General features: G+C 62.6%; 56 protein-coding genes, 2 pseudogenes and 2 riboswitches (1 of these 60 cut by a window edge). Of the genes and pseudogenes, 24 read left to right on the forward strand and 34 right to left on the reverse strand.

Translation table 11 applies throughout. From position 1 onward, the window contains the following. Nucleotides 1-71 precede the first annotated feature (71 nt). Together CP49_RS01630 and CP49_RS01635 are read right to left on the reverse strand one after the other, a co-directional pair. Nucleotides 72-1,250, reverse strand: a complete 1,179-nt coding sequence (locus CP49_RS01630) for a low temperature requirement protein A (RefSeq protein WP_057848554.1) — start codon at nt 1,248-1,250, stop codon at nt 72-74. 27 nt (nt 1,251-1,277) lie between these two features. Beyond that, entirely contained in the window at nt 1,278-1,514 is a 237-nt protein-coding gene (locus CP49_RS01635) for a BolA family protein (RefSeq protein ID WP_057848608.1), read from the reverse strand. A 186-nt stretch (nt 1,515-1,700) separates the two neighbouring features. Here CP49_RS01635 and CP49_RS01640 point away from each other — a divergent pair, with 186 nt between their 5' ends. Next, nucleotides 1,701-2,060, forward strand: coding sequence for a DUF427 domain-containing protein (locus CP49_RS01640; protein ID WP_057848555.1), 360 nt, complete (start codon nt 1,701-1,703; stop codon nt 2,058-2,060). Between the two features lie 140 nt (nt 2,061-2,200). On the opposite strand, the gene CP49_RS01645 is transcribed toward CP49_RS01640, so the two are convergent. After that, the gene (locus tag CP49_RS01645; RefSeq protein ID WP_028349982.1) at nt 2,201-2,374 is read right to left on the reverse strand and encodes a DUF1328 domain-containing protein; all 174 of its coding nucleotides are present in this window, start codon (nt 2,372-2,374) and stop codon (nt 2,201-2,203) included. A 186-nt stretch (nt 2,375-2,560) separates the two neighbouring features. Here CP49_RS01645 and CP49_RS01650 point away from each other — a divergent pair, with 186 nt between their 5' ends. Beyond that, on the forward strand, nt 2,561-3,745 hold the full coding sequence (locus CP49_RS01650) for an acyltransferase family protein (protein WP_057848557.1): 1,185 nt from the start codon (nt 2,561-2,563) through the stop codon (nt 3,743-3,745). Between the two features lie 141 nt (nt 3,746-3,886). Here CP49_RS01650 and purL read toward each other — a convergent pair whose 3' ends face one another. Beyond that, nucleotides 3,887-6,094, reverse strand: a complete 2,208-nt coding sequence (gene purL, locus CP49_RS01655; protein ID WP_057848558.1) for a phosphoribosylformylglycinamidine synthase subunit PurL — start codon at nt 6,092-6,094, stop codon at nt 3,887-3,889. Between the two features lie 162 nt (nt 6,095-6,256). Here purL and CP49_RS01660 point away from each other — a divergent pair, with 162 nt between their 5' ends. Then, nucleotides 6,257-6,745 (forward strand): PaaI family thioesterase, encoded by a 489-nt coding sequence (locus CP49_RS01660; RefSeq protein WP_057848559.1) that lies wholly within the window; start codon nt 6,257-6,259, stop codon nt 6,743-6,745. 37 nt (nt 6,746-6,782) lie between these two features. After that, the gene (locus CP49_RS48540) at nt 6,783-7,061 is read left to right on the forward strand and encodes a hypothetical protein (protein ID WP_276326828.1); all 279 of its coding nucleotides are present in this window, start codon (nt 6,783-6,785) and stop codon (nt 7,059-7,061) included. Between the two features lie 41 nt (nt 7,062-7,102). Here the strand turns inward: CP49_RS48540 and CP49_RS01670 are convergent, their stop codons facing one another. The 3 genes from CP49_RS01670 to purQ form a co-directional block, all read right to left on the reverse strand. Next, the gene (locus tag CP49_RS01670; protein WP_156437952.1) at nt 7,103-7,459 is read right to left on the reverse strand and encodes a hypothetical protein; all 357 of its coding nucleotides are present in this window, start codon (nt 7,457-7,459) and stop codon (nt 7,103-7,105) included. Between the two features lie 77 nt (nt 7,460-7,536). Then, nucleotides 7,537-8,487, reverse strand: a complete 951-nt coding sequence (locus CP49_RS01675; RefSeq protein ID WP_057848562.1) for a tripartite tricarboxylate transporter substrate-binding protein — start codon at nt 8,485-8,487, stop codon at nt 7,537-7,539. An 11-nt stretch (nt 8,488-8,498) separates the two neighbouring features. After that, entirely contained in the window at nt 8,499-9,200 is a 702-nt protein-coding gene (purQ, locus tag CP49_RS01680) for a phosphoribosylformylglycinamidine synthase subunit PurQ (protein ID WP_057848563.1), read from the reverse strand. A gap of 149 nt (nt 9,201-9,349) precedes the next feature. Here purQ and CP49_RS01685 point away from each other — a divergent pair, with 149 nt between their 5' ends. Then, entirely contained in the window at nt 9,350-10,366 is a 1,017-nt protein-coding gene (locus CP49_RS01685) for a magnesium and cobalt transport protein CorA (RefSeq protein ID WP_082645828.1), read from the forward strand. Between the two features lie 25 nt (nt 10,367-10,391). On the opposite strand, the gene purS is transcribed toward CP49_RS01685, so the two are convergent. Further along, nucleotides 10,392-10,634: a phosphoribosylformylglycinamidine synthase subunit PurS gene (gene purS, locus CP49_RS01690; RefSeq protein WP_057848565.1), complete on the reverse strand. Its 243-nt coding sequence runs from the start codon at nt 10,632-10,634 to the stop codon at nt 10,392-10,394. 31 nt (nt 10,635-10,665) lie between these two features. After that, a complete protein-coding gene (purC, locus tag CP49_RS01695) occupies nt 10,666-11,433 on the reverse strand; it encodes a phosphoribosylaminoimidazolesuccinocarboxamide synthase (protein WP_171708996.1) in 768 nt (255 codons plus the stop codon). Nucleotides 11,434-11,749: 316 nt separating this feature from the next. Here purC and CP49_RS01700 point away from each other — a divergent pair, with 316 nt between their 5' ends. Then, the gene (locus CP49_RS01700; RefSeq protein WP_057848567.1) at nt 11,750-12,073 is read left to right on the forward strand and encodes a DUF1476 domain-containing protein; all 324 of its coding nucleotides are present in this window, start codon (nt 11,750-11,752) and stop codon (nt 12,071-12,073) included. A 99-nt stretch (nt 12,074-12,172) separates the two neighbouring features. Here CP49_RS01700 and CP49_RS01705 read toward each other — a convergent pair whose 3' ends face one another. Beyond that, entirely contained in the window at nt 12,173-13,090 is a 918-nt protein-coding gene (locus CP49_RS01705; RefSeq protein ID WP_057848568.1) for a LysR family transcriptional regulator, read from the reverse strand. A 116-nt stretch (nt 13,091-13,206) separates the two neighbouring features. Here CP49_RS01705 and CP49_RS01710 point away from each other — a divergent pair, with 116 nt between their 5' ends. Then, nucleotides 13,207-14,019, forward strand: coding sequence for an isocitrate lyase/PEP mutase family protein (locus CP49_RS01710; RefSeq protein WP_057848569.1), 813 nt, complete (start codon nt 13,207-13,209; stop codon nt 14,017-14,019). Nucleotides 14,020-14,108: 89 nt separating this feature from the next. Here the strand turns inward: CP49_RS01710 and cynS are convergent, their stop codons facing one another. The 4 genes from cynS to CP49_RS01730 form a co-directional block, all read right to left on the reverse strand. Then, a complete protein-coding gene (gene cynS, locus CP49_RS01715) occupies nt 14,109-14,597 on the reverse strand; it encodes a cyanase (RefSeq protein ID WP_057848570.1) in 489 nt (162 codons plus the stop codon). Nucleotides 14,598-14,664: 67 nt separating this feature from the next. Beyond that, entirely contained in the window at nt 14,665-15,591 is a 927-nt protein-coding gene (locus CP49_RS01720) for an ABC transporter ATP-binding protein (protein WP_057848571.1), read from the reverse strand. A 4-nt stretch (nt 15,592-15,595) separates the two neighbouring features. Beyond that, complete coding sequence (ntrB, locus tag CP49_RS01725; RefSeq protein ID WP_057848572.1) at nt 15,596-16,435, reverse strand: nitrate ABC transporter permease; 840 nt, start codon at nt 16,433-16,435, stop codon at nt 15,596-15,598. A 166-nt stretch (nt 16,436-16,601) separates the two neighbouring features. Continuing rightward, nucleotides 16,602-17,987, reverse strand: a complete 1,386-nt coding sequence (locus CP49_RS01730) for a CmpA/NrtA family ABC transporter substrate-binding protein (protein WP_057848573.1) — start codon at nt 17,985-17,987, stop codon at nt 16,602-16,604. 167 nt (nt 17,988-18,154) lie between these two features. On the opposite strand from CP49_RS01730, the gene CP49_RS01735 reads away from it, so the two are divergent. The 4 genes and pseudogenes from CP49_RS01735 to CP49_RS01745 all read left to right on the forward strand — a co-directional run bounded on the left by CP49_RS01735 (nt 18,155) and on the right by CP49_RS01745 (nt 21,716). Continuing rightward, nucleotides 18,155-20,089: a sigma 54-interacting transcriptional regulator gene (locus CP49_RS01735; protein WP_057848574.1), complete on the forward strand. Its 1,935-nt coding sequence runs from the start codon at nt 18,155-18,157 to the stop codon at nt 20,087-20,089. Then, nucleotides 20,073-20,339 (forward strand): annotated as a pseudogene (locus tag CP49_RS42190) (helix-turn-helix domain-containing protein); the annotation flags it as partial. The gene CP49_RS01735 and the pseudogene CP49_RS42190, both read left to right, overlap by 17 nt. Beyond that, nucleotides 20,260-20,611: pseudogene (locus CP49_RS01740) on the forward strand (hypothetical protein); the annotation flags it as partial. The pseudogenes CP49_RS42190 and CP49_RS01740, both read left to right, overlap by 80 nt. 199 nt (nt 20,612-20,810) lie before the next feature. Next, nucleotides 20,811-21,716 carry an EamA family transporter gene (locus CP49_RS01745; protein ID WP_057848576.1) on the forward strand — a complete coding sequence of 302 codons (906 nt, stop codon included), beginning with the start codon at nt 20,811-20,813 and terminating at the stop codon, nt 21,714-21,716. A 144-nt stretch (nt 21,717-21,860) separates the two neighbouring features. Here CP49_RS01745 and CP49_RS01750 read toward each other — a convergent pair whose 3' ends face one another. From CP49_RS01750 to CP49_RS01765, 4 genes are all read right to left on the reverse strand, one after another. Further along, on the reverse strand, nt 21,861-22,406 hold the full coding sequence (locus CP49_RS01750) for a hypothetical protein (protein ID WP_338060320.1): 546 nt from the start codon (nt 22,404-22,406) through the stop codon (nt 21,861-21,863). Between the two features lie 229 nt (nt 22,407-22,635). Next, nucleotides 22,636-23,514: a sulfurtransferase gene (locus CP49_RS01755; protein WP_057848578.1), complete on the reverse strand. Its 879-nt coding sequence runs from the start codon at nt 23,512-23,514 to the stop codon at nt 22,636-22,638. A 52-nt stretch (nt 23,515-23,566) separates the two neighbouring features. Further along, nucleotides 23,567-24,688, reverse strand: a complete 1,122-nt coding sequence (locus CP49_RS01760) for an acyl-CoA dehydrogenase family protein (protein ID WP_057848579.1) — start codon at nt 24,686-24,688, stop codon at nt 23,567-23,569. A gap of 33 nt (nt 24,689-24,721) precedes the next feature. Continuing rightward, a complete protein-coding gene (locus tag CP49_RS01765; RefSeq protein ID WP_057848609.1) occupies nt 24,722-25,264 on the reverse strand; it encodes an OsmC family protein in 543 nt (180 codons plus the stop codon). Nucleotides 25,265-25,493: 229 nt separating this feature from the next. Here CP49_RS01765 and CP49_RS01770 point away from each other — a divergent pair, with 229 nt between their 5' ends. After that, nucleotides 25,494-26,138 carry a TetR/AcrR family transcriptional regulator gene (locus CP49_RS01770; protein WP_057848580.1) on the forward strand — a complete coding sequence of 215 codons (645 nt, stop codon included), beginning with the start codon at nt 25,494-25,496 and terminating at the stop codon, nt 26,136-26,138. A gap of 18 nt (nt 26,139-26,156) precedes the next feature. Here the strand turns inward: CP49_RS01770 and CP49_RS01775 are convergent, their stop codons facing one another. The 3 genes from CP49_RS01775 to CP49_RS01785 all read right to left on the reverse strand — a co-directional run bounded on the left by CP49_RS01775 (nt 26,157) and on the right by CP49_RS01785 (nt 28,948). After that, nucleotides 26,157-26,954 carry a DUF2182 domain-containing protein gene (locus CP49_RS01775; protein WP_057848581.1) on the reverse strand — a complete coding sequence of 266 codons (798 nt, stop codon included), beginning with the start codon at nt 26,952-26,954 and terminating at the stop codon, nt 26,157-26,159. A gap of 51 nt (nt 26,955-27,005) precedes the next feature. After that, nucleotides 27,006-27,638, reverse strand: coding sequence for a DUF1326 domain-containing protein (locus CP49_RS01780; protein WP_057848582.1), 633 nt, complete (start codon nt 27,636-27,638; stop codon nt 27,006-27,008). Nucleotides 27,639-27,742: 104 nt separating this feature from the next. Further along, nucleotides 27,743-28,948 carry a TrmJ/YjtD family RNA methyltransferase gene (locus tag CP49_RS01785; protein ID WP_057848583.1) on the reverse strand — a complete coding sequence of 402 codons (1,206 nt, stop codon included), beginning with the start codon at nt 28,946-28,948 and terminating at the stop codon, nt 27,743-27,745. A gap of 393 nt (nt 28,949-29,341) precedes the next feature. Here CP49_RS01785 and CP49_RS01790 point away from each other — a divergent pair, with 393 nt between their 5' ends. Together CP49_RS01790 and CP49_RS01795 are read left to right on the forward strand one after the other, a co-directional pair. Then, complete coding sequence (locus CP49_RS01790) at nt 29,342-30,556, forward strand: NADP-dependent isocitrate dehydrogenase (protein ID WP_057848584.1); 1,215 nt, start codon at nt 29,342-29,344, stop codon at nt 30,554-30,556. Nucleotides 30,557-30,716: 160 nt separating this feature from the next. Beyond that, entirely contained in the window at nt 30,717-31,220 is a 504-nt protein-coding gene (locus CP49_RS01795) for a DUF3455 domain-containing protein (RefSeq protein WP_420807584.1), read from the forward strand. Between the two features lie 604 nt (nt 31,221-31,824). On the opposite strand, the gene CP49_RS01800 is transcribed toward CP49_RS01795, so the two are convergent. The 5 genes from CP49_RS01800 to alaS form a co-directional block, all read right to left on the reverse strand. Continuing rightward, nucleotides 31,825-32,049, reverse strand: coding sequence for a hypothetical protein (locus CP49_RS01800; RefSeq protein WP_057848586.1), 225 nt, complete (start codon nt 32,047-32,049; stop codon nt 31,825-31,827). Between the two features lie 364 nt (nt 32,050-32,413). Continuing rightward, nucleotides 32,414-33,088 (reverse strand): DUF2270 domain-containing protein, encoded by a 675-nt coding sequence (locus CP49_RS01805; RefSeq protein WP_057848587.1) that lies wholly within the window; start codon nt 33,086-33,088, stop codon nt 32,414-32,416. 300 nt (nt 33,089-33,388) lie between these two features. Continuing rightward, nucleotides 33,389-34,201, reverse strand: coding sequence for a hypothetical protein (locus CP49_RS01810; protein WP_057848588.1), 813 nt, complete (start codon nt 34,199-34,201; stop codon nt 33,389-33,391). A gap of 183 nt (nt 34,202-34,384) precedes the next feature. Continuing rightward, the gene (locus CP49_RS42200; protein WP_082645825.1) at nt 34,385-34,738 is read right to left on the reverse strand and encodes a septal ring lytic transglycosylase RlpA family protein; all 354 of its coding nucleotides are present in this window, start codon (nt 34,736-34,738) and stop codon (nt 34,385-34,387) included. A gap of 890 nt (nt 34,739-35,628) precedes the next feature. Next, nucleotides 35,629-38,304 (reverse strand): alanine--tRNA ligase, encoded by a 2,676-nt coding sequence (gene alaS / locus CP49_RS01815; protein ID WP_057848610.1) that lies wholly within the window; start codon nt 38,302-38,304, stop codon nt 35,629-35,631. A gap of 215 nt (nt 38,305-38,519) precedes the next feature. Next, nucleotides 38,520-38,610, forward strand: a riboswitch (glycine riboswitch). Between the two features lie 3 nt (nt 38,611-38,613). Then, nucleotides 38,614-38,692, forward strand: a riboswitch (glycine riboswitch). 55 nt (nt 38,693-38,747) lie between these two features. Between alaS and gcvT the strand changes: the two genes are divergently transcribed. The 3 genes from gcvT (at nt 38,748) to gcvP (ending at nt 43,331) form a co-directional block, all read left to right on the forward strand. Further along, complete coding sequence (gene gcvT, locus CP49_RS01820; RefSeq protein WP_057848589.1) at nt 38,748-39,893, forward strand: glycine cleavage system aminomethyltransferase GcvT; 1,146 nt, start codon at nt 38,748-38,750, stop codon at nt 39,891-39,893. An 18-nt stretch (nt 39,894-39,911) separates the two neighbouring features. Then, nucleotides 39,912-40,277 carry a glycine cleavage system protein GcvH gene (gene gcvH, locus CP49_RS01825; RefSeq protein ID WP_057848590.1) on the forward strand — a complete coding sequence of 122 codons (366 nt, stop codon included), beginning with the start codon at nt 39,912-39,914 and terminating at the stop codon, nt 40,275-40,277. A 150-nt stretch (nt 40,278-40,427) separates the two neighbouring features. Further along, on the forward strand, nt 40,428-43,331 hold the full coding sequence (gene gcvP / locus CP49_RS01830; RefSeq protein ID WP_057848591.1) for an aminomethyl-transferring glycine dehydrogenase: 2,904 nt from the start codon (nt 40,428-40,430) through the stop codon (nt 43,329-43,331). A gap of 106 nt (nt 43,332-43,437) precedes the next feature. On the opposite strand, the gene CP49_RS01835 is transcribed toward gcvP, so the two are convergent. Next, nucleotides 43,438-44,430 (reverse strand): hypothetical protein, encoded by a 993-nt coding sequence (locus tag CP49_RS01835; RefSeq protein WP_338060321.1) that lies wholly within the window; start codon nt 44,428-44,430, stop codon nt 43,438-43,440. 162 nt (nt 44,431-44,592) lie between these two features. Continuing rightward, on the reverse strand, nt 44,593-45,684 hold the full coding sequence (gene recA, locus CP49_RS01840) for a recombinase RecA (protein ID WP_057848592.1): 1,092 nt from the start codon (nt 45,682-45,684) through the stop codon (nt 44,593-44,595). A 725-nt stretch (nt 45,685-46,409) separates the two neighbouring features. Here recA and CP49_RS01845 point away from each other — a divergent pair. The 5 genes from CP49_RS01845 to CP49_RS01865 all read left to right on the forward strand — a co-directional run bounded on the left by CP49_RS01845 (nt 46,410) and on the right by CP49_RS01865 (nt 49,417). Further along, nucleotides 46,410-46,649, forward strand: a complete 240-nt coding sequence (locus tag CP49_RS01845) for a hypothetical protein (protein ID WP_057848593.1) — start codon at nt 46,410-46,412, stop codon at nt 46,647-46,649. Between the two features lie 277 nt (nt 46,650-46,926). Beyond that, a complete protein-coding gene (locus tag CP49_RS01850) occupies nt 46,927-47,124 on the forward strand; it encodes a hypothetical protein (RefSeq protein WP_057848594.1) in 198 nt (65 codons plus the stop codon). A gap of 317 nt (nt 47,125-47,441) precedes the next feature. Beyond that, complete coding sequence (locus tag CP49_RS01855) at nt 47,442-47,621, forward strand: hypothetical protein (RefSeq protein WP_063791610.1); 180 nt, start codon at nt 47,442-47,444, stop codon at nt 47,619-47,621. Nucleotides 47,622-48,779: 1,158 nt separating this feature from the next. Beyond that, entirely contained in the window at nt 48,780-48,959 is a 180-nt protein-coding gene (locus CP49_RS01860; RefSeq protein ID WP_057848596.1) for a hypothetical protein, read from the forward strand. Nucleotides 48,960-49,174: 215 nt separating this feature from the next. Then, the gene (locus CP49_RS01865; protein ID WP_057848597.1) at nt 49,175-49,417 is read left to right on the forward strand and encodes a DUF6894 family protein; all 243 of its coding nucleotides are present in this window, start codon (nt 49,175-49,177) and stop codon (nt 49,415-49,417) included. Nucleotides 49,418-49,420: 3 nt separating this feature from the next. On the opposite strand, the gene CP49_RS01870 is transcribed toward CP49_RS01865, so the two are convergent. The 3 genes from CP49_RS01870 to CP49_RS01880 form a co-directional block, all read right to left on the reverse strand. Beyond that, nucleotides 49,421-49,756 (reverse strand): PilZ domain-containing protein, encoded by a 336-nt coding sequence (locus CP49_RS01870; RefSeq protein ID WP_057848598.1) that lies wholly within the window; start codon nt 49,754-49,756, stop codon nt 49,421-49,423. A 100-nt stretch (nt 49,757-49,856) separates the two neighbouring features. Then, nucleotides 49,857-50,087, reverse strand: coding sequence for a hypothetical protein (locus CP49_RS01875; protein WP_156437954.1), 231 nt, complete (start codon nt 50,085-50,087; stop codon nt 49,857-49,859). Nucleotides 50,088-50,165: 78 nt separating this feature from the next. Next, complete coding sequence (locus tag CP49_RS01880; RefSeq protein ID WP_057848599.1) at nt 50,166-50,450, reverse strand: hypothetical protein; 285 nt, start codon at nt 50,448-50,450, stop codon at nt 50,166-50,168. A 239-nt stretch (nt 50,451-50,689) separates the two neighbouring features. On the opposite strand from CP49_RS01880, the gene CP49_RS01885 reads away from it, so the two are divergent. Continuing rightward, nucleotides 50,690-51,151: a PaaI family thioesterase gene (locus tag CP49_RS01885; protein WP_057848600.1), complete on the forward strand. Its 462-nt coding sequence runs from the start codon at nt 50,690-50,692 to the stop codon at nt 51,149-51,151. 552 nt (nt 51,152-51,703) lie between these two features. On the opposite strand, the gene CP49_RS01890 is transcribed toward CP49_RS01885, so the two are convergent. Together CP49_RS01890 and CP49_RS01895 are read right to left on the reverse strand one after the other, a co-directional pair. Continuing rightward, on the reverse strand, nt 51,704-53,740 hold the full coding sequence (locus CP49_RS01890) for a pyrroloquinoline quinone-dependent dehydrogenase (protein ID WP_057848601.1): 2,037 nt from the start codon (nt 53,738-53,740) through the stop codon (nt 51,704-51,706). A 55-nt stretch (nt 53,741-53,795) separates the two neighbouring features. Beyond that, on the reverse strand, nt 53,796-55,241 hold the full coding sequence (locus tag CP49_RS01895; protein ID WP_057848602.1) for a caspase family protein: 1,446 nt from the start codon (nt 55,239-55,241) through the stop codon (nt 53,796-53,798). A 237-nt stretch (nt 55,242-55,478) separates the two neighbouring features. On the opposite strand from CP49_RS01895, the gene CP49_RS01900 reads away from it, so the two are divergent. After that, entirely contained in the window at nt 55,479-55,874 is a 396-nt protein-coding gene (locus CP49_RS01900; RefSeq protein ID WP_245310443.1) for a hypothetical protein, read from the forward strand. Between the two features lie 2 nt (nt 55,875-55,876). Here CP49_RS01900 and CP49_RS01905 read toward each other — a convergent pair whose 3' ends face one another. Further along, on the reverse strand, nt 55,877-55,900 hold the final stretch of the coding sequence (locus CP49_RS01905; RefSeq protein WP_156437956.1) for a ShlB/FhaC/HecB family hemolysin secretion/activation protein. Its footprint extends 1,677 nt past the window's final position; the window shows 24 of its 1,701 coding nt (coding positions 1,678-1,701); its start codon lies off the right edge, out of view; its stop codon occupies nt 55,877-55,879.

Below are 55,900 nucleotides of genomic sequence, written 5' to 3' on the forward strand. Positions count from 1 at the left end.
CGTTCACCGAGACAAAAAAGACTCAAATCCTTGGGTTTTTCAGCAAACTGCTAGAGCCTTTTCTGGCGGTACTATTCTGCCGGGCCCGATCGCAGCGAGATCGATTCCCATACCGCGACCACGATCATGATCGCGGTGGTCAGGATCGACAGCACCAGCGGCGACAGCTCGCTTGCGAACCAGGCGAGCACGCAGAGCGCGATGATACCGCCCCCGTGCGAGAGTTGTAGGAAGCGGCGAAAGCTGTACTTGAACAGGATGGTCCCGAACAGAAACAGCAAGGGACCTCCGATCGCGCTCAGTACCGTCTTGAGATCGGAATGACCGCCCGGGTGCTTCAGCACCAGTTCGTCCGCCACCGCCGTGACGATGATGCCGGCCACAATCGGCATATGCAGATAGGTGTAGGCAAGCCGCGCCAACCTGCCCGGCTCGCTCGATTTTGAAAGCTGTTCGGAGCCCGCCTCGGCGCCGATGTGGAAATAGATCCACCACATCGCGAGGCTGCCGCCGAAGGCCGAGACGAATGCCAGAACGTTTTCGGTCGTCCACGTCAGTTCGGCAAAGGTCGCGCCGATGACGACGATGGACTCGCCGAGCGCGATGATGATGAACAGCGCGCAGCGCTCGGCCATGTGGCCGCCCTCGATCATCCAGTCCGCGACGGAGGATGCGCCATATCGGGGAATCCAGAACCGCACCGCCGGCGAAATATATTCGATGACGAGCGCAATGGCCCACAGCGTCAAGCGCGACTGACCTTCCATCACCCCGCCGGCGATCCAGAAGATGGCCGACGTCGAAAGCCAGGCTGCGATCCGGATGGCATTCATGCGCGCCCGCGGGCGCGACGGCGGCGTGGACAACCACAGAAATATCGTCTTGCCAACCTGCATCGCCGCATAGGCGATGGCGAACCACAATCCCCGCGCTTCAAACGCAGCCGGAATCGAGGTCGACAACACCAGCCCGCCCAGCATCATCGCAAACAGCAGGAGCCGGACCGGCGTCTTTTCGGGATTGAGCCAGTTGGTGACCCAGGAGGTGAAGACCCACACCCACCACACCGCGAGAAACAGCACCGTGACCTGCAGCGCACCCAGCAGCGTAAAATGGGCGAGCAGCGTGTGCGAGATCTGGGTAACCGCAAAGACGAAGACGAGGTCGAAGAACAGCTCGACATAGGTGACGCGGCTGTGCTGGTGCGGCACGATCGCGCGAAACATCGCGCCGTGCGGATTGTCCGTCATCGGTGCCCCCGCGTGGTTGGTCGGGGCCTAGCCTTCCGGCACTCCGGTCTGCAGCGCCAGCGCATGCAGCAAGCCGCCCATCTGCCCCTTGAGCGACTGGTAGACGATCTGGTGCTGCTGCACGCGCGACTTGCCACGGAAGGATTCCGAGATCACGGTCGCGGCGTAGTGGTCGCCGTCACCTGCGAGATCGCGGATCGTCACCTCGGCATCGGGGATAGCTGCCTTGATCATCGATTCGATATCATGGGCGTCCATCGGCATTTCCAGCATGTCTCCGTCAGGTGTTTCGAATCACGGCCGGCTCGCGCGACCGTGAAAGCCGAACCTAGCGCGTACGCTCTTCTAGGTCACGCCTGGCGGCACTATATTCCCGGCCGAACCGTTTGACACCGTGAGATCCGGTCGCGCCCGATCACGCCGGGCTGACCGAAAAAGAGGCTCAAAACCATGAAATTGCCCGGTCCCGACCATCCGATCACGATTACGGCAAACCCCAAACGTATCAGGGTCTCGGTGGGCGGCGTGGTCATCGCCGACACCACCCACGCGCTGACCCTCAAGGAAGCCAACTATCCGGCGGTGCAATATGTGCCGCGCGAAGATGCCAATATGGCGCTCTTGGCCCGCACCGAGCGGACCACGCACTGCCCCTACAAGGGGGATGCGAACTACTTCAGCATCAATGCCAACGGCAAGAGCATCGAAAATTCGATCTGGACCTATGAGACGCCCTTCCCGGCCATGGCCGAGATCGCGGGCCGTCTGGCGTTCTATCCAGACAAGGTGACGATCGAGGAAGTGGCTTAGTACGAGGCGACGTCATTCCGGGGCGATGCGAAAAGCATCGAACTATGGGGCGCTCTTGCGCCCCTGAGAATCTCGAGATTCCGGGTCTGGTCCTTCGGACCATCCCGGAATGACCGTGGAGAGCTGCACGCTGAATAGAGCTACACCCTGAATATCGTGAGCCCGAGGATCAGGAGCACCAGGAAGATCACGACGAAGACATAGAACAGGAAGCGGGCGATGTCGGCGGAGGCCTCCGAAATGCCGGTGAAGCCGAGGATGCCGGCAACGATCGACACCAGAAAGAAGATCAGCGCCCATTTGAGAATTGTCATCGCTTGCTCCGGGACTTCCAGGGCCACGCCAGTGGTGGCCCATCAAATTCACTCGACCTAACGGCCGGTTGCACCGCCGGTTCCGATCAGCCCGGAGATGCGGGTCCGCCAGCGCCCCTATTTGGGCCTTGCTGAATCAGGTTCCGGGCGGCAACATTGACCACATAGCCTGGCCGGGAGGCCCGCATGACATCGATTTCCACCGTGGGGCATGCCGACGTCAGCGCAGTGCCCAAAGCCAAATCGCGAAACCTTTCGCTCGACCGCGCCCGCACCTTCCTGACGCTGGTGGTGCTGCTCCACCACGCCGTCATCCCCTATACCTATTTCGGTCACACCGATCCGAAGTACTTCTTCGGCTTCGACATGATCGTGCTCGCCACTGACAGTTTCTTCATGGCGATGTTCTTTTTCCTGTCGGGACTGTTCGCCTGGTCCGGCATCGCCCGGAAGGGACTGCTGAGCTATTTGGCAGATCGCCTGCTTCGGCTCGGCCTGCCCTTCGTGATCTGTGCGTTCACGGTCATTCCGCTCGCCTACTATGCCATCTCCCTGCGGCACCATCCCGAGATCGGTTTTTCGGAATACTGGTGGAATATGATCACGAAGGGCCCATGGCCGAGCGGGCCGATCTGGTTCCTTTGGGTCCTGCTCGGTTTCGACGTGGTGGCCTGCATCCTGTATCGGCTGTCACCCAACCTGCTCGATCCGATCAACCGCCTCTCGCTGCATGGCCGTCGCCGGCCCGCAGTGTTCTTCGCGGTCATGCTTGCCGTCACCGCTGCGTTCTACATTCCCGGGCTGGTTCACTACGGGCATAGCAGTTGGTTTGAGTTCGGGCCGTTCTCGGTCCAGCACGGGCGCGTGATGCTCTATGCGAGCTACTTCTTTTTCGGTGCCGGCATCGGCGTTGCGCAAATGGATCGCGGGCTGCTCGCGGCAGACGGCCGGATGGCGAAGGTTAGCTGGGACTGGATGGTGCTGGCGATCGTTCCGTATTGCCTCTTGTGGGTGCTGATCTTCATCAAGCGCGAAATACTGGGCAACCCGTCGCCGTTGCCGGACTGGTATGAAGTGCTCTACGCCATCTGCTTCACGATCTTCAGCGTGGCCATCATGTTTCTGATCCTGGCCTTTTACCAGAGGTTCAGGCAATCAGGCTCAGCCAAACTACTCGATCCGATGCAGGCCGACGCCTACGGCATGTTCCTGGTGCACTACCCGATCGCGCTTTGGCTGCAATACTGGCTGTTCGATTATGACCTGCCGGCGATCGTCAAGGTCGGGATCGGGTTCGTACTGACAGTCGCGTTCAGTTGGGCTTTGACGCGGGCGTTGCGGCAGATTCCAGGTGCGACGAAGGTGCTTTGATCTCCACGGCGGTCATTCCGGGGCGATGCGAAGCATCGAACTATGGGACGCCCTTGCGCCCCTGAGAATCTCGAGATTCCCCGGTGTGCAAGTGCACACCTGAGGTCTGGTCCTTCGGACCATCCCGGAATGACGACAAGCCTAAGACGCCTTGCCGCTCATATAGGCCGGCAGCCAGTGCTCGAACGCCGTCTTGAGCGCGCTCACCGCTACCTGCGTCTCGCCCGCAACCGCAAGCGCATCGCCGCCCGTGGTGCCGATCCGCGCACACGGCACGCCCGCCCCCTTCATCTTGGCCAGCACCAGACCGACATCCGCCGCCGGCACCGTCACGATGTAGCGCGCCTGATCCTCGCCGAACCAGTAGGCGTGCGGCACGATCGAGCTCGGCGCTGCGAGTAGCTGCGCGCCGATCCCGCCGGCAATGGCCATCTCGGCCAGCGCGATCAACAAGCCGCCGTCGGAGACGTCATGCACCGCGGTCGCGGTACCGGCGTGGATCATGCCGCGCACCACATCGCCGTTGCGCTTTTCGGCGGCCAGATCGACCGGCGGCGGCGCGCCCTCTTCGCGGCCGCAGACATCGCGCAGGTACACCGACTGTCCGAGCCAACCTTGGGTGTCGCCAATCAGCAGGATGGCTTCGCCTTCCGCCTTGAACGCCAGCGTGGCGGATTTGGTGAAATCGTCGAGCAGGCCGACGCCGCCGATCGAGGGCGTCGGCAGGATGCCGCGACCATTGGTTTCGTTATAGAGCGAGACGTTGCCGGAGACGACCGGGAAATCGAGCACACTGCAGGCTTCGGAAATACCCTTCAGACAGCCGACGAACTGGCCCATGATCTCGGGCCGCTCGGGATTGCCAAAATTCAGATTGTCGGTGATCGCGAGCGGACGGCCGCCGACCGCGGTGATGTTGCGCCAGGCTTCCGCCACCGCCTGCTTGCCGCCTTCGAACGGATCGGCCTCGCAATAGCGCGGCGTCACGTCGACGGTGAGCGCGAGCCCCTTAGGCCCGTCCTCGACGCGTACGACCGCGGCGTCGCCGCCCGGACGCTGCACGGTATTGCCGAGAATGACGTGGTCGTATTGCTCCCACACCCAGCGCTTCGAACACAGCTCGGGCGTCGCAATCAGCTTTTCCAGCGCCGGCATGATCCCGATCGGCGGCGTCACCTCGCGCGCCTGCACCACCGGCAAGGCTGCCGACGGCACATGCGGCCGGTCATACACCGGCGCCTCGTCACCCAATTCCTTGATCGGCAGATCGGCCATGACGTCGCCGCCATGCTTGACCACGAAGCGCTTGCTCGGCGTGGTGTAGCCGACGACGGCGAAGTCCAGGCCCCATTTCTTGAAGATCGCCTCGGCCTCTTGCTCCTTCTCGGGCTTGAGCACCATGAGCATGCGCTCCTGGCTTTCCGAGAGCATCATCTCATAGGCGCTCATGCCGGTTTCGCGCGTCGGCACCGCATCGAGATTAAGATCGACACCGAGATCGCCCTTGGCGCCCATCTCGACCGCCGAGCAGGTTAGCCCGGCCGCGCCCATGTCCTGGATCGCGATGACGCAGCCTTTTTCCATGATCTCGAGGCAGGCTTCCAGCAGCAGCTTTTCAGCGAAGGGATCGCCGACCTGCACCGTCGGGCGCTTCTCCTCGGAATTGTCGTCGAATTCGGCTGACGCCATCGAGGCGCCGTGAATGCCGTCGCGGCCGGTCTTGGACCCGAGATAGACGATCGGCATGTTCACGCCTGATGCCGCCGCATAGAAAATCTTGTCGGTTTCGGCGAGGCCGACCGCCATCGCGTTGACCAGGATGTTGCCGTCATAGCGGGTGTGGAAACGCACCTGCCCGCCGACCGTCGGCACGCCGAAGGAATTGCCGTAACCGCCGACGCCGGCCACCACGCCCGACACCAGATGGCGCGTCTTGGGGTGTTCCGGCGCGCCGAACGAAAGCGCGTTGAGGCAGGCGATCGGCCGCGCGCCCATCGTGAAGACGTCGCGCAGGATGCCGCCGACGCCCGTGGTCGCGCCCTGATAGGGCTCGATATAGCTCGGGTGGTTGTGGCTCTCCATCTTGAAGACGACCGCCTGCCCGTCGCCGATGTCGATGACGCCGGCGTTTTCGCCGGGCCCCTGGATCACCCACGGCGCCTTGGTGGGCAGCCCCCGCAAATGGATGCGCGAGGACTTGTACGAGCAGTGCTCGTTCCACATCGCCGAGAAAATCCCCAGTTCAGTGAAGCTCGGCACCCGCCCGATCAGCTTGAGGATGCGCTCATACTCGTCGGGCTTCAGGCCATGGCTGGCGACGAGTTCGGGGGTGATCTGGGGCTCGTTCATGGGTCTCTTCTTAGGAAGATCGAAGCGGTGCGAAAAGGCCTTTTATGGCGCATTTCCGCCCTGTCCAGAGCTTTGCGGGGGTAGGTTATCGGGATCAGCGTTTGCACATCGTTCCCGGATCGGATTTAAGGGCGGAAATACTCAATTGAAGGGCCATTTTTAGTGAACGAACTCCCCAAAAATGCATTTCACCAGCGTCCCGACCTGCATGTCGAAACCGAGGGCGAATTTGCCGGCTGGCGGACCTGGACCCGCGACAGTTTTGAGACCCATAACGGCCCGTTCTGGCACCGGATGGACGAAAACGGCCGCGTGCAATGCGCGTTCCGGGTCGAGAAGAAGCACCTCAACGGGCAGCGCAACGTCCATGGCGGCTGCTTCATGTCGTTCGCCGATTATTGCCTGTTTGCGATCGCCTCCTCCGTGCTGGAGGGACCCGGTGTCACGGTGTCGTTCGCCTGCGAGTTTCTCGATGCCGCGCGCGAGGGCGAACTGGTCGAATGCGAGGGCGAAATCACCCGCGCCGGCGGCTCGCTGATCTTCCTGCGCGGCGTGCTCAAATCGGGCGAGCGGTCGCTGTTCACCTTCTCGGGCACCATCAAGCGCGTGAAATGGAAGAAGCCGACGGGCACAGGCGCCGTTGCCACCTGACGAGCCACAGGCCCGTCGCGGCTGGCGCGACTATGCGTTGCTGCTCGCGCTGGCGTGCTGCTGGAGTTCGACCTATCCGCTGACCAAGATCGGCGTCGGCCTGTCGGTTGTTTTGCTCGGCGAATCCGTGCCGGCAAATCTCGCACTCGGCCTCGTGCTCGTGATGGCCGGCGTCGCAGCGATGACGATTCCGAGTGACCAGTACAGGAAGTGGATTTGGCCACTTGCGTGCGAGGCCATAAGGCGGGTTCGGGCTGGCGATGCCTGCCAATTTTCGGCCACGGGTTTCTTCGAGGGAACAAGCGATCAACTGTGAGCGCCATGCTGGAACGCATGCGAGCGCATCGTGTTGCGCCGTTACGCAGCAAGAAAAGGAGCAATCATGAAACTCGCAACTTTGGGATTGGCAACTGCGCTGGCATTCACAAGCACGTTCGCGTTCGCGCAGTCCGGTAGCGGCTCTGCGGGCGGCAGCGGCTCCGCAGGCGGAAGTTCGGCTACGGGAGGCACGGCAACGAGCGGCACGACGACGGGATCTTCCACGAGCGGAACAACCACCGGCAGTGCGACCGGCACCCCCGACACCGGCATGACCAACAACGCCGGCAGTGCCGCGGCCGGCCGGAATAGTGGAGTGAACCCGTCCGGGAACACTCTTCTCAACCCCTCGCCCAGCGGCTCGACCCTGGCGCCGGCAGCACCTGGCTCGCCCACCGGCAGGTAGCAAAAAAGCCCCGCATTGCGGGGCTTTTTCGTTCACCATGGTCGCTGAGTGTTACTGTCGTTGAATGCTACTTCTTTTCTTCCAACAGCTTCCTGTATTTCTCGACGTCGCGCGTCACCAATTGTCCCAGCACTTCGCTCGCGTGCTCGTTGGCGTCGGGCGCGACGGTGGAGAGATCGTGAAAGCGCTTCTTCACGGCCTCGCTCTCGACGGCAGCCTTGGCCGCGGCGTTCAGTTTCGCGATGATTGCCGCCGGCGTGCCCTTTGGCGCGAACAGCCCGTTCCAGCCCTGCGCTTCGAAGTCGGGAAGACCGGCCTCCGCCGAAGTCGGCAGATCGGGCAAGGTCGCAAGCCGCACCGTCGAGCCGACGACGACGCCCCGCACCAATTTGTCGTCGATCGCCTGCGACACCGAAGCGGCTGAATCGCAGACGCCGTCGATCTGGCCGCCGATCGCGTCCGTCAGCGCCGGCGCTGCGCCGCGATAGCCGACCAGCGTCACCTCGATGCCGGCGGCCTGCGCAAAGCTCTTGCAGATCAGGAAATTCGATGAGCCGGCGCCGGCATGGCCGAGATTGACCTTGCCGGGATTTTTCTTCGCGTAGGCGATAAAATCCTGCAGGTTCTTGGCCGGGAAATCCTTGCGCAGCGCGATGATGCCAAATGTCTTGGCAACGACCGCAATCGGCACGAATGATTCCGGCGTGAACGGCAATTTCGGATAGATCGTATAGGTCGCGGCGCTGGTGCCGGCATTGCCGATCGCGATGGTGTAACCGTCTGCTTCCGCGCGCGCCGCACGCGCCAGCGCGGTCGAGCCGCCGGCGCCCGCGACATTCTCGATCACGATCGGCTGCCCGAGCGACTTGGTCATCTCCTCGGCGACCACGCGCGCGATCACGTCGGAAGTGCCGCCGGCCGCGAACGGCACGATCATGGTGACGGGACGCTTGGGATAATCCTGCGCATGGGCGGCTGCGATGAGCGAGAAGGCCGCAGCGGCAACGGCCAAGCGCATCAAAAAAGATTTCACGCCGCTTTTTCCAGATGTGCGGCAAGGCCCGCGAACAGGCCGCGGCCATCGGTGCAGCCCATGATGTCTTCGACGTGGTTCTCCGGGTGCGGCATCATGCCGAGCACGTTGCCGCGCTCGTTGATAATGCCGGCGATCGAATGCGCCGCGCCGTTGATGTTGGACTCCTCGTCGACGACGCCGTCAGCCGAGCAGTAGCGGTAGAGCACCCGCCCCTCGCCTTCCAGCCGCTTCACCGTCTCTTCATCGGCTTCGTAATTGCCCTCGCCATGCGCAACCGGCACGCGAATGATCTGGCCGGCATTGTAGCCGCGCGTGAACGGCGTGTCGGAGCGTTCGACCCGCAGATGGACATCCTGGCAGATGAATTTCAGCCGCGCATTGCGCATCAGCACGCCGGGCAGCAAGCCCGCCTCGCACAGGATCTGGAAACCATTGCAGACGCCGAGCACGAGACCGCCATCGGCCGCAAACTTGCGCACCGCGTCCATGATAGGCGCGCGCGCCGCAATCGCCCCGCAACGCAGATAGTCGCCATAGGAAAAGCCGCCGGGCACTACGACCAGATCGGTCCCCTTCGGCAGCGCAGTGTCGGCATGCCACACCATCGCAGCCTCCTGCCCCGAGGCGAGCTTGAGCGCGCGCGCCATGTCGCGCTCGCGATTGATTCCGGGGAAGACGAGGACGGCGGATTTCATGGTGGTTCCCGGCTGGAAACGAGAATCGTCGGCAGAGCGCCGACCCGGCAGAGACATAACCATTTGACGCCGGTTTTTCCAGTGCTAGCGTCGCCAAAACGGCCTGCGCGGCAGCCGTGCTCAACAACAATCGCTCAGGGATGGAAGCCATGAATGTCCCGTCGCGGGCGACCGCTGCGACCGAACCGATGACGTCCGAAGGCGTCGTCGCGGCCGGTGTTTACGTCGATGGCCGCCGCGTCGCCAATATCGCCATCGAGGAGGCTTCGAGCTGGCGCAGCAAGCCCGGCCACGTCGTCTGGATCGGCCTGTATGAGCCGGATCTGGCGCTGCTGAAGAGTGTGCAGAAGCAGTTTGACCTGCACGATCTCGCGATCGAGGACGCCAACCACGCCCATCAGCGCCCCAAGATCGAGCAGTATGGCGACGGCCTGTTCATCGTGGCGCGAACCGCGCAACTGATCCAGGGCAGGATCGCGTTCGGCGAAACCCATTTGTTCGTCGGCGAAGGCTATCTGGTCTCGGTGCGCCACGGCGCATCGACGTCATACGCGGCGGTGCGCGAGCGCTGCGAGAGTTGTCCCCGCGCGCTCGCGCGCGGCGAGGACTATATTTTATACGCCATCCTCGATTTCATCGTCGACAATTACTCCCCGGTTCTGGAAACGATCCACGAGGAGGTCGAGGCGATCGAAGACGACGTGCTCGCCAATCCCATCACACGGAGCCAGGTCGAGCGCCTCTACATGCTGCGGCGGGATCTGTTGCGGCTTCGTAACGCGATTGGCCCGCTGGTGGAAGTCTGCCGCCGGCTCGAACACGACAACCTGCCGATGGTGCGTCCGACCATGCAGGCGCTGTTTCGCGACGTCACCGACCACGTCAGGACCGTTCAGGAGCGCACCGATTCAATGCGCGAGGTGCTGGCGTTCGCCTTCGAGGCAAGCCTTCTGGTCGGCCAGGCCCAGGAGACCGCGGTCTCCAAGAAGCTGGCCTCGTGGCTCGCCATCATCGCCGTTCCGACAGCATTGGCCGGAGTCTACGGGATGAATTTCAAGCACATGCCCGAACTGGAATGGGACTACGGATATTTCTTGGTGCTGGGCCTGATGCTCACCGCCTGCAGCGGACTGTATTGGCGTTTCCGCAGCGTGGGATGGCTGTGAGCGGCAAGCCCGGCCGCTCACATCCTCATCCCAAAAGCTCGACCCGGTAATTCTCGATCACGGTATTCGCCAAGAGCTTGTCGGCAGCATCCTTTAATGCCGCCTCGGCCTTGGCCTTATCCGCGCCCGACAATTCGATGTCGAACACCTTGCCCTGCCGGACGCTGGCGACGCCATCGACGCCGAGCGATTTCAGCGCGCCTTCGATGGCCTTGCCCTGCGGATCGAGAATGCCCGATTTCAACGTAACGGTAACGCGTGCCTTCACGAGACTTGCCCCAGTCTAATTTTAAGTTGTGTCAGCTCTTCACCAGCACCGGACCGGTACCGGCCGGACGCTCGTTTTCCATCAGAATGCCCAGGCGTTTTGCCACTTCTGTATAGGCTTCAAGCAGGCCACCGAGGTCGCGGCGAAAACGGTCCTTGTCGAGTTTCTCGTTCGACTTGATGTCCCACAGCCGGCACGAGTCGGGCGAGATCTCGTCGGCGACGATGATCCGCATCATCTCGTTCTCGAACAGCCGGCCGCATTCCATCTTGAAGTCGACCAGACGGATGCCGATGCCAAGGAAGAGACCGGTGAGGAAGTCGTTGACACGGATGGCGAGCGCCATGATGTCGTCGATTTCCTGCGGCGTGGCCCAGCCGAACGCGGTGATGTGCTCTTCCGACACCATGGGGTCGTTGAGCTGGTCGTTCTTGTAATAGAACTCGATGATCGAGCGCGGCAGTTGCGTGCCCTCCTCGATGCCGAGGCGCTGCGACAGCGAGCCGGCCGCGACGTTCCGCACCACCACTTCCAGCGGCACGATCTCGACCTCGCGAATCAACTGCTCGCGCATGTTGAGGCGGCGGATGAAATGGGTCGGCACCCCGATGTCGTTGAGGTGCTGAAACAGGTACTCCGAAATCCGGTTGTTGAGGACGCCCTTGCCCTCGATCACCTGGTGTTTCTTGGCATTGAACGCGGTCGCATCATCCTTGAAGTGCTGGATCAGGGTTCCCGGCTCCGGGCCTTCATACAGGACCTTGGCCTTGCCTTCATAAATACGGCGTCGACGGCTCATTGGGATGTACCGTGTTTTGTTGAAATCCATGAAATTGGTGTGCTCCGGATGACAAGGGTTTACGACCACGACGGAGCTGCCGTGAAGGCCAGATCCCGAACATAACGACCGGAAACAGAACAAGAACCTCGCCTGATGGCAACCTATCCGATTGGCCCATCCAGCACAATCGACCCGGCCCAATTGGGCCCAACTTATCCGATTGCCTGCGGCCGAACGGCCTGTTGTTTTACCGATTCGCCCCCTCTATCTAGGTAGGCGATCGGGCGGCGACAACGCGGCCTTGTTTACCATTTGCGGGGATTGGAACCGAAGAATGAGCACTTTTGACAAGCGCGAGGAAGGTTTTGAGAAGAAGTTCGCCCTCGACGAGGAGCAGAAGTTCAAGGCTGAGGTGCGCCGCAACAAGCTGCTCGGTCTTTGGGCAGCGGAGAAGCTCGGGCTGTCGGGCGATGCCGCCACCGCCTATTCCAAGGAAGTGGTCGCGGCCGATTTCGAGCAAGCCGGCGACAAGGACGTCCAGGACAAGGTGGTGAAGGATCTTACCGCCAAGGGCGTCGCCGTCACCGCGCAGGAAGTTCGCGTCAAGATGGACGAACTGATTGCGGTTGCCGCCGCCCAGGTGAAGGCGGGGTCGTAAGGAGCGCCTCACTACCTGTCATTCCGGGGCGTGCGAAGCACGAACCCGGAATCTCGAGATTCCGGGTCTGGTCCTTCGGACCATCCCGGAACGACGGCGCTAACGTCCGAGCGCCTTGGTTTCGCGATACTCTTTCCGAACGATTTCCAATAGCCGCCTCGCCGCGGCACTCAAAAATCCGCCGCGGCGCGTTACCGTGACGACGTCGTGGCTCGCTTTGAGGTCGCGCACGCCGATGGTCGCGATTGTCTTATGTCGCAGCTCTTCGGCCGCGTTGCTCTCCGACAAGAGCGCGATGCCAAGCCCGGCTTCGACCAGGCGCTTCTGCGCGGTCAGGCTGTCGACCGGCGTCCAGTCGATTTCACCGAGGCCATGGGTCTGAAACAGCGCAAAGACATGCGAGGCCGTGATCTCGCGCCGTCCCGGCACCACGGGAAAAGCGATCCAGCGTTCGCCGCGCAGATCGGCGAGGTCAGCGACACGGCGGCCGGCGCGCGGATGATCCAGCGCGCACACCACCTGCAGCCGTTCGGCAAACAGCAATTCGCAATCGAGGTCACCCGAGCGGTCGCGGTCATAGCGCAGGCCGATGGTCGCCTCGCCGCGCCGGATCATGTCGCTGACCTCGGCGCTGGTCGCGGTGCGCAGGCTCAATTCGACCTCGGGATGCTCGGCCGCGAAGCGCTTTAAGATCGCCGATAACCGCCCGCCGGCGAGCGTGCCGACCACCGCGAGCGCCACCGGCCCTGAATTCGGCCGCGCCAGCGCGAGAACCGCATTCTCCGCATCCTGGGCGGCGGCGACCGCGCGCTCGGCGTAAGGCACCATCACCTTTCCCGCATCGCTCAGCATGGTGCGGCCCGCGATGCGCTCGAACAGCGGCACGCCGAGCTCCTGCTCGAGCAATGCAATGCGCCGCGAGATCGCCGGCTGCGAGCGGTGCAGCGCCTTTGCAGCATTCGAAATGCCGCCGCGGCGATGAACGGTCAGGAAGGTGAGAAGCGCATCACTGTCCATTTTTGCTCCATGCAAAAAGCTGATGGTATCCAGAGAAATAACAAATTTGGCTGATGAACGATAGCTCGCTAGTTTCGCCGCCAATCCAAAACGGCGGACATTCAACGGAGCTACCGATGCGCAGTCAGATGGAAAAGGCGGAACTGTTTCGCGCGCTGCATGCGCGGCCCGGCGCGTTCATCATCCCCAATCCCTGGGACGCCGGCACCGCAAAGCTGCTCGCCGCGATGGGTTTTGAGGCGCTCGCGACCACGAGCCTGGGCCTTGCCAACACGCTCGGCAGCGCCACCGTCAGCTTGGACGCCATCATCGAGAACTGCCGGGCGATTGCGGAGGCCACCGACCTCCCCGTCAATGCCGACCTGGAGAATTGCGGCGCCGACGATCCGAAGACCGCGGCGAACGCGATCACGCGAGCGGCTGAGGCCGGCGTAGTCGGCGGCTCGATCGAGGATTTCACCGGCGATCCCCGCAAGCCGATCTACGATTTCTCGCTCGCGGTCGAGCGCGTACAGGCGGCGGTCGAGGCCGCGCGCGCACTCTCCTTCCCGTTCACGCTGACCGCGCGGGCGGAGAATTTCCTGCACGGCCGCAAGGATATCGACGACACCATCAAGCGGCTGCAGGCGTTCGAGGCCGCTGGCGCGGACGTATTGTATTCGCCCGGCCTGTACGACATCGACACGATCCGCACCGTGGTGTCGTCGGTCGGCAAGCCGTTCAACCTGGTGATGGGATTTGCCGATCCGACGCTGACCGTTCCGCAACTATCCGACGCGGGCGTCAAACGCATCAGCGTCGGCGGCGCGATGGAGCGTTACGCGCTTGCGGCGTTCCTGAAATGCGCGCGTGAGATGAAAGAGCGTGGCGCCTTCACTTATGTGCGCGACATGGCGCCGATCGGGGAGATCAGAGCGGCGTTCAGATAGTTTCGAGTCATTCCGGGGCGTGCGAAGCACGAACCCGGAATCTCGAGATTCCGGGTTCGCTTCGCGCCCCGGAATGACGGAGGATCAGGTCACTCCTCCCTGAATCCATACTCCGGCACATTCCCGCTGGCGCCGTAATATTTATACGGCAGGAATTTTCCGGACATCGTGATTTTGACCCGGTCACCCTTCGGATTGGCGACGCGCTCGATCGCCATGTCGAAATCGATCGCCGACATGATGCCGTCGCCGAATTCCTCTTCGATCAGCGCCTTCCAGGCGGGACCGTTGACCATCACCATTTCATAGAAGCGATAGATCAAGGGATCGGTGGGCGGCATCGGCGTGCCGGTGCCGCGCATCGGCACCTCGTTGAGCATCGCGATTTCGGATTTCGTCAGTCCGAACAGCTCGCCGGCATTGGCGGCCTGCGGCTTGGTGAGCTTCATCTGCCCCATGATGGCGCCGACGATCAGCACTTCCGAATAGCCGCCGATCTTTTCGCAGATGTGTTTCCAGCTCCAGCCGTTCTCGCGCTTGATGTCGAGCAGTTTTTCGGTGAGGTCGGATCGCTTCATGATGGTCTCCTTTAACACCCGTCATGCCCGGGCTTTTCCCGCGCATCCACGTATCTGTTTCGCTCTCCTAGGAAGACGTGGATGGCCGGGCCAGGCCCGGCCACGACGCCTGTATTGAATTCCCTGCCTCTGCGGCAACCACCAGCTCCGGCTTGCCCGGCCGCACGATCGGTACATTGCGCGGATCGTGATCAGTGACAGTTGCCGTAAACGTCTTGCTGCGGCTGACCAGAAAATCGACAATGTGATTGCGCAGCGCGTAATAGAGCGGATGGCGGTGCAGATCGATGCGGCCGCGATCCTTCGGCAGCGGGTTTTCGACGATCTCGGCCAGCACGGCGCCGGGACCATTGGTCATCAGGAAGATCTTGTCGGCGAGATAGATCGCCTCATCCACGTCATGGGTGATCATGAAGGCAGTCTGTCCGGTCTCCAGGCAGATCCGGCGGACCTCGTCCTGCAACGTGCCGCGTGTCAGCGCATCCAGCGCCGAGAACGGCTCGTCCATCAGCATGATCTTCGGCGTGATCGAGAGCGCACGCGCAATGCCGACGCGCTGCTTCATGCCGCCCGAGAGTTCGGACGGGCGCTTGTGCTCGGAGCCGGTCAAGCCGACCAGATCGATGAAGGTCTGCGCATGCGCCTTCACCTTGGCGCGGTCCCAGTTGCGCCATTTCGAGGTCACGGCATAGGCAACGTTACCGAGCACCGTGCGCCACGGCAGCAGCGCGTGGCTCTGGAAGATCACGGCGCGGTCGAGGCTCGTGCCCTCGATCGCCTGCCCGTCGACGATGACAGCCCCCTCGCTCGGCTGGTCGAGCCCGGCCAGGATGTTGAGCACCGTCGTCTTGCCGCAGCCGGAATGGCCGATCACGCAGCCGAACTCGCCGCGGTTCATCGAGAGCCACAGATTCTCGAACACGGTGGTCTCTTTGCCATCCGCGCCGGGATAACGCCGCGCAATCGCTTCGATGGAAATGAACTTGTCGGTCATCGCCTCACTCCGGGAACGTGACCATGCGCGTGAACCGCGCCAGGATCTGGTCGAGCAGCATGCCGACGATGCCGATCATCAGGATGGCGATGATGACGTTGGTGATCGAAAGGTTGTTCCACTCGTTCCAGACGAAGTAGCCGATGCCGGTGCCGCCGACGAGCATCTCGGCCGCGACGATCACGAGCCAGGCGATGCCGATCGAAATCCGCATGCCGGTGAGGATCGTCGGTGCCGCCGCCGGCAGGATCACCGTGAAGGCGCGCCTGATGGTGCCGACCTCGAGCGTGCGCGCGACGTTGATCCATTCCTTACGCACGGCGGCGACGCCAAACGCGGTGTTGAGCAGCATCGGCCACACCGAGCAGATGAAAATGACAAAAATCGCCGAGATCGAGGAATCCTTGATGGTGTAGAGCGCGAGCGGCATCCAGGCGAGCGGCGAAATCGGCTTCAGCACCTGGATGAAGGGATCCAGCGCCTTGCTGATCAGCGGCGACATGCCGATCAGGAAGCCGAGCGGAATAGCCACGATGACGGCGAGAAAATAGCCGAGGCCGACGCGGGCGATGGAGTAGCCGAGTTGGATGCCGAGGCCCTTGTCGTTCGGACCGTTGTCGTAGAACGGCTGCTTGAGGTGCTCCCACAATTTGGCGCCGACATCTAATGGACCCGGCATCGCCGATTTGCCGGCGGTCGCGGTCAGTCCCATCAGCTTGGCATATTCCGGCGTCATGTTGGCGACAGCGCCTGTTCCGCGCGTGGCAAGATGCCAGATGCCGAGGAAGGCCGCGAACAGCACGATCGAGACGACGGCTGCGCGGAAGCGAAGGGAGAAGTTCATTGGGGATAGTCCCTCGGCACGTCGTCCCGGCGAACGCCGGGACCCATAATCCGCGGCGTTAGTAATGAAGGAAGGTCTCTAGCATCACGCTTAAAACAGACGACACAGCGTATGGGTCCCCGCGTTCGCGGGGACGACAGCGTCAGATGTGGTTGCGTCCCAGCCTTCACGACGCCTTCCTGATCTTGAAGCTGGCGAGATAATCATCCGGCTTCGCCGGATCGAACGTCTTGCCCATCACCGCAAACGATTTGTACGACGTCGCCGGCGGCGTCAGCCCCATCTCCTTCATGACCTTGCCGGTGTCGGTCGCGAGATAAACCTGCTCTGCCACCGCCTTGTAGTCGACTTCGCCCTTGATCTGGCCCCAGCGTTTCATCTGGGTCAGCATCCAGACCGCAAAGGACTGCCAGGGGAACGGATCGAAGTCGACGCGCTTGGCGTCGGTCTTCACGCCGCCCAGGCCGTCCGCATAGGTCCCGGTCAGCACCTGTTCCAGCACCGTGACGGGCGCGTTGATGTAATTCGCCGGCGCGATCGCTTCCGCGATCTGCTTGCGGTTCTCGGCCTTCGACGCATAGGCCGTGGCGTCCACAATCGCCCGCGTCAGCGCGGCAAAGCTGTTCGGCGAGTTCGTGATGAATTCCCTGCTGGCCGCAAAGCTGCAGCAGGGATGTCCGTCCCAGATTTCCTTGGACAAGATGTGCATGAAGCCGACCCCGTCATAGATCGCGCGCTGGCAGATGTTGTCGGGCGCGAGGAAGCCGTCGATGTTGTCGGCGCGGAGGTTGGCGACCATTTCCGGCGGCGGCACCGAACGAAGCTGCACGTCCGTATCAGGGTCGAGACCGTGCTCGGCGAGGTAATAGCGCAGCAAATAATTATGCATCGAATAGTCGAAGGGAATGGCGAACTTCATGCCTTTCCAGTCCTTCGGGTCGCGCTTGTCCTTGTGCTTCATGGCAAGCGTGATGCCCTGCCCGTTGATGTTCTCGATGGCCGGCACGGTAAAGGGAATGGCGTTCGCGCCCAGGCCCAGCGTGATCGCGATCGGCATCGGCGCCAGCATGTGCGACGCGTCGTATTCCTTGTTGATGGTCTTGTCGCGGATCACCGCCCAGCCGGCGGTCTTCACCACTTCGACGTTGAGGCCATGCTTGGAATAGAAGCCGAGCGGCGCCGCCATGATGATCGGCGTCGCGCAGGTGATCGGAATGAACCCGACCTTGAGGTCCTTCTTCTCCGGTGTGCCGGCTTGCGCAAAGACTTCGGTCGCAGTCTGAAGCGGGAAGAATTGCGAGATGGCGGCCAGCGCGGTCGAGGCGCCAACCGATTTCAGGAATGCGCGCCGCGCAGCATCCCTGGGAAACATCGCCCGCATCACGGCGGAGGCGACCACACCCTCGTAGCGCTTGTCCTCGCTCGGCGCGGGCTCACAGCGCAGCGCCGAGGCCGCATGGTCGTGTTCAGCTTCGCTGACATGCTGGCCGCAAGAGCAGCCGCCGGCATGAAGACGACGATTGGGATCGAATGGATTGTCGAAGGTAGACATCAGACCTCCTGCGCGACGTTGCCCCCTAATTAAGCAAGGCACATGCCAGCGCCGTTCTGTGGCGATAGCTTTGAGATCACAGGGATTCTGCTGACATTGGCGGCTACGAAAATTCGTGTTACACGAAAACTCGTAGCCGAATTACGATATTTCGGAGTATCGACCGGATGGATGTTGCCCTTGGTTCAACCGCCCCGCCGCAGGACGTCGAACTGCGCGCCACAGCGTTCGAGTTCGCTGTCGAGCCGACGCTGCTGTTCGATCCCCACGCCGACCAGATCCTCGACGCCAATCCCGCCGCCTGTACCCTGCTCGGCTACGATCGCGCTCTTTTGCGGCAGACCAAGGTCAGCACGCTCCATAGCGGACAATTGCCCGCGCTGATCGTGTTCACCCAGGCCGTGCTCGACAAGGGCGCGTACTGGACCAACGCGCTGACGCCGCGCCACGCCACGGGACAAAGCCTTCGCCTCGAATATGCCGGCTCGCTGCTGCCGCAGGACGGCCGCTCGCTGGTGCTGCTCACCATGAGCGACCTCGATGCGCGCCGCCGCCGCTATGTCGATGCGGCGGCCGAAGACCACATGCGCGGCGGGATCGCGACCTGGCAGCGGGTCGAGCGGGTGTTTCAGGATATCGAACGGGAAAACCAACTCATCCTGCGCGCCGCCGGCGAAGGCATCTACGGCGTCAACGCCGAGGGCAAGACCACCTTCGTCAATCCCGCGGCCGAGCGGATGCTAGGCTGGGCGGCCGAGGAGCTGGTCGGCAAGGAAATCCATCCGATCGTCCATCACACCCACCATGACGGGCGGCACTATCCCGACCACGATTGTCCGATCTACGCGGCGTTTCGCGACGGCGCCGTGCACCAGGTCGACGGCGAGGTGTTCTGGCGCAAGGACGGCACACCGGTCTGGGTCGAATATACCTCGACGCCGATCCGCGACCGCGGCGTCGTGGTCGGCGCCGTCATCGTGTTCCGCGATGTAAGCCAGCGCCGCGAGGCCGACGAGAAGCTGCACGCCGCGCTCGCCGAAGTCGACCGCTTGCGCGAACGGCTAGAGCTGGAAAACGCCTACCTGCAGGAAGAAATCCGCATCGAGACCAACCCGCGCGGCATCATCGGCCAGAGCGAGGCGATCCAGAAGACGCTGCGACAGGTCAAGCTGGTGGCGCCGACCACCGCAGCCGTGATGATCACGGGCGAATCCGGCACCGGTAAGGAATTGATCGCCCGCGCCATTCACGAGGCGAGCAGCCGCCGTGACCGGCCGCTGATTCGCGTCAACTGCGCGGCGATCCCGCGCGAATTGTTCGAGAGCGAATTCTTCGGCCATGTCAGAGGCGCCTTCACCGGCGCGATGCGGGACCGCATCGGCCGGTTCGAGCTTGCCGATGGCGGCACGCTGTTCCTCGACGAGGTCGGCGAAATTCCGCTCGAGCTTCAAGGCAAGCTGTTGCGCGTGCTGCAGGAGGGCAATTTCGAACGTGTCGGCGAGGAGCGCACCCGCGCGGTCGACGTGCGCGCGATCGCCGCCACCAACCGCGATCTCAAGCAGGAGGTGCAACGCGGCCGGTTCCGCGAGGACCTCTATTTCCGCCTCAACGTGTTTCCGGTGGAGTCGGTGCCGCTGCGCGAGCGGCGCGAGGACATTCCGCTGCTGGCGCAGCATTTCCTCAATCGCGAGAGCAAGGCGCTGAAATCCGAGCTTCGATTGTCCGAAGGCGACGCGCGCCGGCTCACGCGTTACGACTGGCCCGGCAACGTCCGCGAACTTCAGAACGTGATCGAGCGCGCGGCGATCCTGGCGCAGAACGGCCGGCTGCGCATCAACCTGCCGGATGCCGCAGGCGCCCAGCCGTCCACCGGCTCGGCGCAGGTAAAGCCCGAGGCCGGGAGCGCCGTCATGACATCAGCGGAAATGCGCGCGCACGAGCGCGCCAACATTGTCGCCGCGCTTCAGGCCTGTTCAGGCAAGGTGTTCGGCCCCGGCGGCGCCGCCGAGATGCTCGACATCAAGCCGACCACGCTGGCATCGCGCATCAAGGCGCTGGGAATCGCCCCGCGGCCGCGCGGATCCGCTGGCCTCAGCGGATAGACGCGGCCCTCGAACTGACCACCAGCACTTTCGCACCGTAACGTCGCTTTCTCCGCTGCAGTTCCAGAAACAACTGCGTCTGATCGAGGCAAGACGGCTGATGCTGTCGGATGGAGTAACCTCGAGCAGCGCGGCATTCGCGGTCGGCTACGAGAGCGTCTCTCAGTTCACCCGGGAATACGGGCGCATGTTCGGCTCGCCGCCCGTTCGAGACACCAGTGCGGCAAGGGGCAATGCCCAGGCAGCCTAATCCGGGCCGGCTCCGCATCGACCTGCCCGATGCCGCAGGCGTCCAGCCCGCTCCGGGATCGGCGCGTGAAAGCCGACGCCCGTCCCGTGGTCATGACCGCAGCGGAAATGCGTGCGCACGAGGGTGCCAACATTCTTGCCGCGCTTCAGGCCTGCTCCGCCAAGGTATTCGGCCCCGGCGGCGCTGCCGAGATGCTGGACATCAAGCCAACCACGCTGGCCTCACGCATCAAGGCGGTGGGAATTGCGAACGCGCGCGGCTTGGCTGGGTAATTTGCGCATTTACTCATAAACGTCGGCTGCCCACGGAGAAGCGTAAGTCACCCGGCTTGACCGTGATCGCCGGCTTGTGACCGGGAGGAGAACTTCACCTCGAGCGAGCCTTTATCAGCAACATCAGCAACGGAAACCTCCCCGCTTGTCGATGCGTTGACATGCTGTTGTCTTGATTGTCAACAGCAAGAGGCCATCAATGTCGATAGGCACACGCCGAGCCCAATTAATAGGCGCATTCGGCGCCATTTATCTATTGTGGGGTGGGACATATCTAGCAATCGCGCTAGGCTTGCAGTCAATCCCTCCTTTGCTTCTGATTGGAGCGCGCTCCATTCTCGGCGGCGCTGTATTGCTTGGCTTCTCGCAATTGAGGAGATTGACTCCACGATCGCGGGAAAATTGGTGGCACGCTGCAATCAGCGGCGCGCTCCTCTTCATCGGATGTCACGGGACCCTCGCATATGCCCAGCGTTATGTCCCGTCGGGGTTATCGGCCATCTTTTTGGCGACCATTCCGTTCTGGATCGTGCTGGTCAACGTATCAACTGGTCAAAGCGAAGCTTTGAGAAGACTCTTGGCGCTTGTGCCCGGCTTGGCCGGCGTCGCATTAATCGCATGGAATGAAACGTCGAATACGCACAATTCGCTGCCGATCGGTGTGATTCTTTTGCTTCTGGTATCCTCTTTGTCTTGGGCACTCGGCAGCGTGTACGTGCAAAGACGTGCAGCCCATATTCCGCCCCATGATCTTGCTGGCATGCAGCTTCTCTGTGGTAGCGTCGGCCTGTTTGTGCTGAGTCATTTGGCCGGCGAATGGATCGACTTCTCGCCTCGCCAGGTCTCAATCGTGTCGCTCGGAGGTATGCTCTATCTGGCGCTCCTCGGTAGCGTCGTCGGGAACACAGCCTACCTGTGGCTGCTCGATCGCATGTCCGCCCCAGTTGTCGCCACTTACACCTTCGTCAATCCAGTCGTCGCGCTCATGCTTGGAGCATGGATTCTTGATGAACGTATTACGATGCTCAGCTTAACGGGCGCGGCGTTGGTGATCAGCTCTGTTGCGGCGCTTCTCTACTTTGCTAGTGCCGATGAGCGGGCTTGACAGCGATCCACTGCGGATCGACGACAAAACTTGCGCGACACGGGGTGCTGAGGCCTCATTAACTGGCTGGTCATGGCCCAACGGCGACATGCGCCTTTCGAGAGCAAAGCGGACCTGACTTAACTTAACTACCAGGACAATGCCCTAGTAGCGGCGGCCGCCGACCGCGAAGGACGAAGCGCCGGGCAGCGAATTGATTTCGCTGTCGAGCCGGCCCGACTGCTGCACATAGCCGACCCCGAGCGACAGGCTGAGATTCGACGTCGCCTGGAATTCGACGCCGGCATTCACGCTGGAGATCGGCAGCGTGCCGGACTTGGAGTCGAAGGGCGCGAACGGGCCGCCGATGCCGGTGTTGTATTTCAGCGTGTCGAATCCGGCATAGAAGGTGATGGGCAAGCCGCTGTTCTTGAGGCTGTAGCCGAACTGCACGCCTTCGCTGTAGAGCGAGCCGAAACTGCCGAACGCACTCTGGCTGAGGCCGTTGAAAGCGACGTTGCTGCGCTGGCTGCCGACAAAAAAGCCGTTCGAAAAATTGTAGCGCGCATAGGAAGAGCCGTTTCCGACGTCGCGAAAGTCGAAGCTCGGGAAGTTGCCGTAAGCATTCGGGCTCTCGCCCGCTTCCCCGCTGAAGCCCATCGGCCAGCCCGGGATCCAGTAATTCACCGGCCCCGTTTGAGCATCCGCCATTCGCCCGCCGAGGCAAAGCATCGCCACGACCAACGCGAAACCTAATCTGCCTGAGAACATCGACATCCGCGCAACCACCAACTGCGCCGCGATTATACGCACCGGATATCGGAAGCGCCAGAGCGGCGCTGTGGCGCGGTTCCATCAGTCGCGCCATGACGTCGAAGTCGCCGGCCGCGTGGCTGCAGTCCGATTCCTTAGAATCAGACTGCAACACATGACGCGTCCTTTATGCCGCCTTGGTGGTGAGCTTGGCCTCCGTCGGCAGGCCCTCCTCGATCGGCAGCGACGGATCGCGCGACCACTCGTTCCAGGAACCGAAATACATCCGGACATCCTTCACGCCGGCGTTCTTCAATGCGAGGAACGTGTTGGAGGCGCGCGCGCCCTTGAAGCAGTAGAGATAGACCGGCGTATTCTCGGTGATGCCGACGGTGGCGCATTCCGCCAGGATTTCGTTCTTGGACTTGAAGCGCGGCCCCTCCGCGGTCGGCTTCATCATGCGGTACCATTCGAGCCAGACAGCACCGGGGATGCGTCCCTTGCGCGGGCAGAAATCCTTCCCGTAAGGCGAAGAGCTTTCGCCGATCCACTCGTCGATATCGCGCACGTCGAGCAGCGCGATACCGGGCTTGCCGACGGCCGCCAGCATGGTCTTGGCGTCGATCAGGATGTCGCCGGCTTCGGGCACGACTGCGAAAGATGCCTTCACCGGCGACGGGACGTCCTTGGTCACCGGCAGGCTAGCTGCCATCCAGGCATCGTAACCGCCATGCAGCACCTTGACCTTGGGATAGCCCAGCATGGTGAGGAGGTAATAGCCACGGCAGGACTGGCCGAAGCCGGAATTCATCGACTGTTCGTAGATAACCGCGGTCTCCTTGCCCGAAAGTCCGGCAGCGCCAAACGCATCGGCGAATTTTGTTTTAAGTTCGTGAATGCCTTCCGGCGTCGAGGTCGCGAGGTACGTGAAGATTTCATGGACATTGACGGCGCCAGCGAGATGCCCCGCGCCGTAGGCTTCGGGATTGCGGGTGTCGATGACGACACACGGCTCTTGCTTGAGGAATTCCGCGAGTTCGCCGGCAGTAATCAGAACGTCCGTCATGGCAGGCCTCTCCTGTTTTGTGGTTGCTGGTTCGGGTCGGTCGGAAATCCCTTTAGCGCTCGTCGCCGGCCAGCATCTTGCGAAGCTGCTTGGTGGCGGGCGTAACGATGGCGACGAAATAGGCTTCGCGAAGCCGGCGCTGGGCGCGGTGGCTCTTCAGGTAACCGCGCGCGCCGCAATGGAGCATCGCCGCGTGCGCGGCCGCGACGCTGGCATCACCGGCGCGCAGTCGCAGCGCCACCACGCGCCGCCAGTAGCTGTCGTCGGTATTGTAGGGATCGCGCGCCAGCGCCATGGTCTCCTTCTCGAACTCGGCATGAAGCTCGCGGAACTGAATCGGCTGTTGCGGCAAATAGCGATTGATATGGCTCAAGGGCGCGTCGACCTCGTCCATGATGTTGATGCAGTCCTTGATCAGGCCAAGCGCCATGCCGACCTGCAGCAGGATGAACCCGGCACGGATCTTCTTGACGAACGGCCCTGCCGGCGCTGCCAGGATCAGCTCGTCCGGCACGAAGACGTCGCGGAACTGCACGCCATAGGTACCGGTGCCGTCCATCGCCAGGAACGGTTTGCACGGCTGCAGCGTGATCGCGGGGTTTGAGCAATCGGCAAGGAACATCACGATGCTATCAGGCGCGTCCTCGCGCTTGAAAATGGTGCCGAAGAAATGATCGGCGCCGAGATTCGAGACCCAGGGCAGCGCGCCGCGCACGACGTAACCACCCTCGACCTTGCGTCCCCTGAGCTTCAGCTTCTCGATGCCGAAAAAACTCTTCATCGGGTTGGACAACCCGGTGCCGCCGAGGATTTGCCCGTTCGCGAATTTGTCGGCGTATTTTGCAACGAGCTTCGGATTGTTCGAATTCGCGGCGTACCAAACCAGCGTGTCCTGGCACCACGCCATGAAGGCGGTGGCGCCACAGACTTCGCCCAGCGCTGCGATCGATTGAATGGCGCAGCGCAAGTCGGCTGCGCCATTCTCCGGTTGGTGGCTGCTCCATGCGCCGGCCTCGCCAAGACGCCTCAGCAGCGCATCAGGGTAGACCGTGCCTTCATCAATGCCGGCAGCCAAAGGGGCGAGTTCTTTGCGCGCGATTGTTCCGACCTGATCGGCGACCGATGCCGGTGGGAGATCGTCCACCGCGAGCCGGGATGCTGCCATTGAACCCATGAGACCCTCCGCAACCAGTGCTGCTGTGACTAGTTACGCGCTGACTTCGAGATCGACCGGGCGGGTGAAGGTGTTGGCGACCGGCGACCATTGCTTGACGTGGGTCACCAGCGCGTCGATCTCGCTCTTCGGAATGCCCTCGCATTCCATGTCGACCTTGACGCGGACATCGGTGAAGCCGACCGGCTTCTCGCTGACGTCGCCGGTGCCCCACACCGCCGTGATGTTGAGGTCGCCCTCGAGTTCGAGTTCGAGCTTGTTGACGATCCAGCCGCGGTGAACGGCGTTGGCGTGCAGGCCGACCGCGAGGCAGGAGCCGAGTGCCGCCAATGATGCCTCCGACGGATTGGGCGCGGTGTCGTCGCCCAAGAGGCCCGGCGGCTCGTCGACGATGTAGGGCGCGAGGTTGCGGATGTAGTTGGCGTGCCGGAATTTGCCTTCCGCCACCGTCTTGCACTTCAAGGTCTTGATGACCTTCGGATTGGCCTTGCCGTTGGCGATGAGCTGCTCCAGCCCACCCTTGTCGATCGGGGCCAGGCAGCCCGTAAGTACTGTTTTTTGAGCGACCGCGGTCATCATTTCTCTCCCTTGGGGTAGGATACCGAACGTTCTGTTTCCTGCATGAAGCGTGCCAGAACCGGCCGAAATCAAAAGCCGAAACGTCTCTCGCCGCTTAGCAATGCCTGCCTGGAAATTGACCAGCGCCGCGTTGCTCACGCGCGATGCAGTTGCCGCCTACTTGCGATTACTTTCGACGCAAAGATGCGGCTTGATGATTGCGCCGCGGTTCGATTAACTGGCGCGCATGGGCAAATCAGCTCCGAGAAAGAAACAGCTCGCCGCGGGCGATGAGGAATCCGCACGCAGTCGCCTGCTCAGTGCGGCGACGCATCTGTTCTGCAAGAACGGCATCAACGCTACAGGCATCGACGCCATCATCGACGAAGCCGGCACCGCAAAGACCACGCTCTACAAACTGTTCGGCTCCAAGACCAACCTCGTCAACGCCGTGCTGGAAAGCGAAGGCAAGGCGTGGCGCGAATGGTTCATCGGCGCGATGGAGGATGGCGGCGGCGACGCGCAGGCAAAGCTTAAGCGCATCTTCCCGGCCCTGAAGCGCTGGTTCGCCGAAGAACGCTTCTACGGCTGCCCCTTCATCAATGCGGTGGCCGAGCACGACAAGCACCAAAAGCAGTTCCGCAACATCGCGCTGCGCCACAAGAAGGTGGTGCTGGCGCATATCGAAAAGCTCGCCGGTGAAATGGGCGCGGCCGAGCCGCAGGTGCTCGCCCATCAGCTCGCGCTGCTGATCGACGGCGCCATCGTCGCCGCCATGGTCTCGCGCGATCCCAGCGTCGCCGACACCGCAGGCCTTGCCGCAGGCAATCTGTTCGGGCCGTCCAAAATGAAGAAGCCGAAGCGCAGCCCTGCAGAACTTGTCGCCGTCTGAGGCACCGGCGATGACGAGCTAGAGGGACGCGGAAGCCGTGGCGATCAGTCCGCGCGCGAGGACAACTGCGCCGGCCACAATCAGGCCTACGCCCGCAGCGCGGCTGAGCCATTCGCTGCGCGGCAGCAGCCTCTCGAAGGCGACATAGATCGCGACGGCTGCGACCCAGGCGAGATTCATGACACCACTGACGAAAAGCAGCGCCATCAAGAACCAGCAACAGCCGACGCAATATGCGCCGTGCCGGAATCCCATGCGCAGCGCGCCCATGGCGCCGCGTTGCCAGTAGCTCGAGAGGAACAGCAACGGGCTCTGGCAGTAGCGAAGGCAGGCGCGCTTGATCGGCGTCAACTGATAGAGCCCGGCGGCGAGCAGGATGATCCCGGCGAGCACGCTGCTGGTGCTCGCCATCATGCCGGACAGCAACCCGGCCTGATCAAGTCCCCACTGCAGCGAGACTGCGACCAAGCTGAAGCCTGCCCAGATCACGAGATAGCCGGCCAGAAATAGCCAGCTTGCGATGACGGGACTGTCCGCAGTCGCCTGCTTGCGCTTGATGGCGGCGAACAGCAGGACCATGGGGGCTGCGCTGGGCACCATCATCGCGACCATCATCACCCACCACATCGCGAACATGAGCCATGCCTGGGCCAACGACCACGGCTCCGGGTCCATCGGCATGTCGGCCATGCTCATGTCGATGCCGGCGCCGGCAAGCAGATAGGACCAGGAGAATGCGACCACCGTGGCTATTCCGATTGCCACGATCAGGCGATCGTACCGCAGGGTCTGCTCGAGCGCCGAGGTCCTCATCATGAATCCACCCCGCTGCTGGAGCGGCACGTAGAGTTGGATTCGGGTGCGGCGCTAGGCCGCGACACCCTCCGGCGTCTGAACGACATTCGCCAGCGAGCTGTGCGTGCCCTTGGTTTCGAATTTTATGGCGCCGGTCGAGCGGATGTTGGCTGAGGCCACCTCGGCCGCCAGATGCTCGAACCCTTCGGGCATCACGACCTGGATGCGGTGCGGCGCGCCGGTCACCGGATTCTTGATCGGCTCGACCTCGGTCTCCAGCACGCCCTTCGCTACGACACGCGCAACGCGGCCGTTCTTGTCGAACGAAAACTCGAACGGCACGAACAACGGTTCGTGCATTTTGGTCACGATCAGGCTGAGGATCTGGAATAGCGTGCCTTCGGCGGAGTTCTTGCCCGACATGATATTGAACAGCGCTTCGCGCTGCTCAGGCGTGGCGCGCTCGTCGATGATCGGCTGCAACTGGCCGTTGCCCTCGTGCAGCGCGCCGGGGAAATCGACGGTCGCCGCGAAAACCAGGCCGTCGAGTTTGGTCTTCTCGAAATGTCCCTTGGTGATCCGCATGCCGACCATTCCCTTGCAATAGCCCTCGGTCGGCAGGGCATTGAAATCGCACGGACAGCCAAACGCGCAATTGCAGTTCTTGATCCATTCGCCTTCGAGACGCCAGTCAGATGTAGCCATCGCACACCTCCGCGTTGCGTTTTCGATTGGACTGCAGCCGCTTGAAATGCTCCTCAGAGGCGAGCTTACCCCGTTTGTGTCCTCAGGGACAGGGAGCGGGCTGCCTAACCACGTTCACGAAGGCTCACCTCCAGCCGCGCCAGTTCCATCGCCAGATCAGCCTCGACATCGGCGACCCGCATCTCGATCACGCGGTAGTCGCGTGCCTCCAGCCACGCCCGCCGCCCAGCGCGGTCGGCGACGATGGCGTCCGACTCGTTCGGGTTGACCAACTCGATCGCGAGCCGGTGCACGAAGGAGACGAAATCGGGAATGTGGCGGCCGACGGGAGTCTGGCGCTTGAACTGGCCGGCGAAGCGCCGGTCGCGGGTCAGCGCCTGCCACAGGATCCGTTCGGCGTCGGTCGGGTTGCGGCGAAGCAGCCGGGCGAGCCCGCGCACGGTCGAGCTGTCGCCGGGCACCGCCGGCCCCTGCCCGTGCTCGGCCAATAGCGCGCGCAGCCTTGTCGCCTGCTCGCCGTCCAGCACGCCGCCCTTGGCCGGCCCCTTGCGGCCTTCCGCAATCGCCATCACCACCCCGTGCAGGGTGTGCATGTCCTGCTTGGTCGGGTCCATCCGTGTGAAGATGTTGCGCAGGTTGACCAGCATGGTCTCCCGCTTCTCCCGCGGGCGCAGGAATTCGACCTTGTCGAGTTCCCGGACCAGATTGTCGAAGAAGGCCTGCATCTGATGCTGCGAGGCCGGCTCGGAGCGTTCCGGCATCGTGAACGGGAGGTCACCCCCGGTCGAAAGCTTGAACCATTCGTAGCCAATCAACAGCACCGCCTGCGCCAGGTTCAGCGAAGCAAAACCCGGATTGACCGGAAAGGTGATGATCCGGTTGGCCAGCGCGACCTCCTCGTTCTGGAGGCCGTAGCGCTCGCGGCCGAACAGGATGCCGGCCCCGCCGCCGGCTCCGACATGGGCCACGATCTCGGCCGCCGCTTCCGCCGGGGCGACCACCGGCTTGGCCTGGTCATGGGCGCGGGCGGTGGTGGCAAACAGCAAGGTCAGATCGGCGACCGCCTGCTCGACCGTGTCGAACAACTGGGCCTGTTCCAGAATCTGGTCGGCACCGGCCGCCGCCCGCTGCGCCGCGATGTTCGGCCAGCCGTCGCGCGGATTGACGATCCGCAAACGCGACAGCGCAAAATTACCCATCGCCCGCGCGGCCATGCCGATATTCTCGCCGAGCTGCGGCTCGACGAGGATCACAACAGGTCCGGCCAAGTCCCAACCAGACTTGGTTTTATCGGTGCCCGAACCGGACATTCTCAACTCACTTTCTGTTTCAGTTTCTGAAGATATTGAATCAGGTTCTGAACAGCCGGATTCAACACCTCGCCAGGGCATTACTCGATTGCCTGCCGGAGAGATTTTCTCAAGCAAATAATTCGCCCGCAAGATTTCTCAACGTTCGATCAAAGCCTTACAAGGAGGCCTAATTTGCCAAATTGGCGCACGACTCCAGCCTGCCGGGCGGCCTGTTCGTGACCTGGCACGTGGTGGCGGAGACGGCGACCCAGGCAGCAATCTAATCTAAAGGATGGGCTGAAAGTGCATAACGGCTTGGCTTCCGCCCGCCGGTTTGCAGTGCTATAGGCCGCCTATAATCACTCCACCCCGCCCAAACGCGCGGTTTTCCGAGAAAAGGCCCCCTCCATCATGGCAAAAATCAAGGTGACCAACCCCGTCGTCGAACTCGATGGCGACGAGATGACCCGGATCATCTGGCAGTACATCAAGGACAAGCTGATCAACCCGTTCCTGGATGTCGAGCTTCTGTATTTTGACCTCGGAATGGAGTACCGCGACCAGACCAACGACCAGGTCACGATCGACGCCGCCAACGCCATCAAGAAGGTCGGTGTCGGCGTCAAATGCGCCACCATCACCCCCGACGAGGCCCGGGTGAAGGAATTCGGCCTGAAGGAAATGTGGAAGTCGCCGAACGGCACCATCCGCAACATCCTCGGCGGCGTGATCTTCCGCGAGCCGATCATCTGCAAGAACGTTCCGCGCCTGGTTCCCGGCTGGACCAAGCCGATCATCATCGGCCGTCATGCCTATGGCGACCAGTACCGCGCCACCGACTTCAAGTTCCCCGGCAAGGGCACGCTGTCGATGAAGTTCGTCGGCGAGGACGGCACCGTCATCGAGAGGGAAGTGTTCAAGTCCCCCGATGCCGGCGTCGCGATGGGAATGTACAACCTCGACGATTCCATCATCGACTTCGCCCGCGCCTCGCTGAACTACGGCCTCCTGCGCGGCTATCCGGTCTATCTCTCGACCAAGAACACGATTCTCAAGGTCTATGACGGCCGCTTCAAGGACATCTTCCAGGACATCTACGACCGCGAATTCAAGAAGGAATTCGAAGCCAAGCGCCTCACTTACGAACACCGCCTGATCGACGACATGGTCGCCTCGGCGCTGAAATGGTCTGGCGGCTACGTCTGGGCCTGCAAGAACTACGACGGCGACGTGCAGTCGGATACGGTCGCGCAGGGCTACGGCTCGCTCGGCCTGATGACCTCGGTGCTGCTGACGCCCGACGGCAAGACCGTCGAGGCCGAAGCCGCCCACGGCACGGTGACCCGGCACTATCGCGAGCACCAGAAGGGCAAGGAGACCTCGACCAATTCGATCGCGTCGATCTTCGCCTGGACCCGCGGCCTGTCCCACCGCGCCAAGCTCGACAACAACCCGGAGCTCGCGAAATTCGCCGAGACGCTGGAAAAGGTCTGCGTCGCGACCGTCGAGGAAGGCTACATGACCAAGGACCTCGCGCTCCTGGTCGGCGCCGACCAGCGCTGGCTGTCCACGACCGGCTTCCTCGACAAGGTCTCGGACAACCTCGCCAAGGCGATGGCGGCATAAGCCGCCGTTCATTCTCTCCCATCGCGAAGCCAGAGCGACAAGCAATCCATGTCTCAGCGAGGCATGATGATTGCTTGGAGCCTGACGTCGGCCGCGCATTCGCGCGGCCCGCTGGCTCGCAACGATAGATAACCTACCAATGACGGAGCACTTACCCGTGTTGTTCCCCAAGAGCACCGCGCTCGCTTCTTTCTTGCTGGCTGCGTCGCTCGTCAACGCGACCGCCCAGAAAGCGCTTCCCGAGGCCATCGCCGCTCCGGGTGAAACCGCTGTTCTCACGCTGCATGCCGAAGGCGCGCAGATCTACGAATGCAAGACCGCCGCCGACGGCACACTCGCCTGGGTGTTTCGCGAGCCGATCGCGACGCTTTTCTTGGACGGCAAGACGGTCGGCCGGCATTATGCCGGACCGAACTGGGAGTATAGCGACGGCAGTGCGGTGGTCGGCCAGATCGTCGGCACCGCCCCAGGGCAGGTTGCAGTGGATATTCCCTGGCTGAAGCTCGCAGTAGCTTCCCGGCGCGGCAATGGTGTTCTCAGTCCGGTGACGACGGTGCAACGGATCAACACGGTGGGTGGAAAGGCCAATGGCGCCTGCTACAAGGCAGGCACTTATGAAAGCGTCCCCTACTCGGCGGATTACGTGTTCCTGCGCAAGGGCTGACGATTTCTACATCGTGGTCAGGACACCTGACGCGAAGGCCGCCAACCGAGGCGGCCTTCGGTGACGGGTGTGCGGGCGGCCCCGGGGCGATGCCGGACCACTCCGCAACACTGCAAACTGGCGACCGTTAGAACTGACCTCTGCAAGTCTCGCGATACCTGCGGCAGTTTCCTTCGCCGCGTTCGCCTAATTCGTCCTTGTTGAGGCAGGCATATCGCAATTCGCTGCACACGTCCCTGCGAGCTGGTCGTTGGCAGGTCTCGCGGTATCTGCGGCAATTTCCTTCGCCCCGCTCCCCTAGCGCGTCCTTGTTTTCACAGGCGCGCCGCAATTGCTCGCATTGCCCTCCCCGGCCGTCGTACATTCGGACGCCTCCCGGTCCAAACTCAATGGATTGGGAGAACGCCGAGATCGGAAACACGAAAAGAGCAGTTGCCGCTGCGGCACCGACCGCATATTTGCGCATTGATTTCAACATTCCCTAATCCTCCAGTTGCTCTGTGCCGGTGAATAGAAAGGCCGCTTCGGCGGCCTCTCGCTTTTCGATGGGAGCGGACGGAGGGGGCGTCATCGCTTCTCGCCACCGCCACCCCCCTTAGCGCTCTTAGTTCGCGCAGACCTTCATGGTCTTCATGCCGGTTTCAGCAGCGGTGCGCGACTTGAACACCTTGCCGTCGCCAACAACGACAGTGGTGGTGGTGGTCGGCTTCTTGTCCACGATGGTACATTTCTTCGTGGAGGTATCTTGCACGACATAAAACTCCGTCTGAGCGTAGGCGGCGCCTGTCATGATTGCTGCGGCTGCAGCCGAGATAAGAAGCTTCTTCATGATGTCTCCTCCATTGTGATTGTGTCCCTGCGTAGATTGGGTGGCGTGGAGTCGAGCCCCACCGCCCGCAACTACGTCTGGGGGTTCACCAACTTTCAGTTCCTGGATGGAGACCTTAAGCGGTTGATATGAACGTCGGCCGAACGGGCAGTTCAGAGACTGTTTATTTCGAGCTTACTGCGCAGCGATACGCTTTGTTCGTTTCCCATTAGAGCGGCCGCGATTGCAACGCCTGCGGCGCGCCGTGGTTCCGTGCCAAGGCCGCTTAAATGCCGTCGATAAACTTGGGCGCGGGCGTTACGACGATTGACGCATGCTTGCCGCTTCGTTGTCGCGGCGCTGCCATCCATGCGCGGGCCGACCGCTAACCCATCGCCACCTTGTCGACGCCATGCTCGCGTTGGTCGAGCCACATCGTGCCGAGCGCGAACGCCAGCCAGCCGAAATTGTAGGCAAAGCCTATTATCAGAACGACCCAGCCGGGAATCGGTCCGACTGCGGCGCGATCGACAAACTCTGCCAAGGTTGACGCAGGCGTCGGATGGATCGCTATCTTGCCGTAATAGGCAATCACCTGGACGGCGAGAATCCAGACGTAGTTGCGACGCAGCCGCCGCCCCGCCGCGCGGACAAACGAAATGTGGTGGCGGGGCGCCGTGTAGTCGTGCCCGAGCACCGCCTGCCAGCTATCGTCGCGGGCTTCACCGGTGAATATTGGCGCGTAGAAATTCATCTCCATCCATCGAGCTCGGGCGCGCCAGACATTGAAGTAGCGATAACGTCGCGCCTCCATGCCGAGGAACACGGCAATGAGCAGGCCTACGAGCAGGAGTGGCAGCGGCGAAGCCTCCGGGCTCGAAAAGGTCGTCGACAGGGCGATACCCATCGTGACGATCGCCCAGTTCGTCGTGTTGTCGAGCCGCGTCCTCCAGATCGTCGAACGGTAGACTTCGCCCCGGTAGAGATGAGCGATGGCGCCCATTTCAGCAGAATTGAAGGTGTGTTGGCGGTGTGTTTCGCTGGAAGCCGTAACAGACATGGCGGGACTCCGGTTGTCCGAACCGCGGGTCACCGGCGTTGACCGGGAGAGTCCACATCATCAACGCCGATGAACCTATCCGGAATTGTGACGTCGCAACTATGCTCGCCCTGGGGCCGAATTGCCAGCAACAGGTCGAGCAATAGAACTGTGCACCGCACTATCCCGACCTCGCGTCCGCATTGGGCCGCGCGTTGCGGCTACAAACGACGACGACATCATGCAACCCGACAGGGTGCGTTCTGCAAGGGATCAAGGCGTTGTTGCAGGACAGGACTTCGATGAGCACCGCATCGGCGGCTACCAATCATCGTACATCCACTCCCTTGGGTAGTATCGAGGCCGCGGTCTCGCCTGCGACGACTGAGGCGTCCGCTCAGGCTTGCGCACGGTCGGGGCCAGCGGCGCCGGAGGCGGTGACGTCTTGGACAGGTTCTGCTCCGAAACTTTCGCGAGCACGCGTTTTATCTCTTCCTGGCTCGCCTTGAGTTCCTCGATGGCTTTTGAATTGTCGCTGGCTAGCTGTTGCTGGTTCGCCTTGAGCTGTTCGATGCTTCGCTCCAGATTCGCCAGATCGCGCGCCATCGTTTGCAGCAACTGTGACTGATCGGGAAGCGCTGCGGTAGCTGCCGGCGCGGCGTCTTGCGTTGTGGTCTGAGCCGTTGTGGTCTGAGCCAACGGCGTTGCTTGCGGGGGTGCTGCTTCCGCCGCGGCCAGTTGAACGCTGGATGCAGCGGGCTGCTCGGGGAGCGGCGTATTTTCCGGCGGCAATGCTGTCGTTGAAACAACCTGTGGCGCCCCAAGGGCGACGACCAGTTTGGTGCCGCCGCCATAGAACGAATGCCAAACCAGACCGGCGACAATAAAGCATGCCGCGAGCGACAAGCCGACGAGGACCTGGAGCGCCGGCCGTCCAGAGAGTGATCGCTGCCCAGGTCCGGCCGAAGACGGACGCGCGGCATCGTGCTCGATTTTTGCAAGCTGTTCACTCAAACGCGCGAGCTCTTCATCCGCGCGCTTGATCTGGTCGTGGGCCTGAGCAAGCCGTTCATCGGCGCGCGCGACTGGGGCATCGTGCGGTTCAGTTGCGTTCGGAGCAGGCGTGGAGTTCATTGGCGTTTCCCTTTTCCGTCCAATGTCGTCCGAAGGCGGCGGTGGTCAGGTCGACCAGCCGCCGGCACTCCGTTCAGTCTTGTCCAAAGAATGGCCGTATCATGGAAGAATCTGGGATCACATGGCAATAGCGTCTTGGAATCACTGTCGGCGACAGCCGGCCTGGCGCGATGCTTCAGCCCCTCACGGCGTAGCTTCCCACTTGTGCTTATCTACCTCAGCGAGAGAGACCCTCGCAGTCCCGGCGATGCCAAGCACACGGGCGGCGCCAGTGGATAGGTCTATGCACCGTCCCCTCACGAACGGACCACGATCATTTATCCGGACGGTGACGCTTCGCCCGTTGGAATGTGAGGTGACTGTGACCTGAGAGCCGAATGGTCTGGCGCGATGCGCCGCGGTCATCGCATTTGGATTCATCCGCTCCCCCGATGCGGTTCGGCCGCCGCCGTAGCCATAGCGGGAAGCAATACAGGTCTCGGCGAATGCCGGCGCAGATAGACAGAGCGCCAGGGCGGCGCATAACGGGCGGATCATCGTCACCCTTCCAGACCGAGGCCCAATTGGCCAACTGCCAACTTTTCCGCGGCCTCTAAGTTCCGGCAAGAGTGTAAGAACGACGAAAACAGCACAGCATCGCGCGCAACAGGATCGTCTGAGAGCAGGAGAACAGCGGTATCAGCCGGCGCAGGACCTGCAAGATCTTCCTGACACACCTGACCAGATGAGACGCCCGGACAATCGGCGCCCTACCTCTTGGCCTCAAGATACGTCGTCCATACGGCGCTGGCTAAGGTCTGTGATGCCTTGCGAGCGCATGTCTTTTCGACTTCCGCGACGATCGAAGACACACTGATTCTCGGCTGTGTTTGACCACTCGCCGCGGCAACATAATTAAGTCCCGTCCAGAAACCGTGAATCCAGACAGTACCCTCTAACCGATGCTCTTCCGTAGATCGCCAGTGAGCGCAACTCATGCTCCCTACTCCGACCATCTCGACCGAAACCTTGGCGTCCTGCGCTGACGCCACGCAGACCGAAGCGCCAAAGGCGATCGACGCAAATAGAGATGGCTTTATCGTCCACCAGGTCATTCTGGCACCTCTCGCCCGAACGCCAAAAGTCGGCTGTCGCGTAAGTCCAGCGATCGGGTTGTCTACCGGAATGCCGCTACCAATGATGCCCGCAAGGTCCGTGGCACCATCGAGGGTTCGATCAACGTGGATGCTCTACAGCATCACCACGAATTAGGCCGCAGCGTGACGAATGAAGATGGCGTCAGCCTTTGTGCTGTTCCACGTGTAGGCGCGATGGATGGCGCGAAGATCCTGCTCGGCAAGTCGGCCATCAGCCATTGCAACCGCAGCGACAGCGCTGGCGATCGCGACCAAAGCGCGTATGATTTCACGCCTCGGCTTGCCTGCGCTTCAAGCGCCCATCATCGCCTGCTCGATCGCCGACAGCGCCGCATTCGCCTTGGCCCCATCGGGCCCGCCGGCCTGCGCCATGTCGGGCCGGCCGCCGCCGCCCTTGCCGCCGAGCGCTTCTGAGCCCTTGCGCACCAGTTCGACCGCGTTGAACCGCGCCGTGAGATCGGCGGTGACGCCGACGACGATACCGGCCTTGCCGTCCTCGGTGACGCCGACAATTGCGACGACACCGGAGCCGATCTGCTTCTTGCCGTCGTCGACCAGGCTCTTGAGATCCTTGGTCTCGACGCCCTCGATCGCGCGGGCCAAGAACTTGACGCCGCCCGCTTCGCGCACGCCGCCGGCTGCGCCGTTGCCGCCCGAAGCGCCGCCACCCATCGCGAGCTTCTTGCGCGCGTCAGACAAATCGCGCTCGAGCTTCTTGCGCTCTTCCATCAGCGCCGCGATACGCGCCGGCACATCTTCAATCGAGGTACGAAGCTCGAAGGCCGCGGTCTTCGCCAGCGCCATGGTATCGTTGGCGTGCTTGCGGGCGTGACGCCCGGTCAGCGCCTCGATGCGCCGCACGCCGGAGGCCACCGCGCTTTCGCCGGTCACCGAAATGAGACCGATATCGCCGGTGCGGCGCACATGGGTGCCGCCGCACAACTCCACCGACCAGCCGAGCGCGTTCTGCCCTTGCTCGCGGGCCTGCTTGCCCATCGAGACCACGCGGACCTCGTCGCCGTATTTTTCGCCGAACAACGCGCGCGCTCCGGCCTCGCGTGCATCGTCCACCGCCATCAGCCGCGTGGTAACCTCGTCGTTTTCGAGCACGACCTCGTTGGCGATGTCCTCGATACGGGCGAGCTCTTCCGCCGTGATCGGCTTCGGATGCACGAAATCGAAGCGCAGGCGATCCGGCGCGACCAGCGAGCCGCGCTGGGCGATGTGATCGCCGAGCACCTGCCGCAGCGCCTCATGCAACAGGTGCGTCGCCGAGTGATGAGCGCGGATCGAGGAGCGCCTGCTGTGATCGACCTCAAGCTGCAGCGCGGTGCCGACCTTCAGCGTGCCCTGCTCCACCGTGCCAATGTGCACAAAGAGATCGCCGGCCTTCTTCTGCGTATCCGTGACGCGGAACTTGACGCCCTCGCCCGACAGCACGCCGGTGTCGCCGACCTGACCGCCGGACTCCGCATAGAACGGCGTCTGGTTCAGCACGATCGCGCCGCTCTCGCCGGACTTGAGACTGTCGGCATCCTTGCCGTCCCTGACCAGCGCCGTCACCACGCCCTCGGCGCTCTCGGTGTCGTAGCCCAGGAATTCGGTCGCGCCGAGTTTTTCGCGCAAGGGGAACCAGACGTTCTCGCTGGCGGTATCGCCCGAACCCGACCATGACGCGCGCGCCTTCTCGCGCTGCCGCTCCATCGCATCCGAAAACGCCGCCTGATCGACGCTGATGCCGCGCGACTTCAGCGCGTCCTGCGTCAGGTCGAGCGGGAAGCCATAGGTGTCGTACAGCGTGAACGCGGTATCGCCGTCGAACATGTCGCCTTTCTTCAGGCCACTGCTCTTTTCGTCGAGGATCGAAAGCCCCCGCTCCAGCGTCTTGCGGAACCGCGTCTCTTCCAGCCGCAGCGTTTCCTCGATCAGCTTTTCAGCGCGCACCAGTTCGGGATAGGCCTGGCCCATCTCGCGCACCAGCGCCCAGACCAGGCGATGCATCAACGGTTCACGCGCGCCGAGAAGCTGCGCATGGCGCATGGCGCGGCGCATGATCCGGCGCAGCACATAGCCGCGGCCCTCGTTGGACGGCAGCACGCCATCGGAAATCAGGAACGAGGACGCGCGCAGATGGTCGGCGATCACGCGCAACGAGGCCTTCTGCTCGCCTTGCGGGTCGGCGCCGGTCAATTCCGAGATCGCGCGGATCAGCGCGACGAACAGGTCGATGTCGTAATTGTCGTGCTTGCCCTGCAGCACCGCCGCGACGCGTTCCAGTCCGGCGCCGGTGTCGATCGACGGTTTCGGCAGCGGATTGCGCACGCCGCCTTCGAGCTGCTCGAACTGCATGAACACGAGGTTCCAGATCTCGATGAAGCGGTCGCCGTCCTGCTCGGCCGAGCCGGGAGGACCGCCCCAGATCTTGTCGCCGTGGTCGTAGAAGATTTCCGAGCACGGCCCGCACGGGCCGGTGTCGCCCATCTGCCAGAAATTGTCGGAGCCGGCGATGCGGATGATGCGCGACTCCGGGAGACCAGCGATCTTCTTCCAGAGATTGAAGGCCTCGTCGTCGTCGATATAGACGGTCGCCGTCAGCTTGTCCTTCGGCAGGCCGAATTCCTTCGTCACCAGATTCCAGGCAAGCTCGATCGCGCGGTCCTTGAAGTAGTCGCCGAACGAAAAATTGCCGAGCATCTCGAAAAAGGTGTGATGCCGCGCGGTGTAGCCGACATTGTCGAGGTCGTTGTGCTTGCCGCCGGCGCGCACGCATTTCTGCGAGGTGGTGGCGCGCTGATAGGGCCGCTTCTCGACGCCGGTGAAGACGTTCTTGAACTGCACCATGCCGGCATTGGTGAACATCAGGGTCGGGTCGTTGCGCGGCACGAGCGGCGACGACGGCACGATCTCGTGGCCGTTCTCCGCAAAGAAATCCAAAAATTTCGACCTGATCTCGTTGACGCCGCTCATGTTCATCCAATCGGAAATGGGGCCGGGTCGGACCTGCAAACAGCCTTAATCTTCCGGCGGGAACGCTTTTAGACAAGGCGGCCTGCGGTGTCCAGAAACTGTGCAGGCGGATCATAGGCTTGCCGCAGCACACAAGATGGGCACGCACATCCCGTTGATAATGCTGCGGCTGCGTTGACAGGCTTGGCAAGCCTGTGTTTCCCTACCTATATTCTAGACGTCACGTCGGGAGAGATCGGCTTAAGCGCCGGCGCCGAAGGAGCAACCGCCCCGGAAACTCTCAGGCAAATGGACCGCGTGACGAAATAGCATCTGGAAAGTGACGCCGGGCGGCTTTGGCCCAGGGCGTCCGCCGACGGGATAATACTCTCAGGCACAGCGACAGATGGGGCTTTCTTTGGGTTTTCGGAGGCTGGTCTCCGGAACCCATGAGGGCCTGACGGATGCTGGCACAAGACAAATCTTCCCTACAGCGCACTCCCTTGCACGGGCTCCACGTGGCGCGCGGCGGCAAGATGGTTCCCTTCGCCGGGTATGAGATGCCGGTGCAATTCCCGGCCGGCGTGCTCAAGGAACATCTGCACACGCGAAGCGCCGCCGGGCTATTCGACGTCTCGCATATGGGCCAGCTCGCGCTGCGGCCCAAATCCGGCAAGGTGGAGGATGCGGCGCTGGCGCTGGAGCGGCTGGTGCCGCAGGACATCGTGGCCGTTGCGCCAGGACGGCAGCGCTACGCCCAGTTCACCAATGAAGACGGCGGTATTCTCGACGATCTGATGGTGGCGAATTTCGGCGACCATCTGTTCTTGGTCGTCAATGCCGCCTGCAAGGCCGAGGACGAGGCGCATCTGCGCGCGCATCTCTCCGATACCTGCATCATCGATTCGCTGGCCGATCGCGGCCTGATCGCGCTGCAGGGACCGAAGGCCGAACAGGCTTTGGCGAAACTTGGTGCAGACGTGTCGGCGATGCGGTTCATGGATACGGGCCCGCGCCAGGTCGCCGGCCTCGACTGCTTCGTCTCGCGCTCCGGCTATACCGGCGAGGACGGTTTTGAGATTTCGGTACCGGCCGCACAGGCCGAGGCCTTGGTGACGATGCTGCTCGAAAACCCCGAGGTGCTGCCGATTGGACTTGGCGCGCGCGACAGCCTGCGGCTGGAAGCCGGCCTTTGCCTCTACGGCCACGACCTCGACACCACGACGACGCCGGTCGAAGGCGCGCTGGAATGGTCGGTCCAGAAAAGCCGCCGCACCGGCGGCGCCCGCGCGGGCGGATTTCCCGGCGCGGACAAGGTCCTCTCGCAGTTCGAAAAAGGCGCATCGCGCCGCCGCGTCGGCTTGCGCGCCGAGGGCCGCGCCCCGGTGCGCGAGGGCGCGCTGTTGTTTGCGGATGCGGCCTCCAGCGAGGCCGTCGGCAAGGTCACCTCGGGCGGCTTCGGCCCGAGCCTGAATGCGCCGGTTGCGATGGGCTATCTGCCGACGTCGCTCTCGGCCAACGGCACGTTAGTTTTTGCCGAAGTGCGCGGCCAGCGCCTGCCGCTGCAGGTCGCGGCCATGCCCTTCGTTCCCAACACCTATAAACGCTGATTCACCAGAGGAAGTTTCATGACGACGTTGTTCACATCAGACCACGAATGGCTCCGCATCGAGGGCGATGTCGCCACCATCGGCGTCACCGACTATGCGCAATCGCAGCTCGGCGACGTCGTGTTCGTCGAACTGCCCAAGGTCGGCCGCTCACTGAAGAAGGCCGAGGCTGCCGCCGTGGTCGAATCGGTAAAGGCCGCCTCCGACGTCTACGCGCCAATCTCGGGCGAGGTGGTCGAGGTCAACGAAGCGCTCGCCGCCGAACCGGCACTGGTGAATTCCGACGCCGGCGGCAAGGCCTGGTTCTTCAAGCTCAAGATTGCGGACAAGAGCGAACTCGGCGGCCTGATGGATGAAGCCGCCTACAAGGCACACACGGCGTGAGGGACGCATGACCTTAACCGTCATGCCCCGCGCAGGCGGGGCATCCAGTAACCACCGACATCAGCGATTGAACCGAGACGTCCCGGCGTACTGGATCGTCCGCCTTCGCGGACGATGACACCGAAGTTTGCAAATTCCAGCGAGGCACCAATGAACGCGCCGCTCAAGACAACAGCCGAAGCCGCCACCGATTTCGTGCGCCGCCATATCGGCCCCTCGCCCCGCGACATCAGCGCGATGCTGGACAGCGTCGGCGCGAAAAGCCTCGCTGAACTGATGAGCCAGACGCTGCCGTCGTCGATCCGGCAGAAGGCGCCGCTCGATCTCGGCCGCGCGTTGAGCGAAACCGAGGCGCTGGCGCATATGCGCGAACTCGCGGCGCAGAACCAGGTGTTCACCTCGCTGATAGGCCAAGGCTATTCCGGCACCATCCTGCCCGCGGTGATCCAGCGCAACATTCTGGAGAACCCGGCCTGGTACACGGCCTATACGCCGTATCAGCCCGAGATTAGCCAGGGCCGGCTGGAAGCACTGTTCAACTTCCAGACCATGATCTGCGACCTCACCGGGCTCGACGTCGCCAACGCTTCGCTGCTCGATGAAGCGACCGCCGCGGCCGAGGCCATGGCGCTGGCCGAGCGCGCCTCGCAGGTAAAGACCAAATCGTTCTTTGTCGATGCCGAGGTGCATCCGCAGACGCTCGCGGTGCTGCGCACCCGCGCTGAGCCGCTAGGCTGGAATTTGGTCGTCGGCGATCCCCTCACCGATCTCGATTCCGTCGAGGTGTTCGGCGGCCTGCTGCAATATCCGGCAACATCCGGCGCGGTTCGCGACCTCAGGCTGGCGATTGTGGCGCTGCGCGCCAAGGGAGCGCTGGCCGTCATCGCCGCCGATCTCTTGGCGCTGACGCTGATCGCCTCGCCCGGCGAGCTCGGCGCCGATATCGCGATCGGCTCGGCGCAGCGCTTCGGCGTGCCGATGGGCTATGGCGGCCCGCATGCCGCCTATATGGCGGTGCGCGATGCGCTGAAGCGTTCGCTGCCCGGCCGCATCGTCGGACTGTCGGTGGATTCGCGGGGAGCACCCGCCTATCGGCTGGCGCTGCAAACCCGCGAACAGCATATCCGCCGCGAAAAGGCCACCTCCAACATCTGCACCGCGCAGGTGCTGCTGGCGGTGATCGCTTCGATGTATGCGGTCTATCACGGCCCGGAAGGGCTGACGCATATCGCGCGCACGGTGCACCGCCGCGCCGTGGTGCTGGCGGCGGGGCTTGCAAAGCTCGGCTTTGCGCCGATGTCGCAGGCGTTCTTCGATACCTTCACCGTCCAGGCCGGCGCGAAGCAGGGCGAGATCATCGCGCGGGCGCTCGCGGAACGGATCAATCTGCGGATTGGTACCGGCACGCTCGGCATCGCCGTGGACGAGACTACAACGCCTGATATCGTCGAGGCGGTGTGGCGCGCGTTCGGCGGCAAGCTGTCCTATGCGGATGTCGAACTAAGCGCGCGCGAGACGTTGCCATCAGAACTGAAGCGCGACAGCGCCTTCCTCATCCATCCGGTGTTCCACGCGCACCGCTCCGAGACCGAGCTGTTACGCTATATGCGCAAGCTCAGTGATCGCGACCTCGCGCTCGACCGCGCGATGATCCCGCTCGGCTCCTGCACCATGAAGCTGAACGCGACCACGGAAATGATTCCGCTGACCTGGCCCGAGTTCGGCAACCTGCATCCGTTTGCTCCAGCGGAGCAGGCGCGCGGCTACCACGCGCTGTTCAAGCGCCTGGAACAATGGCTGTGCGACATCACCGGCTATGACGCGATCTCGCTGCAGCCGAATTCCGGCGCGCAGGGCGAATATGCCGGGCTGCTCGCGATCCGCGCCTACCATGCCGCCCGCGGCGAGCCGCACCGCAAGGTGTGCCTGATCCCCTCCTCCGCGCACGGCACCAATCCGGCCTCCGCCCACATGGCCGGCATGGAGGTGGTGGTGACGGCCTGCGACATCAGGGGCGACGTCGATGTCGACGATCTCCGCGCCAAGGCGGAGAAGCATTCCAAGAATCTCGCCGCCGTGATGATCACCTATCCCTCGACGCATGGCGTGTTCGAGGAGCACATCACGGAGATCTGCGACATCGTTCACAGCCATGGCGGCGAGGTCTATCTCGACGGCGCCAACATGAACGCGCAGGTCGGTCTGTCGCGGCCCGGCGATTACGGCGCCGACGTCTCCCATCTCAACCTGCACAAGACGTTCTGCATTCCGCATGGCGGCGGCGGCCCGGGCATGGGGCCGATCGGCGTGAAGGCGCATCTGGCGCCCTATCTGCCAAGTCATCTTTCAACAAGTCATCCTTCAAATTGCCATCCCGCAACCGACGGCGCGGTGCCGCACCCGGTCGGACCGGTGTCGGCGGCGCCATCAGGCTCGGCGTCGATCCTGACGATCTCCTACATCTACATCCTGATGATGTCGGGCGAAGGCCTGAGGCGCGCCACCGAGATCGCGATCCTCAATGCCAACTACATAGCGAACCGGCTCGATCCGCATTTCCCGGTGCTTTACCGGAACGCCAAGGGACGCGTCGCGCATGAATGCATCGTCGATCCCCGCCCGCTCAAGACCACCAGCGGCGTCACCGTCGACGACATTGCAAAGCGCCTGATCGACTACGGGTTCCACGCGCCGACCATGAGTTTCCCGGTGCCGGGCACGCTGATGATCGAGCCGACCGAATCGGAATCCAAGGCGGAGCTGGATCGGTTCTGCGATGCCATGATCGCGATCCGAAGCGAGATCACGGAGATCGAGATCGGCCGCTGGAAGGTCGAAGCCTCGCCCTTGCGCCACGCCCCGCACACCGTGCACGACATTGTCGATGATGCGTGGAGCCGCGCCTACAGCCGCGCCACGGGTTGTTTCCCCGACGGCGTCTCACGCACGGACAAGTATTGGTCCCCGGTCGGCCGCGTCGACAACGTCTATGGCGATCGCAATCTGGTGTGCTCGTGTCCGCCGGTGGCGGACTACGCGCAAGCCGCGGAGTGAGGCTCTCGTAGGATGGGTAGAGCGCAAGCGAAACCCATCATTCTTATCCGCAAGTGCCGCACGATGATGGGTTTCGCTTCGCTCTACCCATCCTACGGTCGCGCCGCTACGGCTTCACCAGCGCCGGATTCCAGCGCCAGAGATTATCGTTGGTCAGGTGCGTGCCGCCCCACCAGCGATCGATCGGATTGTGCCGGCTGAAGTCTTCCTTATGGGCGAGAACAGCCTTGCCGAATTCGGTCAGCGACAGCTCGCTTCGCAGGTAAGCCCCGTGCCGGTCCCGTAAATTTTCGCGGCTGAGCGTGCGCAGTTGCTCGTCGAGGCCTGTCACGGCCGGACGCGGGCCAAACGCAAGCCCATCCAGCAGGTACCCGTACTCCCACTCACCGAAAATGCGCGTTTGCCGCAATTGTCTGAGATGAAAAAGCGCATTCGTGAGCGAGTATCCCCGCGCGATCAGCTCAAGCATCCGCATTTCCGTGGCGCCAAGCCCCGTCGAACTTGACGGCAACTCTTCGAGCAGATCGATCAAGACGGGTCTGAGGAGCGGCAAGGCGCTCAGATCCTGGCCGAGCAGATCGAAGCATGCCTCCGGCGTCGGCGCCCGATATGCCTGCCAGGCCGCGCTGGCCGTCTCAAGTTCCTTTTCGGTGACATCGACAATTGGCGGCCGCCACTTGCCTAGTCGTTCAAGCTCGATCATCGCGAGGTCAACCAGACAAAACTTCAACTTGGCGACGGTCTCCGGATACGACCGGAAGTAATCGAGCAACCAGACCAACTGCAACTGAGCATTGGGTTGCGTGTCGAACCACAGTTCGACCCTCTCGTAGTGCTGACAGAATTCAGCCAGGCTGAGATCGAGATCCTCGCGATCGCTATTTTTGCTCCTGTTCCCCCCGGTAGCAAAGTCCGACCAGTGATGCCCGTGTTTCACGTCCGGTGTGCCTGGGCCGAGATAGGTTGCGAGCTCGTCCGGCGAAGGCAACGGTCCCCAGCCAAAGCGAAAGAAGAAATTGAGCACGAGATCGGCGAATTCCGGCTCGGTGAATTCCGGGATCATCCAGCCGGTCAGGATCAGAGGCTTCATCACACCCATCCACTACACAAAACAAAACGGGCGCTGAAGACGTCGGCAACTCCACGTCCGCAGCACCCGCCTGTCGCGTTTCAAACCTTGCCGGTCTGAAGCGTCGGAAACTTTTTTTTAAGTGAGCATGATCTTTCCGGAAAACCGGTACCCACTTTTCCGGATCATGCTTTATTCGTCGCCCGCCGGCTCCTCGCCGTCGGCGTCGCGCTCGGCGGGACCGGCGAGGATCTGCTCGGCGATCAGGCCGGAGTTCTGGCGGATCGCCGTCTCGATCTTGGCGACCATGTCGGGATTGGCCTTGAGGAACGCTTTTGAGTTTTCGCGTCCCTGCCCCAGCCGCTGGCTGTCATAGGAGAACCAGGCGCCGGATTTCTCGACGATGCCGGCCTTGACGCCGAGGTCGAGGATCTCGCCCATCTTGGAGACGCCTTCGCCATACATGATGTCGAACTCGACCTGCTTGAAGGGCGGCGCCAGTTTGTTCTTCACCACCTTGACGCGGGTGGTGTTGCCGACCACTTCGTCGCGCTCCTTGATCGCGCCGATGCGGCGGATGTCGAGGCGGACGGAGGCGTAAAATTTCAGCGCGTTGCCGCCGGTGGTGGTTTCCGGCGAGCCGTACATCACCCCGATCTTCATGCGGATCTGGTTGATGAAGATCACCATGGTGTTGGACTTGTTGATCGAGGCGGTCAGCTTGCGCAGCGCCTGGCTCATCAGCCGCGCCTGCAGGCCGGGCAGCGCATCACCCATCTCGCCCTCGAGTTCGGCCTTCGGCACCAGCGCCGCAACCGAATCGACCACCAGCACGTCGACCGCGCCAGAGCGCACCAGCGTGTCGCAGATTTCCAGCGCCTGCTCGCCGGTGTCCGGCTGCGAGATCAGGAGTTCGTCGATGTTGACGCCGAGCTTGCGCGCATAGACCGGGTCAAGCGCGTGTTCGGCGTCGATGAAGGCGCAGATGCCGCCCTTCTTCTGCCCTTCCGCCACCGTGTGCAGCGCCAGCGTGGTTTTCCCTGAGGATTCCGGCCCGTAGATTTCGACCACCCGCCCCTTCGGCAGGCCGCCGACGCCAAGCGCAATATCGAGCCCGAGCGAGCCCGAGGAAATGGTCTCGACGTCCATCGAGCGGTCGTTCTTGCCCAGCTTCATCACCGAGCCCTTGCCGAACTGGCGCTCGATCTGAGAGAGCGCGGCAGACAGGGCCTTGGTCTTATCCATGGAGGATCCTTCAACGATACGCAGGGCAGTGGCGGACATAATACGTGCTCCTTATGGCGGGGATTCGCGAGCGGGACAAACGGACGTTGGGCAAGTTCGGGATTCGATGGCGTGCAGGAACCTGTACCACGTTTGTTCTCCGTTCGCAATATGTTCTTTTTGTTGCTCGGCACAGTGGCCCACTTTGAACCTTGGCACGCCCTGTGCTGACAGATATCTGCCGGGGGATTGCACTGTCCGGATTCAGCACAGCGCCACCAAGCATTATTCGGCTTGGGGGCGCTGTTTGCATTAGTGGCCTAGTTTGATCCAGCGAGTGGCCTATTTCGGCCAGACCGTTGCTCGCCTGAGAGGAAAGGAAAAGCAGGATCACGAAAACAGAAAGACCCCGATCAGCAAACCTGCTGCAAATGCCCAGAGGCCTAATGTGCAAGCCGAGACAATGCGGACGAGAATACGGAGATCCTGCGGGACCTCATGGGATCGATCCGTCATTGCAGCCGTCCCCCCTGAGCAGCAATTGCTGGGGCCGTCCTTTAATGGCCGGGCGGCATCCCGGCCGCCCGGCCACGCATTAAACCCCAATTCCGGCCCCGTCTGTCCGGCTTCCGACATTGTGGTTTTCGGTGGCCTGATTTGAATTGGCGGGTGGCCTATTTCGGCGAGTGCCTTAGGTTGCTGTCCGTATTTGACCCTGGTGTGCCAAGCTCGAACGATTCCCGATCTACCAAGTTATCCCGACCGCAATCTGGAGGAGACGGGAAATGAAATGGACGTTGATGATCGGCGCGGCGCTATTAGCCAGCCCGGCTTTCGCGGACCCCTGGAAAGACGAGAGCGGCAAGGGCCGCTGGGGTGGTGATCGCGGCGGCTACTACGGGCGCAGCTACAACGAAGCCCGCGAATACAAGCAGGAGTTCTATCGCGGCCCCTGCAAGATCGAACGCAAGTGGGAGCGCAACGGCGAGTACAAAGAAGAGACCAAGTGCAAGGGCTACCGTTAGCATATTGAAACCTCGAAACCCGTAGGCCCACCGCGGCCCCGCCTTCCGGGCCGCGGTGACAAGATCCAGATCAAGGAAATTAGTCCTGTAAGAACATAACAAGTCCGGCATGCTGTCCACTGCGACCATCTGATCCCGGCTAATCGCCAATAAATGACTCGCGCCCGTAAAGTTCCAGGCGCACACTGTTCCCGTCACCTGCGGCCCTACGGCATCTATCGGTGACGAGAACGCGCGACTGCGCACACGCGTTTGTCTGACGGAATGGAGCAGCACCATGCAGCACCACCGTTACGAGGATATGCTGACTTTCCCTGATCGGCTGGAAAAGGAAGCCGAGAGGCTTCGACAGGAAGCCGAAGCCACGCCCCCGGGACCCGAGCGAGAGGCGCTGCTAAAGAGGGCGCGGCAGGCAGAGACCGCGCTCCATATCAACGAATGGCTGACCTCGCCTGGGTTGAAGCCACCGGCGTAAGGCCGCCTCAATTGGCGGCCTCTTTCAGATCCTGTCCCGCATCGGCAAGGACGGCCCAAGAAAGATCAGCCACCGCCGGAGCAGATCAATGCGCCCAATGCGTATGTGTCGTCTGTTTCGCCTGCACCCGGCTTCATTTCATCCATAAGGAAACCGGAAAACTCCTGGGCGAGGACTGACGCCGCGACCGTTGGCGTGCCTTTCCGGACACAGGGCCGCGCTTTAAGTTCAGTTTTGTACCGTTCTCCCGGAACGGATTCCGCCGCAATGCGTAATTGCACCGGATGTGCGACGGGTCAGTAACGGGGAACCAAATTGTGCCGGGTAAAAAATATCTAACGGAACAAGCGGCAACCTTTCTCAAGTTCGCAATGGCCAGTACGGATCCGGATGTCGCCGCGGGCTTTCTCGACAAGGCCGCGGATCTTTCGGCCAAGAGCAAAGAGGCGCCGGACGCCAGCCCCCGGCCGCCTGATGTAGAGCAGCCGGAAAGCTAGCTCTCCGATGAGGCCGCCCAACAGCGGCCTCATCGTTTATCGGCCCATCGCAAATCAAGACGCTGACGTCGCTTACAATTTTACGCGTGCTTGCAGTTTTACCTGAACCGTCCGTCAAGAGGCGCACGCTATGCCTTGCGCATGCAGATACAAACGACCGCCCTGGCCTACGAACCCATCCTGCCGACGCTTCAACAGCATGGCGCCCATTTCCTCACACGGCTCTTGAGCCTCGGCCGCGCCCCGGAACCTTCAAGGATACCGCAACCAGTCCGGCCGGACGCGCCGTCAAGAACCCATATACCGCCGCGCCAGCCGCATCCCACCCGCCAGCAATAGAAGCAGGCACCACGTCGGCGCCTGCGAGCGGCAGGCCATTGCTGTCCCTTGGCGGTCGCAGCCTGCCATGCCGCTCATCGGCGACGCCCAGCCAAACGACCCCGCCGCATGGGGCAATGCAGCGAGGTCGCCGATGACGGGGAAAATCTGGAAGACCACCCCCCGTCCTCGCAAGAGATACGCCCGCCGCAGGGCCTCGTTTCAGCGTCCAAATCGCCCGGCAAATCGTTTTAAGCGGCGCGTTGAACCTTTTTCATTCCGTTTAGACAAAACTCTTGCCTGGGATATTGCATCACTCGGGGAATAGGCCTGCGCCGCCAAGCGACCATACTCCGCTTGCGCGGCGCAGTGCTTTTTTGGGCGTGCCGAAACGGGGCAGGCGATTTGGACGCGCACGGCGTCGAAACGTATCGGGGCAAGGATTTTTGCCGCAGCGGCGCGCGGCCAAGCTTATTCCAGCCGATGGAAATCATGAAACTTTGCGGTTCCACCCCCGTTATTGCAGTGGAATGCGAGAGATTTCCATGAATCACAGAGGCATAGAGGACACGCTGACCAGATCGGAAAGCCCGGGGTTCTGGATTTGGCAAGTTCGGATCGGCGACCCTGGTCAGGTCGGGAAGGACCGAGGCAAGGCTTGCGCTATCGGCTGTCCGCCGCGTCCCGTTGAAGATTGATCGCGAGCTGACGCGAGCGGCGCGGCAACTGACGCACTGATGGGGGGTCCGCGCGCTTACCTCACGGCCGCACCCTTTCACCGGGTGTCCCGACCGGTGCCAAGTCCCATGTAGGTGTATTGGGCCGCAGCGGGATTTTCATATGATTTACAAGGGCGTTGAATACACCGTGACGGCGGTCGCTCCAGGCATCTGGAAATGGCAATTCCGCATCGGCGACAAGGTCGTCTCAGGCAAGACCGAAGCCAAGCTCAATCTGCTTGCCATCCGGCGGGTCCAGCTTCGGATCGATCGGGAGCTAAAAAAAGTCGAACGGGAATAAGCCGCTCGCCGGATTCTTCCGTCGGTCTCCCATCGGAGAAGATTTAAGCAATTTCAGTAGGATAGGGTTGCATGACAACCGGGCCCATATGCCCGGCAACGTGCTTGGGCCCGTAAAAACCCGGGGTTGATCTTTCCGTATGCCAGGAATCCACTCGCCGCCTCTTGCGATCCTCCGGTCCAACGGCGGTCCATTTTGCATTTTGGTCACTTGCCATGCCGATCTTCTTCTTCAGCGTTCGACATGGCGAGGACGCATGCGTCAGCAACGATGGCGCAGAGTTTGCGGATCATAACGCCGCGTGGAGGGAAATGACGGGGGTCTGCGGCGACATGATCGCGGACGTTTCCCGCAAGCTGCCCAAAAATGCCGAGTGGCAGATGGAATTGCTGGATGAATCCCGGAGGCCGGTATTCCGGATTCGCCTTGTTGCGGAGACCCTGCAGGACAGCGGTTAATTGTCAGGCGTGCGTCTTTCGGGAAGCGGTATCCGGTTCACCTGCCGGTGCAACGCCCTTCCGCAGCTCCCGGGCGGAGATGAACCGGACGCCGACCAGTTCGCCCCTGCGCCAGATCAACGTGCATAGCCGGCGCACCTCGCCACCGGCGGTGAGGGAAAGGCCGAACATCTTCGGCACCGCGAGGTCGCCCACATCAAGACAAGCGCCGTTCTCGGAAATGTCGAGGATGTAGCACTCGATCCATGGCGCATCGGGCGCCGGAATCAGGAATCCTGGCTTGTACAAATCGACCCGAACGAACTTCCGGGCGCCGAGGTCTTTGCGGTCTCTCGCCATGATTTCTCCTGTGCGGGAAAAAACTAGGCGGAATACCTGAATACCGGGTTATCGGAATTGGGCAAAAACGGGGGTGTTGGCCGATTCCTGATCATTGCGCCTAATCGGCACTCGCAAGCCGGCGCATCGTGAACTCGATGTCGCCACCGGGCAGCTCGCGCCAGCTTTCGACCGAACTCATATAAGCCGCCTTGGGGTAGCGGCTGAGAAAGTCACGCGCCCTCGCCCGGGCCTCCTCGCGCGGCAGCGTGAAGGTCTCGCGCAGATAGCCGTCGTCCGGCTTGCGCCGGCCGGCCATCCGGCTCGCGAGATCGCGCGGGCGAAAGACCACGTCGTAACTCCAGACATATGACGACAGGTCCAATATAGGGGTGGCGGCGAATGAATCCTACTCGCCGCTTTCACGAGACTACTGGCTGCTGCTGCCGGTCTTGCTCTTCTTGGCGGGCGCCGCGGCCCTCGCTGCGTCCTTGGGCGCCTCGGTGCCGCGCACGATGCCCCAGGGATCGGAAGAGGCCTTGGCGTCGGGGATCTTCCTCAGGGAATCCTTGTAGGCTTTTTCCCTGATGGCCTCCTGTTCCTTTTCCTCCGGCGATTTGGACACGAGTTCCGGGATCAGGTTGACATTGGGGGTCTGCGCGTAGGCCGTCACAGTCAACAACACCACCACCGCGGCCGCGCTCAGCATTCTCATGACGCTCTCCTTTGCGTTTTCGCAAATGTACCACCGGCGCAACCGCGCCGCCAAGCACGACGGCCCCAGCCTTTGGTTTGTTGGACGCGCGCTCGCAGGCGGCCGGACTGGCAGGATTTCAGCGATTGCGCTCAATCGCGCCGGATCGTGCCGCATTTGAGGCGGGACACCGGTGTTCCCTTCGCCGCAATGACCACTACAATGCGCCGAAACAATATCGGGCGAGGAAACAGCCGTTCATGCAACAACAGCCACAAGCAGCCGAATTCGGTATCGCGGAAGCCAGGCAGGTGCTTGCCGAAGTATTTGCGCCATGGGTGATGGATCTCAATCTGTCGATCGAGCGCTTTGACTTCGCGCCATCAGGCGATGCCGCCGACTGGCAGCCGGGCGCGATCCTGCGCCTGCCGTTCTCGGAGCGGCTCTGCCGCAATGGCGGCACCGTCTCGGGCCAGGCGCTGATGGCCTTTGCCGACACCGCGATGGTGATCGCCAACCTCGCCGCCAACCGCGGCTATCGGGCGATGACAACTGTAGACCAGACCACGCATTTCATGCGCGCGGTCTCTGCCTCCGACGTGCTGGCCGATGCGCGCGTGGTCCGCCTCGGGCGCACCATGAGCTTCGGTCGCGTTACGCTTCTCGCCGCCGCCGACAACAAGCCGGTGGCGATGGTCTCAAGCGCGTTCGCGATGTTGTAGAGAATCGTAGGTGGGCAAAGGCGCATCTGCGCCGTGCCCACCATCTATCACCGATCACAATAGGCCGCCCCCGTAGTTCTCTCGTCTTGCGGGAACATGATTCGTCTGGTGTCTTGGCGTTGAGATTGTCGAGGGCCGAACCATGCTCAAAACTACTCTTGTGATGGCGACCATCGCCATCATCGCTTGCGCCGTGGTGATCGCAATTTCCGAACTCCTCTCTCGCGGGCGCCAACCGCAAGCTGGTCCCCCGCCGCGGCGCCGGGCTTTTTAACGACAGTGCGGGCTACGCGGCTGGTGAGACATAACCATCGCCGCACAAACGGTGCGCTCCCTCCCCCTTGCGGGGTCCGAGACGAGCGAAGCTCGCTCAAGCATCCGTGCCAGCGACCACCTGCTACTTTGCATGGGGTTGTTTTCGATATTGCGCACCGGGGCGGGTGAGCCAGTATTCCAGAGACAGCAGGAATCGAACCGATAGGCCGCGGCGTACTGGATCGTCCGGTCAAGCCGGACGATGACGGCAGCGAGCTGTTAGAGCGAAAATCATCCTCACGCCCCCACCCTGCTCCGTCTCCGCCGCCACCGCCACACCAACGCCGCCATCAGAACGATCACCAACCCAGCCGTGATCGCCCCGCTCATGAAGCGTCCGCCGGGCCGGTCGATGGTGCGCGACCGCAGCGAGGGCGCCTCGCCCGGCCGCGCCAGGCGGAACGCGACGACGCTGTCGCCGATGGTGGTGCCGGACTCGGAATGACCGCCGGCGCCGATTGCGACATATTGCTCGCCCTTCCACAGATAGGTCATGGGATTGGCGACACCCGGCACCGGCAGCCGGCCCTGCCACAGCTCCCGACCCGACCTGGCGTCGAACGCGCGCAAATAAGCATCCATCGCGCCGGTGAAGACGAGACCGCCGGCGGTGATCGCGACGCCACTGACGAGCGGCGTGCCGAAGGGCAAGGCGATGCCGAGCGGCGCGCGATCCTCCGTGGTGCCGACGCGGGAACGCCAGAGAATCTTGCCACCCTTCAGGTCGACCGCGACCATCTCGCCCCAAGGCGGCTTGTTGCACAACAGCCCCAAAGGCGACAACGCGACCGCGCGGGTTATCGCAAACGGCGCGCCCTGCTGCCGTCCAAAGTCGTGCCCGGGCGGCGGATCGAACCCTTGCGCTGCCTTGCGCGGAATCAGTTTGACGACATGGACCGCGCGCGATGTGTTGGCGTAAAGGATCTGGTTGACGGGATCGAAGGCAGCGCCGCCCCAGTTCACGCCGCCGCCGGTCATCGGAAACACCACGGTGCCTTGCGTCGAGGGCGGAGTATAGAGGCCATCGTTGCGCGCCGAGGCGACCTGCGCGCGGCAGGCCCCGCTTTCCCAGAACGGAATCAAGCCGAATACGTCGTCGGCCGAAATTCGCTGCGACAGCAGCGCCGGTACGTGGGTCGGAAACGGCTGCGTCGGCGAGAGCTGCTCGCCTTCGGCGCCGCCCTGCGGCACCGCGCGCTCCTCCACCGGCCATACCGGCTTGCCGGTATCGCGGTCGAGCACGAACACAAAGCCCTGCTTGGTCGGCTGGATCACGACGTCGCGCTGGCCATCGCCGGTATCGATGCGCGCCAGCGTCGGCTGCGCCGACAGGTCGTAATCCCAGACATCGTGGTGCACGGTTTGAAACGACCAGACCCGTTCGCCGGTCCCGGCGCGCAGCGCCACCACCGAATTGGCGTGATCGTTGTCGCCGGGCCGCTTGCCGCCCCAGAAATCCGGACTCGGCGAGGATGTCGGCAAAAATACCAGGCCGCGTTCCTCGTCCACCGACATCGGCGCCCAGACATTGGCATGGCCGGCATTGATGCCGCTATGCACCAGTGGATCGAAGTCCCAGCGCGGACGCCCTGTTCGCGCATCGAAGGCGCGTACCGTTCCGGCCGGCGCCTCGACGCGGCGGTTGTCCGCAATCGCAGAACCGACGATCACGGTATCGCTGACAATGACGGGAGCCGATGTGATCTGGAATTCGCCGGGCCATTCCAGCGGCGTGCCGATCTCGATTCCGATCTCGCCATCGGCGCCGAAATCGGCGCAAGGCATGCCGGACCTCGCGTCGAGCGCGATCACGCGTGCGTCGTTGGTACCCATGAATATCCGTGCGCGGCAGGCGGCGTTGTCGGACGCCTTGTCATCAACCCAATAGGCCACGCCGCGGCAAGTGTAGCGGTTGGCCGGGCGTTGATTGGTCGAGATCTTCGGATCGTATCGCCACTTCTGCGCGCCGCTGCCCGGATCGAGCGCAATGACTTCGTTGAAGGGCGAGCAGAAGATCAGGCTGTCTTCGACGAACAGCGGGGTCGCCTGAAACTTGGTCCGCCTCATCACGTCAGGCGCGCGGCGGTCGAGATCGCCGGTACGAAACTCCCAGGCGCGGACGAGATTGCCGACATTGTCCGGCGTGATCTGGGCAAGCGGCGAAAACCGCGATCCCCCGCGATCGCCGCCCCAATGCTCCCAGGCGAAAGCCGGAAGCGAGATACAGATGAAGACGGCAACGAAGGAAGTGAACAGACCAACCGGATTTCGCATCCTGCCCCCGCAAGCGCAGCGCAACGCTTGCGGGATCGATTACCCTATTGCCACTTCAGTATCTACCCCGGCCGCCATGATCGCCATAGTTGCCGCCGCGGCTACCGCCAAACCCGCCGAGACCAATGCCGATGCCGATGCTCACCGGCGGTGGCGGCGGCGGCTCGTACACCTCGCGCGGCGGCGGACGGCGAACGACCACGACGTCGTCATCTGCCTCGCGCCGACGCGGCGGCTTGCGATCGACCCGCTTCGGCGGCTCCGGCTCGAAGCGCTTGACCGGCACATTGACCTTGAGCTTCTGCGGCTGCTGCGGCGGCTGGATGTTGCAGGGACACATCGGCGCGGCGAGCGCGACGTTTTGCGGCACGGCGCCCGCACCGGCGACAACCGGAGATGTGAAGTCGGGACGGTTGCGCAGCCGCTCTTCCAGCTTGCGCGCGGTCGCGCTGAGATCGCTGTCGGGGAATCTCGCCAGGAACGAGCGATAGCCGGACGCGGTGTTGATCAGCACGGCGTTGTTCCATGCCACCATGCGCCGGTGCCGAACCAGCCAGTCGCGCGCCAGCCGCCCGAGCGCCGTCTGCGGGAAGAGGCCGGCAAAGGCCTCATACGCTTCGTCGGTGCCATCAGCAACGATCAGCTCGTTTGCCGCCTCGACCGGCCTGCCCTTCAAATCGCGGGTCCACTCGGCGACCGTCTTCTTCGGAGTCGCGGCAGGCTTCGGCCCGGCGACCGACACGCCCGAAAAGCGGAAATCCTCGGTCAGCGAGGAGCTGTCCCACGGCGTCTGCCGCCCTTCGGTGACCTTGTTCACCGCAAGCCGCACCCGCTTGAAGGTTTCCTCGATCGGAATGTTCTGCTCCTTGCCGGCGGCCAGCAGCGCGTTCGTATATGGGCTGTTGGAGCCGGAGCCGTCTTCGGCGACTGCACCCGGCGAGGTCGAGAACGACAGGAAGGTACCGGGAGCGCCGACCTTCGCATCGACGAGGGCAAGCCCGCTGCCGGCGGTCTTGAGGTCGGGGAATGGATTGTTGCGGCAGGCGTCGAGCATCAGGATGCGCATCTTGCTCGGCACCGAGGTCAGCGTGTTCAGGATGTCGTTGAGGCGCACCGCCTGGATCGGAATGTCGGCTTCGCGCTTCGGATCGATGTCGATCGGCACCAGAAAATTCTCGCCATCGATCTGCAGCCCATGGCCGGCATAAAACACCAGAGCAACTGTGTCGGCGCCCTTGGCCGCGACCTTGCCGGCGAATTCGCTGACCACCTCCCGCATCTGGCCTTGCGAAAGATCGGAGGCCGTCGAAACCTCGAAGCCGGAATCGGTCAGCAATTGCGTGACCGCCTTGGCGTCATTGGCCGGATTGGGCAGCGCCGGCACCGAGCGATAGGCGGACTGGCCGATCACCAGCGCGAGGCGATTTTCGGCAGAGGCCGAATGTGTTCCCAGAAGAACCGCAGCGGGAATCATCAACTTGAGCAGCGCGTGACGGAACATGATGCCACCTCCCGACAATACAGGCTGTGGATTGGTCATGGGCCCGCAGCCAAAGGTTCAAGCCGGCCGCGCCATGCGAGGCGTGACGATGACCCGATTCAACGGCGATCTTGTCGCAGGCCCAAGTCCTCGGCAGTGATCTGAATCACAGTCTCGGAATCGTTATGTTGTCTGCACCGCAATGCCCTGTCCGGAACGCTGTCTTCGCGGTACAAACAACCTCAGATGCGGCGGATCGTGATTCATATAGCGCTGGTGGCGGGCGCAGCGCTGACGCTTGCGGGTTGCGGCTTCGCCGACGTGCGTTCGCCGGTGCCCGAGTTCATGCGCGCCAAGGCGCCCGAGCCGGCCCCGCTCGAGCCGGCGTCCGACGTCAAGCGCATGCTGAAGGAGAAACTGGACTCGGTATTCACGGCGGCCTCGCAGCCGACCCATGTTCGCGTTTCCGAGCCGCGCCCCAACCTCCGCGGACCGGGCTGGACCGCATGCGTCAAGGCCGAAGTGATTTCGGTGATCGGCAAGCCGCTGGGCACGCAGACCTACCGAATCGAGATTTCCGAAGGCGTGATTGCGGATCGCCGGCAGATCGAGCCGGAAGATACCTGTATGAGCGAGAGCTACGAGCCGATCTAGCCCTACAGACAGCGGGTTGCCGCCCG

Source organism: Bradyrhizobium valentinum, assembly GCF_001440405.1.
GTDB lineage: Bacteria > Pseudomonadota > Alphaproteobacteria > Rhizobiales > Xanthobacteraceae > Bradyrhizobium > Bradyrhizobium valentinum.

Bases quoted from the DNA above. Each gene is read 5' to 3' on its own strand.
- CP49_RS01805 (WP_057848587.1), bottom strand. From the start codon at position 33,088: ATGTCTGTTACGGCTTCCAGCGAAACACACCGCCAACACACCTTCAAT.
- CP49_RS01765 (WP_057848609.1), bottom strand. From the start codon at position 25,264: ATGACCGCGGTCGCTCAAAAAACAGTACTTACGGGCTGCCTGGCCCCG.
- recA (WP_057848592.1), bottom strand. From the start codon at position 45,684: ATGTCCGCCACTGCCCTGCGTATCGTTGAAGGATCCTCCATGGATAAG.
- CP49_RS01720 (WP_057848571.1), bottom strand. From the start codon at position 15,591: ATGACCGACAAGTTCATTTCCATCGAAGCGATTGCGCGGCGTTATCCC.
- CP49_RS01755 (WP_057848578.1), bottom strand. From the start codon at position 23,514: ATGACGGACGTTCTGATTACTGCCGGCGAACTCGCGGAATTCCTCAAG.
- CP49_RS01630 (WP_057848554.1), bottom strand. From the start codon at position 1,250: ATGACGGACAATCCGCACGGCGCGATGTTTCGCGCGATCGTGCCGCAC.
- CP49_RS01735 (WP_057848574.1), top strand. From the start codon at position 18,155: ATGGATGTTGCCCTTGGTTCAACCGCCCCGCCGCAGGACGTCGAACTG.
- CP49_RS01745 (WP_057848576.1), top strand. From the start codon at position 20,811: ATGTCGATAGGCACACGCCGAGCCCAATTAATAGGCGCATTCGGCGCC.
- CP49_RS01760 (WP_057848579.1), bottom strand. From the start codon at position 24,688: ATGGGTTCAATGGCAGCATCCCGGCTCGCGGTGGACGATCTCCCACCG.
- cynS (WP_057848570.1), bottom strand. From the start codon at position 14,597: ATGAAGCGATCCGACCTCACCGAAAAACTGCTCGACATCAAGCGCGAG.
- CP49_RS01700 (WP_057848567.1), top strand. From the start codon at position 11,750: ATGAGCACTTTTGACAAGCGCGAGGAAGGTTTTGAGAAGAAGTTCGCC.
- CP49_RS01785 (WP_057848583.1), bottom strand. From the start codon at position 28,948: ATGTCCGGTTCGGGCACCGATAAAACCAAGTCTGGTTGGGACTTGGCC.
- CP49_RS01635 (WP_057848608.1), bottom strand. From the start codon at position 1,514: ATGCCGATGGACGCCCATGATATCGAATCGATGATCAAGGCAGCTATC.
- CP49_RS01800 (WP_057848586.1), bottom strand. From the start codon at position 32,049: ATGAAGAAGCTTCTTATCTCGGCTGCAGCCGCAGCAATCATGACAGGC.
- CP49_RS01810 (WP_057848588.1), bottom strand. From the start codon at position 34,201: ATGAACTCCACGCCTGCTCCGAACGCAACTGAACCGCACGATGCCCCA.
- CP49_RS01780 (WP_057848582.1), bottom strand. From the start codon at position 27,638: ATGGCTACATCTGACTGGCGTCTCGAAGGCGAATGGATCAAGAACTGC.
- CP49_RS01835 (WP_338060321.1), bottom strand. From the start codon at position 44,430: ATGGGTGTGATGAAGCCTCTGATCCTGACCGGCTGGATGATCCCGGAA.
- alaS (WP_057848610.1), bottom strand. From the start codon at position 38,304: ATGAGCGGCGTCAACGAGATCAGGTCGAAATTTTTGGATTTCTTTGCG.
- purL (WP_057848558.1), bottom strand. From the start codon at position 6,094: ATGAACGAGCCCCAGATCACCCCCGAACTCGTCGCCAGCCATGGCCTG.
- CP49_RS01730 (WP_057848573.1), bottom strand. From the start codon at position 17,987: ATGTCTACCTTCGACAATCCATTCGATCCCAATCGTCGTCTTCATGCC.
- CP49_RS01685 (WP_082645828.1), top strand. From the start codon at position 9,350: ATGAATGTCCCGTCGCGGGCGACCGCTGCGACCGAACCGATGACGTCC.
- purC (WP_171708996.1), bottom strand. From the start codon at position 11,433: ATGAGCCGTCGACGCCGTATTTATGAAGGCAAGGCCAAGGTCCTGTAT.
- CP49_RS01860 (WP_057848596.1), top strand. From the start codon at position 48,780: ATGATTTACAAGGGCGTTGAATACACCGTGACGGCGGTCGCTCCAGGC.
- CP49_RS42200 (WP_082645825.1), bottom strand. From the start codon at position 34,738: ATGATCCGCCCGTTATGCGCCGCCCTGGCGCTCTGTCTATCTGCGCCG.
- purQ (WP_057848563.1), bottom strand. From the start codon at position 9,200: ATGAAATCCGCCGTCCTCGTCTTCCCCGGAATCAATCGCGAGCGCGAC.
- CP49_RS01790 (WP_057848584.1), top strand. From the start codon at position 29,342: ATGGCAAAAATCAAGGTGACCAACCCCGTCGTCGAACTCGATGGCGAC.
- CP49_RS01710 (WP_057848569.1), top strand. From the start codon at position 13,207: ATGCGCAGTCAGATGGAAAAGGCGGAACTGTTTCGCGCGCTGCATGCG.
- CP49_RS01770 (WP_057848580.1), top strand. From the start codon at position 25,494: ATGGGCAAATCAGCTCCGAGAAAGAAACAGCTCGCCGCGGGCGATGAG.
- CP49_RS01885 (WP_057848600.1), top strand. From the start codon at position 50,690: ATGCAACAACAGCCACAAGCAGCCGAATTCGGTATCGCGGAAGCCAGG.
- gcvH (WP_057848590.1), top strand. From the start codon at position 39,912: ATGACGACGTTGTTCACATCAGACCACGAATGGCTCCGCATCGAGGGC.
- CP49_RS01870 (WP_057848598.1), bottom strand. From the start codon at position 49,756: ATGGCGAGAGACCGCAAAGACCTCGGCGCCCGGAAGTTCGTTCGGGTC.
- gcvT (WP_057848589.1), top strand. From the start codon at position 38,748: ATGCTGGCACAAGACAAATCTTCCCTACAGCGCACTCCCTTGCACGGG.
- CP49_RS01640 (WP_057848555.1), top strand. From the start codon at position 1,701: ATGAAATTGCCCGGTCCCGACCATCCGATCACGATTACGGCAAACCCC.
- CP49_RS01675 (WP_057848562.1), bottom strand. From the start codon at position 8,487: ATGCGCTTGGCCGTTGCCGCTGCGGCCTTCTCGCTCATCGCAGCCGCC.
- ntrB (WP_057848572.1), bottom strand. From the start codon at position 16,435: ATGAACTTCTCCCTTCGCTTCCGCGCAGCCGTCGTCTCGATCGTGCTG.
- gcvP (WP_057848591.1), top strand. From the start codon at position 40,428: ATGAACGCGCCGCTCAAGACAACAGCCGAAGCCGCCACCGATTTCGTG.
- CP49_RS01850 (WP_057848594.1), top strand. From the start codon at position 46,927: ATGCAGCACCACCGTTACGAGGATATGCTGACTTTCCCTGATCGGCTG.
- CP49_RS01880 (WP_057848599.1), bottom strand. From the start codon at position 50,450: ATGAGAATGCTGAGCGCGGCCGCGGTGGTGGTGTTGTTGACTGTGACG.
- CP49_RS01895 (WP_057848602.1), bottom strand. From the start codon at position 55,241: ATGTTCCGTCACGCGCTGCTCAAGTTGATGATTCCCGCTGCGGTTCTT.
- CP49_RS01890 (WP_057848601.1), bottom strand. From the start codon at position 53,740: ATGCGAAATCCGGTTGGTCTGTTCACTTCCTTCGTTGCCGTCTTCATC.
- CP49_RS01845 (WP_057848593.1), top strand. From the start codon at position 46,410: ATGAAATGGACGTTGATGATCGGCGCGGCGCTATTAGCCAGCCCGGCT.
- CP49_RS01705 (WP_057848568.1), bottom strand. From the start codon at position 13,090: ATGGACAGTGATGCGCTTCTCACCTTCCTGACCGTTCATCGCCGCGGC.
- CP49_RS01865 (WP_057848597.1), top strand. From the start codon at position 49,175: ATGCCGATCTTCTTCTTCAGCGTTCGACATGGCGAGGACGCATGCGTC.
- CP49_RS01750 (WP_338060320.1), bottom strand. From the start codon at position 22,406: ATGGCGGATGCTCAAACGGGGCCGGTGAATTACTGGATCCCGGGCTGG.
- CP49_RS01650 (WP_057848557.1), top strand. From the start codon at position 2,561: ATGACATCGATTTCCACCGTGGGGCATGCCGACGTCAGCGCAGTGCCC.
- CP49_RS01775 (WP_057848581.1), bottom strand. From the start codon at position 26,954: ATGATGAGGACCTCGGCGCTCGAGCAGACCCTGCGGTACGATCGCCTG.
- CP49_RS01645 (WP_028349982.1), bottom strand. From the start codon at position 2,374: ATGACAATTCTCAAATGGGCGCTGATCTTCTTTCTGGTGTCGATCGTT.